The organism is Caballeronia sp. J97, from assembly GCF_905220305.1.
Taxonomy (GTDB): Bacteria; Pseudomonadota; Gammaproteobacteria; order Burkholderiales; family Burkholderiaceae; genus Caballeronia.
The window spans coordinates 1-57,671 of the sequence record NZ_CAJMZL010000021.1 but is presented as its reverse complement, the minus strand read 5'-3'; the positions used below and the strand labels follow the sequence as shown (position 1 = coordinate 57,671).

Genomic DNA, 57,671 nt, shown 5'->3' with positions numbered 1-57,671 from the left:
TTGCGCGGGCTCCTTGCACGTCGACGGCGTGTCGGGCCGGTTCTGCTCGTGCGCGAAGCCCAGCGCATGACCGAATTCGTGCGCGGCGACGCGGCGGATGCAGTATTCCTCGCGCCCCTGGCAACTCTGGCTCCAGTTCCTGAACGTGAAGTTGAGCGCCATGCCGCCCACCTCGTTGTTCAGCATCGCGCCGAGGCCGATGGTATGCGGCCCGGTTTCCGCGCTGTCTTCGACCGTGATTCGTATTCCGTAGTAGTCCCGAGCGTTCGTGCACTGCTGCCAGCCGGTGAATTTGGCGCCTGAATACTGCTCCCAGGTTTCCTGGACCGCGAGGCGGCTCCAGTTGCGTTGCGCGGCGTAGCGCGCGAAATCGGCGTTGTTCAAATCCCAGCATACGCCGATAGGAACGCGGCTCCATATGACGGTCGACAGCGCGTATCCCTTGCTCGAGGCTTCCGTCAGCGTCATCGATTGTCCGGCAACGTTCTTCGCGTTGGTGCCTGGGGTGTCGGACCCCGCATCGCCACCGCAGGCACTAATCAATACTCCTGAAGAAAGTGCCAACACCAGCCCTCTGATCCTTCTCATTTCGCTCTCCGTTTATCGAGACCATGCAATCGGGCACATGGCGGAAGGAAATATCTTTTCAGCGCGCGATCAGACTGAAAGCTGTATTACGGAGTGTTTCCGGAAGCTTCAGCCTTTTCGTATGAGGACGTCAATCATTAATTTTCCGAATTGCCGGGCGGCAAAGCGCACCGCGACGGGTGAATGCCGTACGGCCGCGGAAATCGCGAATCGCGTTTTCAGTGGTGTCGTGGACGAACGCGGGCAAAAATACCGATGATCCACGGCATCGGGAGCTAGCGTGTCATCAGCGCGGATTCAGCGCTTGCGCTGCGCTGTCGTCGGCGGTTGCGTCGCAGGCGGGCGTCGGCGGGCCGGAATCTTCCGGTTCCCGCGCGCTCGTGTCATAGAGGCGGTCCGGAATGAACAATGTGCAGATGCCGCTCAGAAAGAACACCGCGCCGACCAGCAGAAAGCTCACGCCGAACGTGAACTGCGTGGCGATATAGCCGATCACGACAGGCGCCGCGCCCGAGCAAAAGCGTCCCACGTTATACGAGCCGCCGACCGCCGTGCCGCGAATGCGCGTGGCGAAGCTCTCCGACATGAACGCGCCGATCGTGCCGAGCGGCACGCCGTAAAGAAAGCCGAAGAACAGCATCAGCCAGACGATGTTCTCGCGCGTGTGAAAGAAGACGATGACCGGCAGGAACAGCGCCGCGCCGATGCAGCCGAGCACGTACACGCCACGCCGGCTCCACACGTCGCCGAGCCAGCCCGCGACGATCTTGCCCACGAAGGCGACGACATAGGTGCCGATCATGTAGCCCGCCATCGAACCGAAACGCACGTGCAGTTCCTTCTCCAGATAGGTCGGCAGCCAGTTGTTCAGCCCGTAGAAGCCCGACAGCGCGAACACCGATGCGAGCGCCCACAGGATGAACATCTTGCGTGCTTCGGGATCCGAGAAGATCAGGTAGTAGCGGTTCTCGCGCCAGGTGCGGCGCACGCGCGGCGCGCCTTGCCGCATCGCGGCGCTCGCGCGCCAGCCGGGCGGTTCGGGCACGAACCGGTGGATCGCCAGCGCCAACACGACCGGAATCGTCGCGACATAGAAGAGCATGCGCCAGCCGTAGTTCGGCAGAATCCAGTTGGCGAGCGCGATCACGACGATATAGCCCGCCGAGATGCCGGTCTGCAGGACGCCGAGGATCAGCGAGCGCCGCCCGGTCGGCACATATTCGGCGACGAGCGTGCTCACGAGCACCATGCAGCCGATCCCGAGCGAACTGACGAAGCGCACGAGCGCGAACTGCGCGAAGGTGTGCGTGAGTCCGAGCAGGCCCGCGCCGAGCGAAAACAGCGCGAGCGCCCACACGACGACGCGCACGCGTCCGAGCGCATCGCTTGCCCAGCCGCCGAGGATGCCGCCCACCGCCATCCCCACGAGCGTGAGGCTGCCGAGCGCGCCCGCCTCGACATTGGTGAGACCGAATTCGCTCTTGATGCGCGTGAGCGTGAGGCCGTACATCATGACGTCGGCGCCGTCGACGAGCAGCGCGAGATAACCCAGCGCGAAGACGATCAGCCAGCGCCCGGTTTCAGGAGAAGTTCGATTCACGGACGCGGTTCCTCATCGGCGAGCAGCGGCAAGCGGGAGACCAGCGCGGGCGCGAGAAACGACCCGAGCAGCATGCCCGCGTCTTCGTGCTCGCGCGTGTACCAGTGCTCCACATGCGTGAGGTTCATCGTGCCGATGCATTCGCCGTCATAGGCGATCGGTATGTTGAGGATCGAGCCCAGGCCCAGGTTCGCCATGGTCATGTGATCGTCGAACGCATTGCGGATGTCATGCGCGGTCTCGCCGCGAAACGGCTGCAATTCCAGGAGGATTTGCGTCGCCCAGGCGGTGCCGTGCTTCTTTTTGCGGCCGCCGTTCGGATAGACCGTGGGCATGTTGGTGAAGACGCGCTCCACTTCGTGATTGCGCGCGTCGTAGGCCATGATGGTGAAGAGCCGGAAGCCGATCGTTTCGGCTGCGACGGCCGCGACCGCGTCGAACAGCGTCGCCGGCTGCGCGGGCTCGCGCATCGCGCGCGCGAGCCGCTGCAGGTCGTTCAGTTGCAACGGGCGTGTCGTGCGTGCTTGCGTGTCTCGCATGATGATGAAATGGCCTAGCCGCGCAGATTGGTGGGAGCGAGTCGATCGCGCGCGTCGCCTTCGAGCGCGCCGTTGATTTCGATGTCTTCGAGCGAGCGATTGCGCGTCTCGATGCCGAGGAAGAACACGACGCACGCGCCTGCGAGCAGCACGGCGGTGGTCATCGCGAACACGCCAAAGAAGCCGAACGACGGATACACGATGCCGACGAGAATCGGCGCGCTCACCGAGCCGATGCGCCCGAACGAGGATGACGATCCGGTGCCCGTCGCACGCACCGAAGTCGGGAAAATCTCCGGCGTATACGCATAGACGCCCGCGAACGCGCCGTTCATGAAGAACGACAGGCAGATGCCCGCCGCCATGATCTGCGCGCCGGTATGCGAGAGCGACAGCATGATCGCCGCGATGCCGCCGAGCGTCATGTATGACGCCACCACGCCCTTGCGGCCGATCTTCTCGTTGAGCCACGCCGCCGAGAAATAGCCCGGAATCTGCGCGCCGTAGATGGCGATGGAAAAGCCGAAGCTCTTCGTGATCGTGAGCCCCTCCTTGACGAGCAAGCTCGGGATCCACGAGAAGAACGAGTAATACGCGAACGCCACGGCGAACCACATCAGCCAGCTCACGGCCGTCGTGCCCGCGAGGCGCTTGCCCCATAGCGTCCTCACGTTTTGCAACGCGCTGCCGCTGCTCTTCGCGGCGGACGGAATCGCGCCCACGGCCGACAGCGGGGCGAGCGCGATGCTGCGTTGCGCATACCACGCCTCGATGCCGTCGACGATGCCGCCGGCCTCATCGACGCGGCCCTGGCTTTCCATCCAGCGCGGCGATTCGGGCAGCGTGCGACGCCACCACAGCAGCATCACCACGGGCAGCGACGTGATGACCGCGAGATAGCGCCAGCCGTCCGGGAAATTGCGCACGACGGTATAGCCGAGAATCGACGAGCTCAGATAGCCGAACGACATGAAGCCGACCAGCGCGCCGCAGAACATGCCGCGATAGCGTCGCGGCACGAACTCCGCGAGAAACGGCGCGATCACGACGGTTTCCGCGCCGGAGCCGAAGCCCGCGACGATGCGCCATGCGAAGAAGGTATGCCAGTCGTTCGCGGTGGCGCTCGCGAGCGAGGCGACGCAATAGATTGCGAGCGCGCTCATCATGATGCGCCGGCGGCCGATGATGTCCGCGAGCACGCCGGACAGAAACGCGCCGAAGAAATAGCCGATATACGTGCTGCTCGCGACGAGTCCGGTCTGCGCGCTCGTCAGGCTCCATAGCTTGCTGACGACCGGAAGCAGGAACGCGAGCGACGACGAATCGAGGCCGTCGAACATATAGCCGAGTCCGCCGATGATCAGCAGTTTGCGGTGAAAGCCGGATGGCGGCAGCCGTTCGAGGCGGGCGGCGACAGCGGACATGATCGATGTTCTCCGATGAATTCCGGGTCAGCGCCCGATCGCGTAAGCCTGCATCTGGCGCGGCGTGGCGGCGCCGCGCATCAGCCCGTTGCGGATGCCCACGGCGCACACGCGCCCGAGCGACCACGGCTCCGCGACCGTGAGCTCGTGGCCGCGTGCGCGCAGTGCGTCGAGCGTCGCTTGAGGAAAGCTGCCCTCCGCCGACATCTTGCCGAGCTGGATGTCGCGCGGATAAAACGAGCCGGGAAAATGCGCGGTCTGAAACGATGGCGCATCGACGGCGGCCTGCAGGTTCATGCCGAAGTGCGCGTGCCGCAGCAGCAGTTGCAGCGACCATTGATCCTGCTGATCGCCGCCCGGCGTGCCGAGCGCGGCGTACGGCTTGCCGTCCTTCGTCACGAGCGTCGGCGAAAGCGTGGTGCGCGGGCGGCGTCCCGGTCCGAGCGACGAAGGCAGGCCCTCTTCCATCCAGAACATCTGGCCGCGCGTGGTCACGTTGAAGCCCAGTCCCGGCACCGCGGGCGATGCCTGAAGCCAGCCGCCCGAGGGCGTCGCCGACACCATGTTGCCCCAGCGGTCGACGACATCGAGATGCACCGTGTCGCCGCGCAACTCGGGCAGCGGCGCGAAAGTCGGTTCGCCCTGGCCGAAGCCGCCCGGCTGCTGGCGGCCCGCGTTGGCGAGGATTTTCGCGGCGCGCGCCTCGCTGTCGAGCAGCCTGCCCGGACGGAATTCGAACGAGGCGCGGCGCGGATCGATTTGCCGGCGGCGGGCGTCGTTGTATGCGTCGCTGAGCAGCGTGTCGATGGGTACATCGGAGAAGTTCGGGTCGCCGTAGAAGACGTCGCGGTCGGCGAACGCGAGCTTCGCGCATTCGATGACCGTATGCACGAAGTCCGGCCCCAGCGGGTCCATGCTCGCGAGATCGAAACCCTTCAGCAACGCGAGTTGTTGCAGGAACATCGGACCTTGTCCCCACGGTCCCGTCTTGTGGACCACGAAGCCTTCGTATTCGTAGGAGGCGGCGTCTTCGTAAGTCGGCTCCCAGCGCGCGAGATCGGCTGCATCGAGCAGGCCGCGATTGCGCTGACCCGATGTATCGAGCACGTCTGTCGAACGGAAGTATTGATCGATCGCATCCGCGACGAAGCCGCGATAAAACGCGATGCGCGCACGTTCGCACTGCTCCGCGCGATCGCCGCGCGTGTTCGCCTCGCGCAGAATGCGCTTGTATGTCTCCGCGATGGCCCGGTTCGCGAACAGATGATTGGGCCGTGGCGCTTCGCCGTCGCGCAGCCATTGCTCCGCGGATGTGCGCCATTCGCTTTTGAAGAAATCCTGAATCGCGAGGATCGACGACGCCATGCGCGGCAGCACCGGATAGCCGTGCTCCGCATAACCGATGGCATAGCTCAGCACGTCCGCGAGCGGCAACTGTCCATAGTCGCGCAGCAAGGTCATCCAGCCGCCGAACGCGCCGGGCACGACGGCGGGCAGCAAACCGGTGCCGGGCATCACGGCGAGGCCCATGTCCTTCATCCGCTCGATGGTCATCGCGGCGGGCGTCACGCCCTGGCCGCACAGTACGCGCACGCGGTCTTCCTTCGCGCTGTAGAACACGGCGGGCAACTCGCCGCCCGGCCCGTTCAGATGCGGCTCGACGATTTGCAGCACGAAGCCCGCCGCCGCCGCGGCGTCGAACGCGTTGCCGCCTTTTTCGAGCACCGCCATCGCGGACGCGCTGGCGAGCCAGTGCGTCGACGCCACCATGCCGAAGGTGCCGATCAGTTCGGGTCGTGTCGTGAAGCTCATTGCTCTCGTCCGTTTTTGCGTGAACCAATTATGATTGGTTCGAATTGAATTCGAAACGCGCGACGCCAGGCGAAATCGAAATGTTCAGCCAGCGTACGCCACCAGAAAAAGTAAAGCAATCCGTCGTCGCCTGGCGCTCTATCTGCTAAAGTGAACCAATACTAATTGGTTCGGATTGGGATCATGGAAAAGCCCGCGCTCGACAAGCTGCTCGACTACGTCGCGCAGCACAATCTGAAGGAAGGCGATGCGCTGCCGCCCGAGCGCGGCCTCGCCGAAGCGCTCGGCATGAGCCGGCGCGATCTGCGCGGCGCGCTGGCGTCGCTGGAAGCGGCGGGGCGGGTGTGGCGCGGCGTCGGGCGCGGCACGTATCTGGGCGCGCGTCCGCTGAAGTTTTCGGCGTCGCTACGCAGCCTGAATGCGGGATCGAGCCCGGCGGATATCGCGGAGATGCGGCTGGTGCTCGAACCGGCGTTCGTCGAACTGGCGACGCGCAAGGCGAGTCCCGACGATCTCGCTGAACTGGAGAAATGCGCGCGCCGCAACGCCACGGCGAAGGACGACGACGAGTGGCAGCAGTGGGATCATCGCTTTCACTTGCTCATCGCGCAGGCCACGCGCAATCCGGCCATCATCGCGTTGATGGAAGTGGTCAACGGCATGCGCATGAAGCCGACCGCGCGCGAAAAAACCGCCGATCAGGATACGCGGCGGCATTTCGCGGAGCAGCATCAGGCCGTCGTGAAGGCGATGATCGATCGCGACGGCGCGACGGCGGCCGCGCGCATGCGCGACCATCTGCTGAACGTGCAGTGGCGGATACCGTCGCAACGGGAATGAGCGTATCCGGCGCTACTTCAATCCGCCGACGATACGTTCCATCTCGTCTTCGCCGAATGCGCGCATCGTCGACGAGCGGACGTTGCCTTGCGCGGCGAGCGCGAGGCCGAGACGCGTCGTGGTTTCGTCGTCGGGCGAATCGAGCGAGACGACCAGATCGTATGAACCTAGTGTCCAGTGCAGCGTCCCCACGGTGACGCCCATTGCCTTGCTGGCTTCGCGGAATGCGCGCGCCCGGTTGACCGTGTCCTTGGCGGTGCGCACGCCCTGATCGGTCCAGTTGAGCAGCATGATGTAAGTGGCCATGTTGACCTCGTCGATGGAAAGTGGAGTTGCGGCACATTCGGCGTGTCGGCATTCGCTATGGAAAGACGAACGCGGCAGCGCGCGCGGCGTTTTCTATGCGTGCATAAAGGAGCAAAGAGGAAAGCAGGACAGGGCGGCAATGGCGCAGAGGGATGAGCGCCGGCGTCAAGAATGGCCGCGAATCGATATCGCCCGGTTGCGTGTCGCGCCGCATTTCCTGTCTCGCGGCTGCCGCGCGGCATCGGGCTGAGTGACTGCCTGAGAAGTATAGGCGATGCCATGCGCCGGATAGAGCCGATCGCACATGCGGACGATGTCGGATGATATGGATGTAGACCGCCTCGATATAAGTAACGAAGTCTTCCGTGCATCGACGGGCACGTAACCTGTGAGCAGAGGCCAGGCTTCAATCACCGAATTTAAGGATTCCATGGAAACGGGTATGAATGCATCGAGCCGAGCCCGGAGCGGGAGCGCGCTTGAAGTGCTTGCGGTCTTTCTCAGGCTGGGGCTGACGTGTTTCGGCGGCCCCATTGCTCATATGGGTTATTTTCGCCGCGAGTTCGTCGAGCGACGTCGATGGCTCGATGACGAGTCGTTCGGAGATCTGGTGGCGCTATGCCAGTTCCTGCCGGGGCCTGCCAGCAGCCAGGCCGGATTTTCCATTGGACTGCTGAGGGCCGGGTGGCTCGGCGGGCTTGCCGCATGGTTCGGATTCACGCTGCCCTCCGTCTTGCTGCTGCTCGCGTTCGCGGCCGTCGCGCCGAGCCTGCGCGGTCCGGTCGGAGCAGGGCTGATTCATGGTCTGAAAATCGTCGCGGTCGCGGTCGTGGCGCAAGCGGTGTGGGACATGGCGCGGCGCCTTTGTCCGGATCGCCACCGTGCGCTCATCGCTCTTGTTGCGCTCGCGGTTCTCAGTGTCCTGACGACCGTGTACGCACAACTCATCGTGATTGCCTTGGGCGCGGCGCTCGGCTTCATCCTCTGCCGAACCCCGGCATTGGCGAGCAAGACCGGCAGACAAGCCGATACGCATGAATTCCGTATCTCCCGCACGGCGGGAGGCGTCGCGCTGATGCTCTTCTGCGTCCTGCTCTTCGGGCTTCCGGCATTGGCGCAAACGGGCGCTGGCCGCGCGATCAGCGTGTTCGACGGCTTCTATCGCTCGGGGGCGCTGGTCTTCGGCGGCGGCCATGTGGTCTTGCCGCTCCTTCAACAGCAAACGGTCGCAACGGGCTGGGTATCGTCGAACGATTTTCTCGCGGGTTACGGTGCCGCACAGGCAGTGCCCGGCCCGCTCTTCACGTTCGCCGCCTTTCTGGGCTGGGTCATGGCGGAGACGCCACATCACTGGATCGGGGCGTTGCTCGCCACTGCAGGCATTTTTCTGCCCGGGCTGCTGCTCGTCATCGCGGCGCTGCCCTACTGGCAAGCATTGCGAGCCAGGTCGTCGATGGGGGCAGTCCTGTCCGGCGTGAACGCCGCCGTCGTCGGCCTGCTGGCGACAGCGTTCTACTCGCCCGTCTGGACCAGCGCAGTGCACTCGGCGATCGACTTCGCTATCGCGACGATCGGCTTTTGTCTCCTGACGCGCTGGAAGATCTCGCCGCTCGTGGTGGTCGCGGTCTGTGCGCTCGCTGGCGTTGCCGAAGCGATATTGAAGTGATCACTTGTCGGGCATGAAGCGGATGTCGCCATACCAGGCGCGGGAAGTCGTTGCCGTATTGTCGGTGTCGGTGAGCAGGCCGTAGCCGGTGATCCGTCCCGGCGCTTCATGAAAGACCTTCTCATAGTCCTCCACGATGTTGCGGCGCAGGCTTTGCCACTGACCCGCGTCGCCGGGCCGACCCGAGACGACGATCATCTGGACACGCCCGGTGTGCGGGTTGGGGATGACACTGCCGGGCGCGGCCGAGGTCGACCAGATATACATCAGCGTCGCATAGGGCAGGTCCTGTCCACCCACGCGCTTCGCGACTTCCATGCTGGCCCGGTCGTAAAGCGACAGCTTGCTTTTGTCGCCGTCGAAGACGAACACGAGTCGCGCGGGCGAGTCTTCCTTCGATCCGGTGCGATTGTCGGCGCCCTCGATCGGGCCTTCCGCCTTCCAGCGCCAGCTCACGACCGGCGTGTCGTTCAGGTCGATATTGCCCTCATGCATCAGCGCGGAAGCCGACCGATCCGCGTCTGCCTGGAGGACGGTCGTGCGGCCATCCTGGACCAGCGTATAACGCGTCATCGGCTTTCCCTTTACGACCGGCAGATTCTTCCATCCTGCCGGCAGTGATGCGCCGGCCTCCGACGTCGAAAAGCTGATACCCGGACTTGCATTCTGGGCAAGAATGGAGAGCGGCGAAAGCAGGAGCACGCTGAAGAGAGCGGCTTCGAGAAATCTGGCAGTTCGCCTGTGCGTTTTCGGAGTGAAAGGAAGATGCATGGCTAGCCTCATTCGGCCGGTTGCTGTTGTCCATTGTAGCGGGATGCATCCGAAGGACTTCGCGGCCTGCCGCGCAAATTTACTCTCTGTCGATATCCATGGAAAAAGCTTTTAGCGAGGCGGATCGGGAAGCCGTCTACCGCGCCATCTACGAACGTCGCGACATGCGCCACTTTTCGAGCGATCCGGTTTCGCCGGATGTGATGCAGCGTCTCATCGACGCCGCGCTTCACGCGCCGAGCGTCGGCTTCATGCAGCCGTGGCGCGTGCTGCGCATTACGTGTGCGGATCTTCGCGCGCGGTTGCGGGACGCGGTCGAGCGTGAGCGCGTGCTGACCGCCGATGCGCTCGGCGAGCGGCGCGATTCGTTCATGCGGCTCAAGGTGGAAGGCTTGCGCGAGTGTGCCGAGGTGCTGGTGATGGCGCTCATGGACGGCCGCGAGCACCATGTCTTCGGACGACGCACGCTTCCCGAGATGGATCTCGCATCGGTGGCGTGCGCGATTCAGAACATGTGGCTCGCCGCGCGCGCCGAGGGACTGGGAATGGGCTGGGTCTCCCTGTTCGATCCGGCGGAGGTTGCCGCGCTTCTCAAGATGCCAGCCGGCGCGCGACCCGTCGCGATTCTTTGCGTAGGGCACGTGCAACGCTACTACGATGCGCCGATGCTCGAGACCGAAGGTTGGGCGGCGCGTCGCACGAGGGCGGAGTGCGTCTTCGAAAATACCTGGCCGGAGCCGGTATCGAGTTCGTTGGACGCCGCATCGCCGTGATCGCCGATGGTCACTGCTGCTCCCGTATTTCCGCTGGCCCCTTGCCCGTCCAGCGCTTGAGCGCCCTGCGGAAATTGGCGGTGTCCGTGAAGCCGACCAACATGGCGACATCGTCGGTGCTGAGCTTCGTCGTCTTCAGATACTCGGTGGCGAGCGAGCACCGGACATCGTCGACGATGGCGACGAACGACGTGCCTTCCGACTCGAGGCGTCGTCTCAGCGTCCGGCTCGTCATCTTCAATGCGCTGGCGACGGTCTCCATGCCCGGAAACTCGCCGGGCTTGCGCATCAGGACCTGATAGACCTCTCCGGAAACACCGGTCGATGTCTTCGCCTGTCCGATGAGTCTGTCGCATGTCTCTTGCAAAAGCGCCGCGGAGTGCCTGTCGGCCAGATGAGGCTTGACCTCGAGTATCGCGCTGTCGTAAATGAGCTGGCATTCGTCCGCGTCGAACTCGCACGGACAACCGAGATACTCGGGGTATATCGCGGCATGGGGCGGCGCGGAATACGAGAAGCGCGCCTGCATGGGCGGACAGCGCTTGCCCGCGACATCCTGCAAGTGCGTCACGTGCTGCGTGTACTGCTGTTCGAGCAGAAACTGCTGCACGTCGTGCGGCAATTGCGACGAGAACGCATCGGGAAACGTCCACACAGAAGTGTCGGGATGCTCGCGCCACTCGATGGTGAGCGTGGGCGTGGCGAGTCGATGATATTTGACGCCGAGCCGGAAGTAGTCTCGCAGCGAAAGACACGACATCAGCGCGTACCCGTACATCCCATAAGCGGCCAGATGCAGGCGCGCTCCGGTCTTGAACGGAGTGCGCGGATCAGCGGACATGGCGACGGCGTTCCGGCAGACCGCCGCGTATTGCCGGACGGAAGTCATGACGGACGCATCGTAAATCTGGCCGGGCGCGACGCCGCTTCCCTCCAGACTGTCCTCAGGCGCAATCCCTTGCTCCGCGAGCACTTCCACCAACGCCGCGATCTTGTAGGGCGCGTAAATGCGCTCGTTCAATAACGGAAATTTCGACGACATCGCGCCTCCTCGTGTCCTGCGGGGACATCACCTTGTCCGAATAAGACCTTACGCGATGGATCGTATCCCACTACTATTTGCGTAACAAGAGACGGGTCAGCATTGCGATCGTGCGACTCGCGCACCCATCGGAGACAGGTATGCGACATCGACATCACGCCCTTTCCGCGCCGCCGGCATAGTCGCCGGCCGGCCTTCGACGCCGACGTGTGCGTCGGGCGTCACCCCCCCGACATTTCAACCGCATCCGCCGTTCGCTGGCCATCGGCCAGGCGCGCCGCGGCATTGCCGACGCTCGCCCGTCGAGCTGCATCTGGAAGGACATTGAATGAGCAATTCGAGCAACAAAGTCATCATCACGTGCGCGGTTACCGGGTCGGCCCATGTGCCGTCGATGTCGGAGCATCTGCCGCTGACACCCGATGACATCCGGCGTCAGGCACTGGAGGCCGCGGAGGCCGGCGCGGCGATTCTTCACCTGCATGCGCGCAATCCTGAAGACGGCCGCCCGACGCCGTCGCCCGAGGTCTTCAGGCAGTTCGTTCCCGCGATCGCGGCGGAGACCGACGCGGTGATCAACATTTCGACGGGCGGCAGCACGCGCATGACGCTCGACGAGCGCCTCGCTTACGCACGCGTCGCCCGGCCGGAAATGTGCTCGTTGAACATGGGCTCGATGAACTTTTCCCTGCATCCCGTCGCGGCGAAGATGGCTTCGTGGCGGTTCGACTGGGAAAAGGAATATGTCGAAGGCATGGAGGACATGATCTTCCGGAACACCTTCCGCGATATCAGGAACATCCTCACCGAGTTTCGCGATTACGGCACGCGCTTCGAGTTCGAGTGCTACGACGTGGGGCATCTGTACAACCTCGCGTATTTCATCGACATCGGACTCATCGAGCCGCCGTTCTTCATCCAGTCCGTCTTCGGCATTCTCGGCGGCATAGGCCCGGACGCGGAGAATCTTGCCGTCATGCGCTCGACGGCCGACCGTCTGTTCGGGCGCGAAAACTACCGGCTCTCGATTCTCGGCGCGGGCCGTCATCAGATGTCGCTGGTGACGATGGGCGCGATCATGGGCGCCAATGTGCGCGTGGGACTCGAAGACAGCGTCTACCTGTCGCGCGGCGTGAAGGCGAAATCGAATGCCGAGCAGGTTCGCAAGATTCGCCGCATTCTCGAAGAGCTGTCTTTCGATATCGCGACGCCAGCCGATGCGCGGGCCATCCTCGGGCTCAAGGGACGCGATCACGTTTGTCTTTGAGCAAAGGGTCTTTCGCGCGATGCGCGCGGGCCCGATCACCTTTCGCATGCGCCCGCGCATCGGGCGCATATGAGAAGCGAAGAGCAGTTTAAATTTCTGGAGACGTCATGACTGCCGCTACTGTTGACCATAGCTTGGGACAGACACATTGGCTTGCGACGCGCAAGGCAATGGCAAGGCTGATTCCCTTGATGTGCGCAATCTACTTTTTATCGTTCATCGACCGCACGAACGTGGCGCTGGCGAAGAGCGCGCTGGCCGCGGACCTCGGCATCAGTGCCGCGGCCTACGGACTGGGCGCGGGAATCTTTTTCATCGGTTATGCCCTGCTCGAAGTTCCGAGCAATCTGGCCGCTCATCGGGTCGGTCCTCGCGCCTGGATTTCGCGCATCGCGGTGACGTGGGGCGCGCTATCCACCGCCATGATGTTCGTGCAGGGCGAGTGGTCGTTCTACGCTCTCCGCGTGCTGCTGGGCATCGCCGAAGCGGGCCTCTTTCCGGCGCTGATGTACATGGTGACGCTCTGGTTCGCGCCCAAAGACCGGGCGGTCGCCGTCGGATGGATCTACACGGCGCCTTCGGTCGCGCTCATCATCGGGAACCCGCTCGGCGCGGGGCTGATGCAACTCGGCGGCATCGGCGGTCTGCACGGCTGGCAGTGGATGTTCCTGCTGGAAGGCTTGCCGACCATCGTGTTGGGCGTCGTGCTGTTTTTCAAGCTGCCGAACCGGCCGTCCGAGGTCAAGTGGCTGTCCCCGCAGGAAGCGCAGGCGCTCGAGACGCATGCCGTCATCGACACGCACGGCCACGCGGAACTCACCACCGCGGACTGGCTCTCGGCCCTCAAGCGCCCGACCACCGTTCTCATCGCGCTCATCTACTTCCTGAACCAGGTGGCGTTCGTCGGCCTGTACTTCTTCACGCCATCGATCGTCGCGCAGATGCATGTGACGTCGCCGATTCTCGTCGGCGTGTTGTCGAGCAGTGTCGGCATCGGGTTTCTGATCGGCGTCTTGACGCTGCCGCGTATTCATCGCCGTGTGAGCAACGAATGTGGCTTCCTCGGCGTGCTGACAGCGGGCGTTGTCGTCAGTGCGTGTGCGTTCATCGCCACCCGGAATCAGGCGGTGCAGATCACGCTGCTCGGTGTCACCGGCTTCTTCGCGGGCGGCATCCTGCCGTCTTACTGGGCCGTCGCGATGAAGCGCTTGCAGGGCGTGCAGGCGGCCGCCGGCCTGGCGTTCATCAACACGATCGGCCTGTTGGGCGGCTTCGTCGGACCCTACCTGTTCGGGCTTGCCGAGACGATGACCGGCAGAAGCGACTCGGGCTTCAACGTCGTCGTGGCCGCGTCGGTGCTGGGCTTGTTGCTGGTGCCGCTGCTCGCGAAATCGATCCGCGCGGCGGAGCGTCCCGCCGGCGGCGCGGAAGCCTCCGGCACGTTGAACGCCCGCAAAAGCTGACCATTCGATGGTGCGACACATGAATACATTCGAGCTTCTGAAGCCAAGGCCCGGCCTGCGCGTGCTCATCTCGGGCGCGGCGTCCGGCATCGGCGCGGCCATCGCGGACGCATTCGTACAAGCGGACGCGCAAGTCTATATTTGCGACGTGAACCAGTCGGCTGTCGATCGCGCCAAGGAAGGAAACCCGAAGCTGCACGCCGGCGTCGCCGATGTGAGCATTCGCGAGCATGTCGATCGTGTCGTCGAAGACGCGCGTTTCAGACTCGGCGGACTGGATCTGCTCATCAACAATGCGGGAATCGCGGGTCCGACCGGCGGGATCGAGACCATCGATCCGGACGATTGGGAGCGAACCGTCGCGACGAATCTCAACAGCCAATACTACTTCCTCCGCCGCGCCGTGCCGTTGCTGAAGGAGACGTCGGATTGTCCCGGCATCATCGCGATGTCCTCCGTCGCCGGCCGGCTGGGCTATGCGTTCCGAACGCCCTATGCGTCGACGAAATGGGCGATCGTCGGGCTGGTCAAGTCGCTGGCCATCGAACTCGGCCCGGCCAACATCCGGGTCAATGCCGTATTGCCCGGCGTCGTGCAGGGCGAACGGATGGACAAGGTCATCGCCGCGCGAGCCGAGTCGGCAGGCGTCGGCTTCGATGACATGAAGGAGCAGTACCTGCAGAAGATCTCGCTGCGCCGCATGGTGACCGTCGACGATATCGCCGCGATGACGCTGTTTCTGGCATCACCGGCAGGGCGGCACATTTCGGGGCAGGCGATCAGCGTCGACGGCAACGTGGAGTATCTCTGAGCAAATGACCCGGCTGCGGCGAGCCGGGGGGCATCATTCACACATGATGCAGCTTGCGTCTGGGCTGATGGCTGCGCTGCCGTGATTCCCAACCTTCCGCGAGCCCCACTTCCGCGTGCGAAGGGTCGAGCGCCGGAATCCCCTTGACCAGATCGGCGGCCCGTTCGGCCAGCATGATCGTGGGTGCGTTCAGGTTGCCGTTCGGTTCGGTCGGGAAGACCGACGAGTCGATCACGCGCAGCCCCTCCATGCCACGCACGCGCAGTTCGGAGTCCACCACGGCCATCGCGTCTTCGCCCATCCTGCACGAACCGCACGGGTGCATCGTGCTTTCCAGATTGGCGCGGACGAAGGCGTCGATCTCACTGTCCGTCCGGACATCCGGCCCCGGCGCGAGCTCGACATCGCGGAACGGGTCCATCGCCGGCTGCGCGATGATTTCCCGCGTGAGACGCACGCAACGCCGGAACCCTTCGCGGTCTTCCTCGCGTTCCAGGTAGTTGAAGCGAATCTCGGGATGCACGTAAGGGTCCGCGGCGCTCACGCGCACGTACCCCCGGCTCTTCGGCTTGTTGGGTCCGGTGAGCACCATGAAGCCGTGGCCTTTGAGCGGCTTGTCGCCGTCATAGCGCATCGCCGCCGGCAGGAAATGGAACTGGATGTCCGGCCAGCGCAGACCCGCTTCCGAGCGAATGAAGCCGCCCGCTTCGAAATGGTTGCTGGCGCCGAGCCCGTCCTTGAACAGCAGCCAGCGCAGTCCGATCATGAACTTGCTGAACGGGTCCATCTTGCTGTTGAGCGTGACCGGCTGCTTGCACGCGTACTGGATATAGATCTCCGCATGATCCTGCAGACTTTCTCCGACACCGGGCAGATCGTGCCGCACGTCGATGCCCGCGCGGCGCAGCACCTCTGCCGGGCCGATGCCGGAACGTTGCAGCAGATGAGGCGAGCCGATCGGCCCCGACGAGATCAGCACCTCGGCGCGGCAACGCGCGGTATGGCTCACGCCGCCCTGATCGTAGACGACGCCGACCGCGCGCTTGCCTTCGACCAGCACCCGGCGCGTCATCGCATGGGTCACGACGTGCAGATTGGGCCGCGTCATCGCCGGTCGCAGATAAGCGTTGGCGGTGGACCAGCGCACGCCGTCCTTGACGGTCATGTGCATCGCGCCGAAGCCTTCCTGCATGTAGCCGTTGCAATCGTCCGTCTTGATGTAGCCCGCCTGCGCGCCCGCTTCGACCCATGCGCCGTAGAGCGGGTTTCGCATGTTGTTGCCGTTGTTCGTCGACAAGGGCCCGCTCTCGCCGCGATACAGATCGCCGCCGAACTTGTAGCTCTCCGCGCGCCGGAAATACGGCAGGCAGTTCGCGTAGCCCCAGCCGCGCGCGCCGAGCGATTCCCATTCGTCGAAGTCGTATGCGTGGCCGCGAATATAGACGAGGCCGTTGATCGACGAGGAACCGCCCAGCACCTTGCCGCGCGGACAATGCAGCTGGCGTCCGTCGAGATGCGGCTCCGCCGCGGTCTGGTACTTCCAGTTGTACTTCTTCGTGTTCATCGGCATCGAGAAGGCGCTCGGCATCTGGATGATGATGCTGCGGTCGCTGCCGCCGTACTCCAGCACGAGCACGCGCACGGACGGGTCTTCGGTGAGGCGGTTGGCCAGCACGCATCCGGCCGAACCCGCGCCGACGATGATGTAATCGTATTGATCGGTGGACATATCGTTTCCTGATCTTTTCCAGTTTCTGCAATCGTGGATGACGCGTCGGGCTAGAAGCGCTTGTCGCCTGTCGTGTACTGGGGCAGCGTTCTTTCGATGTGATCGATGACCGCCTCTTCCTTTCTCATGTCGAGCGAGCGCGCGAGCAGGAAGTACGCGATGCCTGACACGAGCAGTCCGACCAGCCATGCGAGATCGACACTCCCGATGGTCCGGGCGAGCGGGCCGACGTAGACCGCATCCTGACCATCGAAGATGCAGAAGAAGGGGATCATCGCGGCGAAGCCGATGGCATAGGAAACCAGGCCACGCGCACCCCACGCGCCGTACACGCTGCCGTGCGGCATGAAGAAGTGCAGGATCGCATAGCGGCCTTTGCGGACGAAGAAATAGTCGGTGAGGTTGACCGCCGTCCACGGCACGAGGAAGTAGAGCATCACGACGAGATAGATGTTCAGCACCGACAGTCCCTTGCCCGACGTGTAGATGCTCAACGCCACGCCGAGCTGCAGGCACACGACGAAGAGCACCGCGACGATGCGCGTGCTGACCGTCGGCCGCAGCTTCCTGAACGAATCGACGCCGGTGATGGCCGTCAGCTTCGCGCTGTAGATGTTCATCGCGATCACGGGCAGGAACGCGAGTATCGTGATCGCGACGAGCACGCTGCCGAGCCCCGGCGCGAGATCGCTGCCCACCTGGTTGAGCGCGACGAGCACATCGCTTGCATGCAGGTGATCGGCGAGCCAGCCCCCGACGGCGATCATCCACGCGCCCGACAGCGATGCGCCCACGAACACCGCCGCGATCAGCTTGTCGCCCGGCGTGTTCTTCGGCAGATACCGCGAGTAGTCGGACACATAGGGCGCGTAGGCGATGTTGTAGCTCGCGGCCGCCGCGAACTGGGCGATGAATCCCGTCCAGTTGAAGCCGAGCGGCGCCGGGGCACTTGCGCCCGCGGCCAAGGCCGGCGCCGGAACGTCATGAACCCAGTGCATCAGCACGGCGACGGTGACGAGCCCGTACAGCGGCAGCGACAGATAGAGCGCCCACTTGAAGCTGCGATGCATCCAGTCGTGGCCGAGCACGGCGAGCACCGATGCGGGCACGGTGACCGCGAGAGCGATGCTGAACGGATCCCAGCCGAACAGCGTCTTGAGGCCCTGCATCATCAACACGAGATTGACGATATTGAAGCCCGCGAAGACGAACAAGGTGGCGAGCAACACCAGAACCACGCCGCGATAGCCGAACTGCGCGCGCGACTGGATCATCTGCGGCAAGCCGAGATGCGGGCCCTGCGAGCCGTGGAACGCCATGAACAGCGTCCCGAACATGATGCCGAGCGTGCCGGCGACCGTCGTCCACCACGACGTGAGGCCCACGCTCGGCCCGACGAAGCCTATCGTCATCGTGAAGAAGGTGAAGTTGCCGAGGAACCAGAAGGGGCCCTGACGGGACAGCCGGTCCGTTCGTTCGTGTTCCGGAATGAAGTCGATCGAATGACCTTCTATCGCTCCGTGCTCGCCCGTCTGCGCGTGTGCGTCCGCGGCGCTTTCATACGATTTCATCGCATACCTCGATCAGTAAGCTGATGCCGTGAGAGGGAAAAGCGCTCAGTGCAACGTGATCCAGACGGCCTTCGTCTCGGTCAGATGGTCGAGCTGCTCCATCCCGAGGTCTTTGCCGAAGCCCGATTCCTTGAATCCGCCGAACGGCATCGCCGGGTCGATCGTGCTGTGCGCGTTCACGTAGACACTGCCCGCGCGCAGTTGCGGCACCAGCGTGTGGATGCGATTCACGTCGTTCGAGTAGATGGCCGCGGCGAGACCGTAGGGGGAGTCGTTGGCGAGCTGCACGGCTTCGCTCAGGTCGTCGAAGGGCGAGCTCACCAGCACGGGCCCGAAGATCTCTTCGCGGACGATCTTCATCGCGTTGCGGCAATGGGCGAAGATCGCGGGTTCGACGAAGTACCCGGCTTCATCCCGCCTGCGTCCGCCGTAGACGAGCTCGGCCCCTTCCCGCCGCCCCATGTCGATATACGCGGTCACGCGTTCCTTCTGCTGCGCCGACACCAGCGGACCGATGAAGCAATCGGGATCGAGGCCGGGCGCGATCTTCAGCGTGCGTGTGTAGTCGACGAGCGCCGCGAGAAAGCGCTCGTGGATCTTGCGCTGCACATACACGCGCGTGCCGGCGTCGCACACCTGGCCCGAGTTGAAGAACATGCCGTTGGCGACGGCGCGCGCGGCGGCGTCGACGTCTGCATCGTCGAGCACGAGCACCGGCGACTTGCCGCCGAGTTCCAGCGTCACGCGGCGGATATCGTTCACGGCCGCCTGTCCCACGTTGCGCCCCACGTCGGTCGAGCCGGTGAAGGTGAGCTTGTCGATGCCGGGGTGACGCGCGAGCGCCGCGCCGATCACGGCGCCACGTCCCGTCACGACATTGACGACGCCTTCGGGGATGCCCGCTTCCTGCACCAGTTCGGCGAAGCGCAGCGTCGACAGCGACGTGAGCTCGGCCGGCTTGATGACGGCCGTGCAGCCCACGGCGAGGGCGGCGGCGAGTTTCCACGCCATGGTCTGCAGCGGGAAATTCCACGGCACGATGATGCCGACCACGCCGACCGGCTCCTTGCGCGTATAGGCGACATAGTCGCCGGGCAGCGACGGCTCGACGGTGCGCCCATGCAGCTTCGACGCCCAGCCGGCGAAGTAGCGGAATGTGTCGATGGTGCCTTGCACATCGACATCCCGCGCCTGCGAGGCGGACTTGCCCATGTCGATGGATTCGATCTCCGCGAGCTCGGTCGCGTTGGCTTCGATCAGATCGGCGAGCCGATGCAGCAGACGCTCCCGTTCGAGCGGCTTGAGCTTGCGCCACGGACCGCCGTCGAATTGCGCACGCGCCGCGCGCACCGCGCGGTCCAGATCTTCGATCGTGGCGAGCGGAATCTGCGTGATGAGGCCCGTGGTCGATGGCTCGACCACATCGAGGGTCTCGCCCGCGGCGCCCGGCACCCACTCGCCGCCGATGAACATTTTCTGCGGCTTGTTCAGAAAGCGCGCGGTGGCTTCCTGAACGCCGAACTGCGCCAGATAGTTGCTGACAAGGGTATCCAACGTCGTCTCCTGATATCCGGGGCTTCGAAGGCGAGCCCCGTGAATGTCGATGTGAACTGCCAGGTTGCAGGCGCGTCTTCTATCGTCTGGCCTTGCTGCGCTCGTGAAAGATGAAGCCGATCGAATTCATCAGCAGTTGAGCGGCGAGAATCGGCGTGACGCCGGCGGGATCGTAGGCGGGGGCGACTTCGACGAGGTCCATTCCTACGATGTTTCCACGGCTGCGTCGGGCGAGCGCCTGGATGATTTCGAGCACCTCGTAGTACTGGAAGCCGCCGTGGCTCGGCGTGCCCGTACCGGGCGCGATGGATGGGTCGAAGCCGTCGATGTCGATGGTTATATAGTAGGCCGCGCCTTCGGGAACCCGCGCGAGAACGCCTTCGGTGCCGAGCCGGCGCACGTCGCGCACCGACAGGATCTCCGAACCCGCACGGCGCGCCGCGTCGTAGTCGTCACGGTTGGACGACGACACGTTGCGAATGCCGAGCTGCGTCATGCCGACGATATGCGCCATCTCCGAGGCGCGCCGCAGCGGATTGCCGTGCCCGTAGCGCACGCCGTGACGCTCGTCCACGAAGTCCAGATGCGCGTCGAAGTGGATGATATGAATCGGTCCCTTCCCTTCGAACGCCTTGATCACCGGCGCGTGGATCGAATGGTCGCCGCCCAGTGTCACGGGCATCGCCCCGCACGCGAGAATCTTGCGCACCGCGAGCTCGATGTTCGCGTTGCTGCTCGCCATGTCGGTGTGCACGATATCGGCATCGCCGACGTCGACCATGCGCAACTGGTCGCGGCTCAGATACAGCACGTCGTCTTCGTGGTCGTAGGCGCCCGCGTGCCCGAATGAAAACAGCGTCGACGCCTCGCGAATGCTGCGCGGCCCGAAGCGTGCGCCGGAGCGCCACTGCGTGCCCATGTCGTTCGGCGCGCCGAGGATCGCCACATCGGCGTCGATCCGGTTCCAGTCGAGGCACACCGGCGACTTCGCGAAGGTGCAATGACCGACGAACGGCAGATTGAGCCGCCCGGATTCATAGCTGTTGCCCTGCATCTGCATCTCCTGTTCTGTCAAGATGGACCGCAGGCTGGGCCTGCGCGTTGTTTTGAGAAACTATGAACAGGAACGGCGGGCGTAAAAATCACGAGTATCGGATATTCACATCGGAATTTCCGAAGCAACGGCGCAGGGAGGCGCAACCCGATGACCCAGTTGCAGGACGTGGACCTCAAGCTATTGCGGGTGTTCATGGCCGTGGTGCGATGCGGCGGATTTTCGGCCGCGCAGGCGAGCCTGAACGTCAGCCAGTCGACCATCAGCGAGCAGATGACGACGCTCGAAACCCGTCTCGGTCTCAAGCTGTGCGAACGGGGGCGGGGCGGCTTCCGGCTGACCGAGCATGGCATCGCGACCTACGAAGCGGCGCAGCGGCTGCAGATCGCCGTGGAGGCGTTTTGCATGGATACCGACGCGCTCAAGAAGCACATCTCGGGAAAGCTCTATCTCGGGACCATCGACAATACGGTCTCGGACAAGATCTCGCCGCTGCCGCATGCGCTGCAGAAGTTCGTGTCGCGCGGACACGACGTGCACGTGGATGTCTATGTCGGCTCGCCCGCCGAGCTAGAGGAGCGCGTGCTGGATGGCCGGCTCCATGTGGCCATCGGCCACTTTCCGATTCATGTGCCGGGCCTGAGCTACGCCGAGCTTTACGCCGAACCGGACGGCCTCTACTGCGGCAAGGGCAATCCGCTCTATGCGCGCGCGTTCGATGCCGACGTGTCCTCCGAGAAGATCGCGGAGAGCCGGATCGTGGCGCGGGGCTACTTTCAGCAGCACGATCTGCGGATGCTGAGCGCGAGCAAGGCGGCGGCCACCGTCGACAACGTCGAGGCGCAGGCCATCCTCATTCTGTCGGGAACGTATGTGGGATTTCTGCCCAATCACTATGCGGCCCGCTGGGTCGAGAGCGGCGACATGCGGCGGATCTGCGCCGGGCGCTATGGCGGCGCGTGGCCGTTCTGCGCGATCACGCGGCGCGGCGCGGCCGTGCCATCGATCCTGAAGGCGTTCATGGCCGATCTGCAGGCGTGTCACGAGGCGATGCGGCCGCCCGCGCCCGACGCCTGACGCGCCACCATGACGACGCGATCGTATCGCGGTGTGTTCCGGGCCAACATTCCGCGAGCAATTGTTGGTCCCCTTGCGGCGGCGGCGCGTGCATCGTGCCGCCGCGACGCGCTTCGCGCGCCTGGCATGCTCCGTGCATTTTGAAGCCACGAGCCCGCCGGCCGGCTGGCCACGCCACCGAAGGAGACCACGATGAGCGCACTGACCATCAAAGACCTGCCCACGACGAAGGAACTCGACAGCGCGACGCTCGCGAGCGTGCGTGGCGGCATCGGCAGAACGCCGCAACAGATTCTGGCCTGGGAAATCTCCGGCAAGCCCGCGACGTGGCAAGGTCTCGTGCTCGGCGACGACGGCCGTCTGCATACGCCAACGCCTTGACGGGCGCCGCGCCAAAGCGACCGAGCGCATGGCTCAACTGAAACGAATGACGCAATTGATGCGGAATCGATGACTGGCCCTCCCGCCTGGCGACAGGGTTTCGGCGGTGCCAGTCAGTCGACGGCGGCTCGATGCCACGTTCATCGCAGGTCTGCTTGTCACAGGTGGTCTTCCGGCGCGATGATTCTGGAATCGAGCGCGCAACTCACGGACGACAGATTCACCGTCGTAGCAGACAACGATGACTTCTCTGAAGGAGATAAACGTGCGAGCTTCCGACATCATGACGACTTCGATCATCACGGCCAGTCCGGACATGTCAATACGGCACGCGGCGGGGATGATGGTGTTCGCCGGCATCAGCGGCATGCCCGTGGTCGACGAGTCCGGCAAATTGCTCGGTATGGTCACGGAGGGCGATCTCATGCGTCGCGCGGAGATCGGGACGGGCGTCAAACAGCGCGCGTGGTGGCTCGAGCTCGCCGCGTCGACGACTGAACTCGCGAGCCAGTATGTGAAGGAGCACGCGAGGAAGGTCAGGGATGTGATGACCACCGACGTCTCGACGGTGACCGAAACATGTTCCGTCGCCGATATCGCCGAACTGCTCGATCGTCGGCGCATCAAACGCGTGCCGGTCATGCGCGACGGCAAGATCGTCGGCGTGGTGAGCCGGGCCAATCTGATTCGCGCGCTCGTGACCATGGCGCCCGAAGTGCCCACGACAACGGAGAGCGGCGATAACGCGATCCGCGAAGACGTGCTCGCGGCCATGAAGGACCATCCCTGGGCGCTCGCGCGGGAAAACGTCACCGTCGAAAACGGAACCGTGCATCTCTGGGGCCCGGTCGTCGGCTCGGAAGAGGGCTGCGCGATCCGCGTTGCGGCCGAGAATGTGCCGGGCGTGAGGGACGTGAAGACGCACTTCGGGCTTCCGCCCTCCGTTCCATCGTCGCATTAGCGAAAGCGAACGTGCATTGCTGTGCGGATCGCGCGGTGCTGTCCACGACAAGTCCGCGCGGTCTGGTTCGCGTGCGGCGCCGGAGGCGCGCCTGGCGAACCGAGGCGGCGCTACAGAGCGATCACTGCGACGGGGCTTCGGCGGCGAGCACGCCGAGCATTCCGTGCGTCTCCAGTTCGCGGCGCAGGCGCTTGAGTTGTTCGAAGGCGTAATGGGCGTAGTGCTGGGCCGCGATCGCCGGGTCCCAGTTGATCGCGTGCCCGATGTCACGCCATAGCGCGCCGCCTTCCAGCATGCGCTCGATGGTCGGAATATGGCCTTGCGTGACGAGGCCAATCTGGACCTGCGAATTGTCGCAGACGTATTTGTTCAGCATAGGCATGCGTGTTCTTGTTCGTTCGTTGACGCCGATAAGCGCCGCGCTCGACAGGCGAAAATTCCGTACGGGCGGCGATGGAGCCTGCTCTCTGGAAAAGTATCGGCGTCGGGCGTCGGGCTCTATTCGTTACACCACACACGCCTGGCTGACGTCGGCTTGGTTCGACTTGCAGCCCCCCGATGTATGAGCCGCTTCACTCATGCACGTTCCCCGCCCCCTTTGCTTCTTGCCTCCTTAACGCCTACAACAAAACATGTCCGGCGATGTTCTTCCCGGCCGGATTCAACCGGCGGTGGAGGCGCAAATGAGCTACAAACTGGTTGGCAGCATCCTCGAAGTGTGCGAGTGCAAGGTCCTGTGCCCGTGCTGGATCGGCGAGGATCCCGACAACGGCATCTGCCGTAGCGCGCTTGCATATCACTACGAGCAAGGATCGATCGACGGCGTCGATGTATCGGGCATGACGGTCGCGTTCGCCGCGTTCATCCCGGGCAATGTGCTCAAAGGCGGCTGGCGTGTCGCGATGTTTGTCGACGAGCGCGCGAGCGATGCGCAATTCGACGCCCTCGTGAGCGTTCATCGTGGCGAGCGCGGCGGGCCGCTCGCGGATATCGTGAAGCTGATCGGCGAAATCGTGTCGGTGGAACGGGCTGCAATCGACTACTCCGTCACCGACGGCAAAGGCAGGATGAAGGTCGGCGAAACCATCGAAGCCGAGATGGAGCCGTATCGCGGCCCGACCGGCGAGCCGACCAAACTGGTCGAAAGCATTTTTTCGACGATACCCGGATCGCCGGCCTTCGTCGGCAAGGCGAACGCGTTTCGCCTGCGGCACGCGACACTCGGTCTCGATCTCGCATTGACGGGGCATAACGCCATTCAGGGATCGTTCAGCTTCGCGTCGTGAACACGCGCCAGCGCTCGTGGCTTTTCGCGCCGCTCTTCGCCGCTTTGACGATCGGCGCGTGGATCGCGCTATGGATGTGGGACGCGGGCCCCTATGCACGCTATCTGCGACACGCGAACTGGATCGACGTGCCGGTCCTCGGCGCGATATGCGACGCGGTGCCGGGCGCGAGTCCGACGATCGTCGCGCTGCTGCACAGCGTCGCATGGCTCCTGATGATCGCGGCGATGATGCTGCCGACCGCCTTCCTGTTGTTCGACAACTTCAGGCGAATGACCATCGCGCGTGAAAACCGCCATGCGCTGATGGCGTTGCTGATCGTCGGCTACGCGACGATGTGGGCGCTGTTCGGCCTCGTCGCGCATGGGTTCGATGCGGCGCTTCATCGACTTGCGGATCAGTCACCGACGCTGCTCGCGAACGCATGGCTGATCGGCGCCGCGATCGTCGCGGTCGCGGGCGTCTATCAGTTCAGCAGTCTCAAGCATCGATGTCTCGACCGATGCCGCTCGCCGCTGATGTTCATCACCGGGCACTGGCGGGGCCGCAGCGCGCGCCGCGAGAGCTTCCTGCTCGGCATGAATCACGGCGCCTTCTGCATCGGTTGCTGCTGGGCGCTGATGCTGCTCATGTTCGCGGTCGGCACAGGAAGCGTCGGCTGGATGCTGGCGCTGGGCGCGATCATGGCGGCCGAAAAGAATCTGCGCTGGGGCGCATACATCGGCAAACCGCTCGGCGTAGCGCTTATCGCGTGGTCGGCATGGATCGTCGCGCAGCACGCCTACGTCGCCTGAGGCACGCGCGCGGCGCGGTACGGTTCATGTCTCGCGCAACGTTACTCACATACTTAAGAAGTCCGGTCGCCATGCGCGTGTCCTGACTTTCCCCGAAACGGTCGCGGCGGCGCGTGACAAGTCGCCCTGCCACGCGGATGATGAAGCCGGACCGACAGCAGAGATTGAGCGATGACCGACGATCTGGCGACATGGCTGGCGCAGATTGGCCTCGGCGCTCATGCTGCGAAGTTCATCTCGCAAGGGATCGACTGGGATGTGCTCGGGGATCTTTCCGAGGGCGACCTGAAGGAACTCGGCCTCACGCTCGGCGACCGTAAGCGGCTCGCCAAAGGGCTCGCGAGTCTGACCGGCACGCACAGACATGCGCTCGGGCGGCCGAAAGATCGCGCAGACTCGTCCCGGTCGCCGGCACGCAGCGTTGTCGAGGCCGAGAGGCGGCAAGTCACGGTGATGTTCGTCGATCTCATCGACTCGACAGCGCTCGCCGAGCGCTTCGATCCAGAAGACATGCGACGCCTTCTGGGCGGCTATCATCAAGCCTGCGCACGCGCAATCGAAGCGCATGAAGGGCATATCGCGCTGTATATCGGCGACGGCCTGCTCGTCTATTTCGGCTACCCGAACGCGCACGAGGACGATGCCATACGCGCGGTGCTCGCCGCGCTCTCCGCCATCGCGGCGCTCCGCGAGGCGAACGATCGCGTCGAGACCGAATATGGCGTGCGCCTGCGGGTGCGGATCGGAATCGAAGCGGGGCTCGTCGTCGCGGGCGCGGTGGGCGCGGGATCTTCGCTGGATCAGCAGGCGATCGTCGGGGAAGCGCCGATCATCGCCGCGAGACTGCAGGCGCTCGCGCCGCCCGATGCAATCGTCGTGGGGCCGACTGCCCAGCACCTGATCGAAGGATCGTTCAAGCTCGAAGACCTCGGCTGCCGGGAATTGAAGGGCATCACCGGTCCGGTACGGGTCCAGCGCATTCTCGCGCCGTCCGATGCGACGAATCGCTTCGAGATCAGGGCGGTCCGAGGCATCACCCCGCTCATCGGCCGAAACGCGGAACTCGACATGATCCGGCAGCGCTGGAAGCAGAGCGTCGAAGGCGAAATGCGCTGCATGCTGCTGACCGGCGAACCGGGAATCGGAAAATCCCGTGTGCTTCGGGCGCTGTGCGACAGCATCGATGAGGAGTCGCATGCGATCGTCCCGCTTCATTGCTCCGCTTACTATCGCAACAGTCCTTTCTGGCCCGTGCTGCGCTGGCTGCAGCGCACGTTTGGCGTCGGCGCGGACGTGCCGGATGCGTCGGACGGCCCGGATAGATCGGACAGCGAGCGGCTGCAGTCAGGCATCGCGAGACTCGGACTCGATGCCGACGAAACGTTTCTCGTGCTTGCCAACCTGCTCGGCGTACCGGCAGCCACGCGCGATCCGGCCGTCGACACCTCTTCGCCTTCCTTCAAGCGCCGGACGCTGGACGTGCTGGTCGCCATGCTCGAAGCGTCGACGCGCGTTCAGCCTGTGCTCGTCGTGGTCGAAGACGCGCACTGGATCGATCCGTCATCGCTCGAATTCGTTCGGCTCGTGATCGAACGGCTGATGTCCGCGAGACTCCTCGTTCTGCTAACCGCACGGCCGGAGTTCGAACCGGGATGGACTTTTCCGCATCTCGTACAACTCAAGCTCGATCGACTGTCACGCCGCGACAGTGTGGCGATGATCGAGCGGCTGACGGGCGGCAAGCGGCTTCCCGCTCTCGTGCTCGATCAGATCGTTTCCAAGACGGACGGCGTGCCGCTCTTCGTGGAAGAACTGATCAAGGCCGTTCTCCAGGGCGATTCGTTGCAGGATGCCGGAATGAGCTACGAGTTCAAAGGCACGGCGCGGACGATCGCGATTCCCGACACGCTGCAGGGCTCGTTGCTGTCGCGGCTCGACCGGCTCGAGCCGGCCGTCAAGGAGACCGCGCAGGTCGCCGCCACCGTGGGACGCGAGTTCGGCGCGAAGCTGCTCGGCCTGATCGCGTCCAGGTCGGAGAACGAACTGCAGGAAGCGCTCGACCGTCTGATCGCGGCCGATATCATCGTGCCCGCCGCGGGGAAACGCGTCGACGACGATGCCTATATGTTCCGACATGCATTGATTCAGGAGATCGCATATCAATCGCTTCTGCTTGCGCGCCGGCGGCACTACCATGCGCTCATCGCCGCCGCGCTCGAGGAACACTATCCGGACATCGTCGAGCGGCAGCCCGAACTGATCGCACAGAACTTCGCCGCCGCTGAATTGCCGGAACGCGCCATCGGCTACTGGCAGCGCGCGGGCGAGCGGGCGCTCGCGGGCGCCGCCTACGACGAAGCCATCGCCCATGCGCAGCGCGGACTCGAACTCGTCAGGCGATGCGTCCGCGGCGAGCCCGAGCAGGCCGCTCGCATCCTGCCGTTGCTGCTGACAAGAGGCAGGGCAGAGCTTCGGCAGGCGCGACGCGAGGCGATCGCGACCTTCCGGGAAGCGGCTCGAATCGCCCGCGAACAGAAGCTCACTTCGCATCTCGTGCAGGCAGCGTTGGAGTTCGACACCGCCGAGACCTTCCTCGAAGGCTCCGGCAATGCATCGCTCGCGTTGCTGGAAGAGGCGCTCGCCGAGACCGGCGCGGAGGAATCGGTCGAGCGTTGCCGCTTGTTGAGTCGGCTCGTGCGCACCGTTCATATGACAGGCGCACGCGAGCAAGGCAGCGAACTTGCCGGCGAGGCCGTCGCGCTCGCACGACGTCTGAACGATCTGCCAAGCCTTTTCGACGCGTTGGCGTGCGAGTTGATGCATGTCGGTGCGGTCCCGTTGTCCGCGAACCGGTTTGCACAGCGTAAAGGCGTGTTGCTGGAGCTGAGGCAGATTGCGGAAACGCTGGGCGACACGCACACCATCGGTCATGCATGCGCCCGATGTCTTGCCGGATACCTGGAGATCGGCGAGGCAGACGCGTTCGAAAGCGCGCTGGAGCGATATCGGCAGATTGCCGCGAGCGGACAGCACTTCGTCGACAAGTGGTGCGTGACCGGCGCGCAAGCGATGCGGGCCATACTCGTCGGCGATTTCGCCGAGGCGGAGCGCAGGACGCGCGAGTCGCTGCAGATGGCGCAGAGCGCCGACGCGAATCTCGCAACCGGCGTCTACGGCATGCAGATGTTCTCGATTCGCCGCGAACAAGGCCGGCTCGCCGAAGTCGCGCCGATCTTCAAGCGCTTTATCGACGACGCGCATTCCGAGGATTCGACGTGGCGCCCGGGATTCATGTTGATCTGTAGCGATCTCGGCTTCGCGGCGCAGGCCCGCGACAACCTCGACCGGCTTGCGGAATCGGAGTACGGCGTCCCCGTGGACAGCAAGCGGCTGGTCACGCTGGCCTATCTGGCGGAAGTGGCCGCACGCCTGCGAGACGTCGAACATGCCGAGCGGATCTACGCCCTTCTGCTGCCGTTCCGGGATCAGGTCGTCACGGTGCCGGTGTTTACGCTTTGCTGCGGATCGGCAGCGCGGTTTCTCGGCATGCTGGCCCATGCGCTCGGCGACTGGTCTAACGCCGAACAGCATTTCGAGTACGCGCTGCAGATGGACGAACGCTTGCGCGCGTGGCCCTGGCTCGCGCATGACCGGCACGAATACGCGCTCATGCTGGCGGCGCGCAATCGCATCGGAGATGGCGCACGCGCGCAAAACCTGCTCGCGCTGGCGGCAACCGAAGCCAGGAAACTCAGGATGTTCGCCCTCGTCGAACGCATCGGTGGTGCGCGGACGGGCGCAAGGACCGGAAACTAGCGCAGCCAGCGCGCAGTTTGACGCGCGATGGGCTGTCGAAACACGCGGAGGATGCCATGCCACGTTTCATGATCGAACGTAATTTCGCGGAACAACTGGAGGTCACCAACGACAGTGCGGCCACGGTGAAGCGGATCAACGACGAGGAAGGCGTCGAGTGGCTTTTCTCGTTTCTCAGCGCGGACAAGAAAAAGACGTATTGCCTGTATGAAGCACCCAATGTCGAGGCTATCCGCGCCGCGGCACGGCGCGCAAATCTGCCGGCCGATGTGATCATCGAAGTGAGCGACTTGCGGCCGGAAATGTTCAGCTAGGTGTCGCGGGATGGTTTCACCAAGAACACGAACTTCGGTCCGTCGTCGGGCCGAAGGTCGACACGAGCGATGCGTTGACCGCTTCCTGAGCAAGCAGTCCTCATCGTCATCTAATTCGAGCCGCATAAAGTCGCTGTGATAGGTGAAACGATGTCCTCCCCATAACCCGTGCGCTCGAAAACGCGCGCAATACACGCGAGCGTGGCGCTCCATGGAAAACTACTTCGACGGCCCTTTCGGGAGCAAGCCGATTTCAGCGCAGGTGAGCAATCCAAACATCATCGTCGGGCGATGCAGCTATTACGCTGGCTACTATCACGGACACTCGTTCGATGACTGCGCACGCTACCTCGGATCGGATCACACAGGCGGGGACCGGTTGATCATCGGTAGCTTTTGTTCGATCGGAAGCGGCGCGGCGTTCATGATGGCGGGTAATCAAGGCCACCGGAAAGACTGGATCAGCACATTCCCGTTCTTCTACATGCAGGACGAACCGGCATTTGCCGACGCCCGCGATGCATTCGAACCCGCTGGCGACACGATTATCGGAAGCGATGTCTGGATCGGCTCCGAGGCGATGATCATGCCGGGTGTGCGCATCGGACATGGCGCAGTGATCGGGAGTCGCGCGCTCGTCACGAAGGATGTCGAACCCTACACGATCGTGGGCGGCAATCCGGCGAAGCCGATTCGAAAGCGGTTTTCGGACGAAGAAATCGACATGCTGCTCGCGATGTGCTGGTGGGACTGGCCGCTCGACGAGATCCGCGAATCGATGAAGCTGCTGTGCTCGACGGATATTGCAACGCTGCACGAGCGTTGGCGCGAGTCGTCGTTGTCCGGATGTCGATCCGGTTGCGCGATGGCAGACCGCTAACGTACGAACTTTGCACGCATCCTTACCCAGTCGCCGTCGAAACCGGCCGCCATCATCCATTCACGATAGTGAATTCATATCGTAAATTTTTATAACTTTCCCTTATCGTTTTTCTCGCGCACGATGGTTCCGTGTTTTCCCCCTGCTTGTAAGGCTTAGAAGAATGCGCGGCACCCAATAGAGCCGACCATGCGCTCCAGCATCACGTCGATGCCTGTCCTCCAGCGCACGAAGCCTTGGCATGTATTATCCGGATTCGATTCGGAATCGCTCGGGATGATTGTTCGGCCGGCACGCGTACGCGCATGTCGTGTCGACCGGGTAGTTACCCTGAGCACCGCCTCGATTTTCAGCAGTACATCAAGCGCCGAACGAGCGCAATGACACATAAACGGAGACAGACATGGTAAGCGCAGATACGGCGGTAGCCGGGCAGTCGCACGGACGTCGTCAAAACAGGTGGGTGCAGTTGGTGATCGGCATTGTCTGCATGGGGCTCGTCGCCAATTTCCAGTACGCGTGGACATTGTTCGTGATGCCCATGGACGCAAAGCACCACTGGGGACAGGCGGCGATTCAAACCGCGTTCACCATCTTCATCGTCACTGAGACATGGCTCGTGCCCGTCGAGGGCTGGCTCGTCGACAAGTTCGGGCCGCGCCCGGTGGTGATGGGCGGCGCGATCTGCGCGGCGATCGGCTGGGTCATCGACGCACATGCCACCACGCTCATGCATCTGTACATCGCGGCGGTGGTCGCGGGTATCGGCGCAGGGTGCGTGTACGGCACGTGCGTCGGCACAGCTCTGAAGTGGTTTCCGGACAAGCGCGGCCTCGCGGCCGGTCTGACGGCCGCGGGCTTCGGCGCGGGCGCAGCGGTTACCGTGATCCCGATCTCGAACATGATCCAGAGCTCGGGCTACGAAAGCGCGTTCATGTTCTTCGGCATTCTGCAGGGCGCGGTCATCTTCGTGCTCGCGCTGTTGCTCGTGCGGCCGAAGCCGCCGGCGAACATCGTGCCGGCCAGGCGCATCGTGGCGACCAAGATCGACTATACGACCGGACAGATGGTGCGAGCGCCTATCTTCTGGGTGCTGTACGCGATGTTCGTCGCGGTGGCGGCGGGAGGCGTGATCGCCACCGCGCAGTTCGGACCGATCGCCAAGGAATACGGCTTCGCAAGCATGCCGGTGAGCCTCTTCGGCGCGACCTTGCCGCTGCTCGCGATGACGCTGTCCATCGACAACCTGTGCAACGGCTTCACGCGTCCGCTGTGCGGTTTCATCTCGGACAAGATCGGCCGCGAGAACACCATGTTCATCATCTTTCTGGGCGAAGGCGTCGCGCTGCTCGGGTTGATGCAGTTCGGACAGAATCCCTACATGTTCATGCTGTTCGCGGCGCTGACGTTCCTGTGCTGGGGCGAGATTTTCTCGATCTTCCCCGCGACCTGCGCGGACACGTTCGGCAGCAAGTACGCCGCCGCGAACGCAGGCACGCTATACACGGCCAAGGGGACGGCTTCCATGATGGTGCCGCTCGCGTCGGTGCTCGCGTCGTTCGGCTCATGGAACACGGTGTTCATCGCCACCGCGATCACATCGATCGCGGCGGGCGTGTGCGCGAAGTTCGTGCTCGCGCCGATGCGCCGCCGCTGGATAGAGAACACGGTTACGCAGACGTCGTCGCATCCGTCCATCGACTTGTCCTTCCAGACCGACTGGACGGACGCGCCGAGCAAATCGTCAGCCCGATGAAGACTCGGGGCACGCGTGAGCGTGCCCTCCGCATCGGCCGGCTTCGCCTGCCGCGTTCGCGCGGCATCGCGACTGTGGCTCGACTGTCCTACCGCCCATAGCGTCGCCGGCACTCGCATGGTCACCGAAGCCCGCCAAGGGCCTGCGATGACAAGCGAGTGCCAACGCGCGCAATTGCCCACGCCGGCACGCGTGCCGCGATGTCGGCGCGTCTGAGCGCTCCCTCCTGCTTTCTCGAATCCCTTCCTACCCACCTGACGCCGCGCATGAGCGCGTTATCAGCGTTTCTACCAATCCGATGACATTCGGAATGTAGTATCTTGTATATCACACCACTGCAAACCACTGCGCGCGGTCGGCCTGCGCTGCATGGACCAGAGATGGAGAGTCAATCGCAGACGCGCGAAAGGTTCGGACCGTCGCGTACCGGAATGCGGTCGATATGGCGATCTAACAAGCGGGACGGCGCTCGGGCATCGACCAGGGCACATCCGCAAATCGGGAATCGAGCAGCCAATGTCATCTGAAACTCAAACTCTGGAGGGGGCCGGGATCTGCGCCGGCGGACTGAAGTTGTCGTTGGAGCCCATCAGCGCCGCCACCTCGCTTCGCGATCAGGCGTACGTGAAACTGCGGCAGTTGATCGCCGAAGCAGATATCTACCACTCGCAGAGAGAAATTCGTCTCGACGAAAAGGAGCTGACGGAAGCGCTCGGCGTGTCGCGCACGCCGATCCGCGAAGCCATGGTGCTGCTTCAGCAGGAGGGCTTCCTGCGCTCCGGATCGCGTCGCGGCGTCTATATCTTGCGCAAGACCCGGCGCGAGATCGTCGAGATGATTCACATGTGGGCCGCGCTGGAAAGCGCGGCGGCGCAACTCGCGATCCAGCGCGCAACCGACGAGGAGATCGCCGGGCTTCGCAAGATGTTCGACCATTTTCGCGACTCGACGCCTGCCGAAAATATCGACGAGTACTCGGAAGCGAACATCGCGTTTCATTCGGCCATCGTGCGGCTATCCAAGTCGCAAGTCATCTTCGACACGATCAAGAACGTCTTCGCCCATGTGCGTGCCATTCGCAAAGTGACGCTACCGCAAAGCGACCGCGCGTCGCGTTCGATCGTCGATCACATGCGGATTATCGAAGCGCTGGAGATGCGCGATTCGGAGCTGGCCGAGAAGCTCGTGAAAGAGCATTCGCTCGAGCTTGCCGCGTTCGTCGAGGCCCATTGCGACTTTCTCGATTGAAGCAGGTTCTTACGCGTGCGATGCGTGGGACGCGTGACCGATGTTCTTCTGGTTCACCCTAGTCCCGAAACCGCAATTAAGCTTTGACAAATACGATATCTGGTATCTAGTATATCACCAACATAACCGGCCCTCTGGGGGAGACAAATGGCAGACGTACTCGAGGCAAGAACACAGGAAGCCGCTGAAGTGAAGGCGCCGCAAACGACCGACGGTTTCCATCTCGTCATCGATGCGCTGAAGCTGAACGACATTGACACGATCTTCGGCCTTGTCGGCATTCCAATCACGGACCTCGCGCGACTTGCGCAGGCGGAAGGCATGCGCTTCATCGGTTTTCGCCATGAGCAGCATGCGGGCAATGCGGCGGCGATCGCCGGCTACATGACGCAGAAGCCGGGCATCTGCCTGACCGTGTCGGCGCCGGGCTTCCTGAACGGGCTGACCGCGCTCGCCAACGCAACCACCAACTGCTTCCCGATGATCCTCATCAGCGGCTCGAGCGAGCGCGAGATCGTCGATCTGCAGCAGGGCGATTACGAAGAGATGGATCAGCTCAACGCAGCGAAGCCGTATGCGAAGGCCGCCTATCGCGTGCTGCATGCGGAAGACATCGGCATCGGTGTTGCGCGTGCGATCCGCGCGGCCGTGTCGGGCCGCCCGGGCGGCGTGTATCTCGATCTGCCCGCCAAGCTGCTCGCGCAGACGATCGACGCGCTCAAAGGCCAGCAATCGCTCGTGAAGGTCGTCGATGCCGCGCCGCGCCAGTTGCCGTCGCCGGATTCGGTGAAGCGCGCGCTCGACGTCATCAAGAAGGCGAAGCGTCCGCTGATTCTGCTGGGCAAGGGCGCGGCATACGCGCAGGCCGATGCGCAGATTCGCGAGCTGGTCGAGAAGAGCGGCATTCCGTATCTGCCGATGTCGATGGCGAAGGGCCTGCTGCCCGACACGCATGCGCAATCGGCGTCGGCGGCGCGTTCGTTCGTGTTGCAGGAAGCGGATTGCGTCGTGCTGATCGGCGCGCGTCTGAACTGGCTGCTCGCGCACGGCAAGGGCAAGACCTGGGGCGCGGCGCCGAAGCAATTCGTGCAGATCGACATTTCGCCGACCGAAATCGACAGCAACGTCGCGATCGCCGCACCGGTGATCGGTGACATCGGCTCGTGCGTGTCGGCGCTCGTCTCGGGCATGGACGCGGGCTTCCCGAAGCCGTCGAGCGAATGGACGGGTGCGATCAACGAGCGCAAGAACAAGAACCTCGAAAAGATGGCGGCCACGCTCGCGAAGAATCCGTCGCCGATGAATTTCCACAGCGCGCTGCGCGCCATCCGCGACGTGCTGAAGACGCGGCCCGATATCAACGTCGTCAACGAAGGTGCGAACACGCTCGACTATGCGCGCAGCATCATCGACATGTACGAGCCGCGCAAGCGTTTCGATTCGGGCACCTGGGGAATCATGGGCATCGGCATGGGCTTCGCGATCGGCGCGGCGGTGACGAGCGGCAAGCAGGTCGTCGCGATAGAAGGCGACAGCGCGTTCGGCTTCAGCGGCATGGAACTCGAAACCATCTGCCGATATGACTTGCCGGTCTGCACCATCGTGTTCAACAACAACGGCGTGTATCGCGGCACCGATGTGAATCCGACCGGCGGCAAGGACGTCGCGCCGACCGTGTTCGTGAAGAACGCGCGCTACGACAAGATGATCGAGGCATTCGGCGGGATCGGCTTCAACGCGACCACGCCGGAAGAACTCACGCATGCACTCGAAGAAGCGATCAAGTCGGGCAAACCGACGCTGATCAACGCAGTGATCGACGAAGCGGCCGGCACGGAAAGCGGTCGCCTGACGAATCTGAATCCGCAAAGCGCGGCGATGAAAAAGTAATCAAGACTAGCCATCAAGGAGAACTCAATTGAGCGACAAACCACTCAAAGGCATCAAGATCATCGATTTCACGCACGTGCAAGCCGGTCCCGCATGCACCCAGATGCTGGCATGGTTCGGCGCCGACGTGATCAAGGTCGAGCGTCCCGGTTCGGGCGACGTCACGCGTAACCAGCTCCGCGATATTCCGGAGGCCGACGCGCTGTACTTCACGATGCTCAACAGCAACAAGCGATCGCTGACGCTCGATACGAAAAAGCCGGAAGGCAAGGAGGTGCTGACCAAGCTGATCAAGGAATCGGACGTGCTGGTCGAGAACTTCGGGCCGGGCGCGCTGGACCGCATGGGTTTTTCGTGGGAGAACATCAGGGAGCTGAATCCGAAGATGATCGTGGCATCCGTCAAGGGCTTCAGCGACGGTCACCACTACGACGATCTCAAAGTCTATGAGAACGTTGCGCAGTGCGCGGGTGGTGCGGCATCGACGACGGGCTTCTGGGACGGCCCGCCGACCATCAGCGCCGCCGCGCTCGGCGACAGCAACACCGGCATGCATCTCGCCATCGGCATTCTCACGGCGATCATCGGCCGGCAGCAAACGGGCCGCGGCCAGAAAGTCGCCGTGTCGATGCAGGACAGCGTGCTCAACCTGTGCCGCGTGAAGCTGCGCGATCAGCAGCGCCTGGACCGCGTCGGCTATCTCGAGGAATATCCGCAATACCCGCACGGCACCTTCAGCGATGTCGTGCCGCGTGGCGGCAATGCGGGCGGCGGCGGACAGCCGGGTTGGGTCCTCAAGTGCAAGGGCTGGGAAACCGACCCGAACGCATACATCTACTTCACGATTCAAGGTCACGCATGGGCGCCGATTTGCCGCGCCATCGGCAAGCCGGAATGGATCGAAGATCCGAATTACATGACGGCCGAAGCGCGCCAGCCGCATATCTTCGATATCTTCAATACGATCGAGGCGTGGCTCGCGGACAAGACCAAGTTCGAAGCCGTCGATATCCTGCGCAAGTTCGACATTCCGTGCGCGCCGGTGCTGACGATGAAGGAACTCGCGAACGATGAATCGTTGCGCGCGAGCGGTTCCATCGTCGAAGTGGATCATAAGGTGCGCGGCAAGTACCTCACGGTCGGCAGCCCGATCAAGTTCTCGGAACTGAAGCCGGAAATCACGGGCTCGCCGCTTCTGGGCGAGCACACCGAGGAAGTGCTGCTCGAACTCGGCTATAGCAAGGAGCAAGTTGCAAGCATGCAGGAAGCGCGCGCCGTCTGACGCGTTTGTAGTGGCAGGTAAAGGGTGATCGCTGCCTTCTCCCGTCTTCCTTTCGCGGCATCGGTGCGAAGCGAAGGCGGAGGAACGGCGGCGGCCCTTCTGAAACGACGGATCGATTCGAGCATGAGCTTCGATCGATACCCCACGATCCGGATAACACCATGACCCCCACCATCGACTACGAGCAGCTCGTCAATGCAATTGGCGACGCCGTGATCATTTCGGATGCGAGCGGAGCGATCACACTGTGGAATCCGGCGGCAGAGCGCATGTTCGGCTTTACTCAAAGCGAAGCATTGGGTCAGTCGCTGGATCTGATCATCCCGGAACGGCTGCGCGGCCGTCATTGGGACGGCTATAACAAAACGATGGCGACAGGCGAGACGCGCTACGGGCACGATCTGCTCAAGGTGCCAGCCGTCGATAAAGCCGGACGCGCGATGTCGATTGCATTTACCGTCGCGTTGTTGCGTTCGCCGCAAGGAGAATTGAACGGCATCGTCGCGATCATCCGCGATGAAACTGCGCGGTTCCAGGAGGATCGCGCGCTGCGCAAGCGCATTGCCGAGCTGGAGGCGAAAGCCGCCGCCTGAAGCTTCGGCGAAGTACAGAACGACAAGCAACAAGGAGACGGCGGCCCGCGTCTGCGCACCACAAGGCGCACGGACGCGGCCGCAAGGAGAGAGCGGCCACCCATCCCGCCGGCCGCTTGACTCGATGCCCGCATTCGTGGCTGACCGACCAGGAATTGACCATCATTCGTACCTTGCGCCAGCTTCACGCTGACGCGAGGCGCAGGCGGCTGCGTGCGTCCGGATCGTCTCGACGCATCGGCGCGAAAGGTTTTGCGACATCGGGAAAAAAGTTATGAGCTTGTGGATCCGCTATACGCACACGACGGCCGACGGTAAGCGCCGCACCGGTTCTGGTTTGCTCGACGACGCTCGCGTCATCGAATACGAAGGCGACATGTTCGCCTCGCCGCGTCCGACAGGCCGGACGTTCGATCTCGACAGGATTTCGCTGACGAGCCCGTGCGCGCCGAGCCGGATCGTCGCGTTATGGAACAACTTTCATGCGCTCTCCGCGAAGCTCGGCAAGGCGCTGCCCAGCCATCCGCTATATCTGATCAAGCCTTCGACGTCGCTCGCGGGACCGGGCGACACGATCCGGCGTCCCGCCGCATACGGCGGCAAGATCGTCTACGAAGGCGAACTCGGGATCGTGATCGGAAAGCGATGCAGCAATGTGAGCGTCGAAGAAGCCGCCGATTACGTATTCGGCTACACATGCGTGAACGACGTCACGGCCGCCGATAATCTGTTCGAAGATCCGAACTTTGCACAATGGTGCCGCGCGAAAGGCTATGACACGTTCGGCTGTATCGGTCCGGCGATCGCGACCGGGTTCGACTGGAAAGACAAACATGTCGTGACCACGCTCGACGGCGTCGAACGACAGAACTACCCGCTCGCCGACATGGCGTTCTCACCGCTGGAACAGGTGAGCCTCATTTCTCGCGACATGACCTTGCTGCCAGGCGACGTCATCGCGTGCGGCACTTCGCTGGGCGTGGGTTCGATGCGCGACGGCGCGACGGTCGAGGTCTCGATCGAAGGCATCGGCACATTGACGAACCACGTGTCCGAAGCACTCGCGACGGCCGAAGCACGATAACGCTTCCCAGGCGCGTTCAGGCGCACGCCACTCAAGAATTCAAACCGTCGATTGGGAACACAGTCATGCCAATGATGATTGCAGTGCCACGGGAGCGCTATCCCGGGGAACGTCGCGTCGCGTTGACGCCGGAAGTAGTCGGACATTTGCTGAAGCTCGGTTTCGAGGTAACCGTCGAGACCGGCGCGGGCGAACTCGCCGCATTCCCCGACGAAGCGTATCGCGCCGCGGGTGCGCGGATCGCGGAGAACGCGCCGTCGCTCTATGCGGGGGCGGATATCGTCGTGAAAGTGCGTGCGCCTTCCATCGCGCCCGTGGGCGATGAAGTCGAGTGGCTGCGCGAGGGATCGACGCTGATCAGCTTTGTCTGGCCGGCGCAGAACGCAGCGCTGTTGGCGCGCCTCGCCGCGCGCAACGTGACCGTGCTCGCGATGGACTGCGTGCCGCGCATCTCGCGCGCGCAAAAGCTCGATGCACTCAGCTCGATGGCCAATATGGCGGGCTATCGCGCGGTCATCGAAGCCGCGCACCAGTTCGGCCGCGGCTTCATGGGACAGATCACGGCGGCGGGCAAGATCGCCCCGGCGAAGGTGATGGTGATCGGCGCCGGCGTGGCCGGACTGGCCGCGATCGGCGCGGCGCGCAGTCTCGGCGCGATCGTCCGCGCCTTCGATACGCGGCCCGAAGTGCGGCAGCAGGTCGAGAGCATGGGCGCGGAGTTTCTCGAACTCGACTATGTCGAGGACGGCAGCGGCAGCGGCGGCTACGCGAAAGAGATGAGCCCGGAATTCATCGCCGCGGAAATGGCGCTGTTCGCCGCGCAGGCGAAGGACGTCGACATCATCGTGACGACCGCGCTGATTCCGGGCAAGCCGGCGCCGAAACTGATCACCGCCGACATGGTGCGCAGCATGCGTCAGGGCAGCGTGATCGTCGACATGGCGGCGGAGCAGGGCGGCAACTGCGAACTGACGCAGCCTAACGAGGCGGCGTGCGTGGAGGGCGTCACGATCGTCGGCTATACGGATCTCCCGTCGCGCATGGCGACGCAATCGAGCCAGTTGTACGGCACGAATGTGCGGCACCTTCTGACCGATCTGACGCCGCAGAAGAATGGCGAGATCGTGGTCAATACCGATGACGAGGTGATCGGCGGCGTAGCGGTGATCCTGCGCGGGCAGATGCGATGGCCGCTGCCGAAGAAGGCCGAACCCGCGCCTGCCGCAGCCGCTCCCGCCGCCGCGAAGCCCGCGGCCACAATCGAGGCGACGGTCGAGCAGAAGCGCCGCGCGGGATGGATCGGCGTCGCCGGTCTCGTGATTGCCGCTGCATTGCTCCTCGCGCTGGGCGCCGTCGCGCCGCCTGCGTTCGTCGCGCACTTCACGGTTTTCGTGCTCGCGATCTTCGTCGGCTATCAGGTCGTGTGGAACGTGACGCCCGCCTTGCACACGCCGCTCATGAGCGTGACGAACGCGGTGAGCGGGATCATCGTGACGGGCGCGCTGTTGCAGGTCGGCACGCCCCATAACCTCGTCGGGATTCTCGCGGGCCTCGCGATACTGATCGCGACGATCAATATCGCGGGCGGATTTCTCGTCACTCAACGCATGTTGAACATGTTCCAGCGCTAAGGAGATCGACATGCAAAACGGAATCGGAAGCATCGCCTATCTGGCGGCGAGCGTGTTGTTCATCCTGAGCCTGCGCGGGCTCAGTCATCCATCGACGGCGCGGCGCGGCAATCTCTACGGCGTCGTCGGCATGGCCATCGCAATCGTCACGACGCTGTGGCTCAACGGCGGGGCCGCGTTGCCGGTCGTCGCCGCGCTGATGACGATCGGCATAGCGGGCGGCGCGATGCTCGCACGACGCGTCGAGATGACACAGATGCCGCAGCTCGTCGCGGCGCTGCACAGCTTCGTGGGCCTGGCGGCGGTGCTGGTCGCCATTGCGAGCTATCTGTCGCCTTCGGCCGGCGCGGAATCTGGCGACGTGGCGCGATCGGTCCACGATGTCGAGATCTATCTCGGCGTGTTCATCGGCGCGGTCACGTTCACGGGGTCCATCGCTGCGTTCCTGAAGCTGCAGGGCATCGTGGGAGGCAAGCCGCTGTTGCTGCCGATGCGCCACGCGTTGAATCTCGTCGGCGTGTTCGGGTGCGTTGCGCTCGGCTATGTGTTCATCACCGCGCCCGATGCCGATGTCGGCATCAGCGCGCTGCTCACGATGACCGCGATCGCCGCGCTGATCGGCGTGCATCTGGTGATGGCGATCGGCGGCGCGGACATGCCGGTCGTCGTGTCGATGCTCAACAGCTATTCGGGCTGGGCCGCCGCGGCGACCGGCTTCATGCTCAGCAACGATCTGTTGATCGTGACCGGCGCGCTGGTCGGCTCCAGCGGCGCCATTCTGAGCTACATCATGTGCCGCGCGATGAACCGCAAGTTCCTCTCCGTGATACTGGGCGGGTTCGGCACGGCGTCGTCGTCCGCGGCGAAGGCGATCGAGGGCGAAGTCGCGCCCGTCACCGTCGACGAAGTCGGCTCGCTGCTGCGCGATGCATCGGAAGTCGTCATCGTGCCGGGCTACGGCATGGCGGTCGCGCAGGCTCAGGCGACCATCAGCGAGATCACGAAGAAGCTGCGCAACCAGGGCGTGAACGTTCGCTTCGGCATTCATCCGGTGGCGGGGCGCTTGCCGGGGCATATGAACGTGCTGCTGGCCGAGGCGAAGGTGCCGTATGACATCGTGCTCGAGATGGATGAAATCAACGACGACTTTTCCAACACGGATGTCGTGCTCGTGATCGGCGCGAACGACATCGTGAATCCGGGCGCACTGGAGGACCCGGGCAGTCCGATCGCCGGCATGCCCGTGCTCGAAGTGTGGAAGGCACGTACGGTGGTCGTGTCCAAACGAAGCATGGCGGCGGGCTATGCGGGCGTCGACAACCCGCTCTTCTATAAGGAAAACACGCGGATGCTGTTCGGTGACGCGAAGGGCAGTGTCGATGCGCTGCTCAGTCAGCTCAGCGCGTGAGCGCCGTCGCGTATCGAACATAGGAAAGCCGTGGCTTCGAGGGCCGGGACGAAGCGGAGTCGTCGGCCCTCGGCATTCTTGACGTGGGACAGGGAGTAACGATGAAGATCTGTGTCTATGGCGCCGGTGCGATCGGTGCATATCTCGGCGCTCAACTGGCGTCTGCTGGCGCCGACGTGAGCTTCGTCGCGCGTGGTCCACACCTCGCCGCGATGCAGGAGCATGGCGTACGGTTGCAAATCGATGGCGAGGAACGCGTCGTCAAGGTCCGATGCGCATCGGACCCGCGCGAGCTGGGTCGGCAGGATTACGTGATCGTCGCGTTGAAGGCGCATTCGGTGCCGGGTGTCGTCGATCAGATCCGGACTCTGCTCGGACCGGACACGGCAATCGTGACGGCGGTCAACGGGATTCCGTACTGGTACTTCTACAAGCATGGAGGAGAACTGGAAGGCACCACGCTCGATAGCGTCGATCCCGGAGGAACGCAATGGAGCGCGCTCGGGCCTGAGCGCGCGATCGGCTGCGTCGTGTACCCGGCTGCGGAGGTCGTCGCGCCGGGTGTCGTCCGCCATGTATACGGAAAGAAATTTCCGATCGGCGAACCCAATGGCGAGCGCAGTGATCGCACTCAGAAGCTGCATGAAGTCATGACCGCGGCGGGTCTGGACGCGCCGATCCGCGAGCAGATCCGTGATGAAATCTGGCTGAAGCTGTGGGGCAATCTCTGCTTCAACCCGATCAGCGCATTGACTCACGCAACGCTCGATGTCATTACGGGCAACCCGGCTACGCGCGCCGTGTCCAAGGCGATGATGCTGGAGGCCAAAGCCATTGCCGATCGCTTCGGCGTGCATTTTCGTGTCGATGTCGAAAGGCGTATCGACGGCGCGGGGGCCGTCGGCGCGCACAAGACGTCGATGCTTCAGGATCTCGAAGCCAGCCGGCCGATGGAGATCGATCCGCTCCTCACGGTCGTCCAGGAAATGGGGCGGCTCGTCGGGCAGGCGACCCCGACCATCGATACGGTGCTCGCGCTCATCAAATTGCGAGGACAGATCGCGGAGCAGTCGTTCCGGCCGGCGGCAAGATCCGCGCCCGTAGTCGAAACCGCGTCATAGGCGTGGTACGGGGTTTCCGAACCGTCTCCAGGCAGGTCGGAAACCCGCGCAACCCCACGCGTGGCGCTGCTCCGCGTTGCGACCCGAGCAACGGCGAGCGTGAGCGTCGCCACGAATCACGCGCTCATTGCGCTTCGCCGTCGTCGGTGTCGGCGTTGGCTTCGTGATCCATGGCCGTCGCAGCAAGCATGCCCGCCTGCCCAGGTCGGGCTTCTTTGCGTTCGCTGTAGCGATCCGTGAGATAGTCGGAACGGTCGCGAACCAGTAGCGTGAACTTCACGAGTTCTTCCATGACATCCACGACGCGATCGTAGTAGGACGAAGGTTTCATCCGTCCGGTCTCGTCGAACTCCTGCCAGGCCTTGGCTACCGATGACTGATTGGGAATCGTCACCATGCGCATCCAGCGGCCGAGCACGCGTAGCGCGTTCACCGCGTTGAACGACTGTGAACCGCCGCACACCTGCATGACTGCGAGCGTGCGACCTTGTGTCGGTCGAATTCCCGCAGATTCGAGCGGCAACCAGTCGATCTGGTTCTTGAAAACGGCGGCGAGCGTGCCGTGTCGTTCGGGGCTGCACCACACTTGGCCTTCAGACCATCCGGAGAGCTTGCGCAATTCGACTACCTTCGGATGATCGGCTGGCACGCTGTCGACCATCGGCAGGCCGGAGGGATCGAACACGCGCGTCTCGGCGCCGAACGTTCGCAGCAGGCGTTCGGCTTCCAGCGTGAGAAAGCGGCTGTATGAGGTGGGTCGCAGCGACCCGTACAGCAACAGGATTCGCGGCGCATGCGTGGAGATCGCTTGAGCGTGCAGCTTCTCGCGGTCGGGAATGTCGGTGTGAGCCGCGCTCAGGTTTGGGAGATCTGAAAGCATGTCTGTGAAATCGGTCAGGTGGCTTCGTACCAGCGTTGAGAGCGATTGACGACACCGACAACCAGTAGCATGACCGGCACCTCGATGAGCACACCAACGACCGTGGCGAGTGCCGCACCCGAGTGAAAGCCGAACAGACTGATGGCGGTGGCGACAGCCAGCTCGAAGAAGTTGCTCGCGCCGATCAGACTCGATGGTCCGGCGACACAATGCGCGACGCCGAGACGGCGATTGAGCAGATAGGCGAGGCCCGAGTTGAAGAACACCTGAATCAGGATCGGTACGGCAAGCATTGCGATGACGAGCGGTTCACGCACGATCGCTTCGCCCTGAAACCCGAACAGGAGCACGAGCGTCGCGAGCAGCGCGGCAATCGACCAGGGACCCAAGCGGGAGATCGCATACTTGAAGTACGCTTCACTTCGAGCAAGGAGCAGCTTGCGCAGCCACTGCGCAATCAGCACCGGAATGATGATGTACAGGCCGACTGAGGCGATCAGCGTGCCCCAGGGTACCGTGATCGACGACAGGCCGAGCAGCAACGCCACGAGCGGTGCGAACGCAACGACCATGATCGCGTCGTTGAGCGCCACTTGCGAGAGCGTGAAGTACGGATCACCCTCGCACAGTTGCGACCATACGAAGACCATCGCCGTGCAAGGCGCGGCCGCCAATAGAATCAAGCCTGCGATGTAGCTGTCGAGCTGCCCGGCAGGCAGCCAGCCGGCAAACACGTGTCGAACGAAAATCCATCCGAGCAAGGCCATCGAAAACGGCTTGACGAACCAGTTCACGAACAAGGTCACACCGATGCCGCGCCAGTGACCGCCGACTTGCGCGAGAGCGGAAAAATCGATCTTGACCAGCATCGGAACGATCATCACCCAGATCAGCACGCCTACGGGGAGATTGACCTGGGCGACTTCCATACTGCCGATCGCACGAAAGAGTCCCGGGAAGCGCTGCCCGAGGCCGATGCCCGCGACGATGCACAGCGTCACCCAGACCGTCAGGTATCGCGCGAAGAAGCCGATCGCCAATGCGGCGTCACGGCGCGGCGTGTCGGTCGTGCTCATTGGATCGGGCATGACAGCAGGTCGTATCTTCCTGTACCGACACGTGGATGCGAGTGCGCTTCATGTCGAGTCTCCGCAGCAGTTTGACGGCTTGCTGGCGTCGCACGGCGCGCCTGCGCAGCAGTTCGCCGTCAGGAAGCCAATCAGGCCGTTCATGGCCTCGAAGTTGGCCGAGTAGAAAACGTAGCGGCCTTCCTGGCGTGACGTGACGAGTTCCGCGTGCGAGAGATCTTTGAGGTGAAACGACAGGCTCGATGGCGCGAGACCGACCTGTTGCGCGATTTCGCCAGCGGCCATGCCCTCGGGGCCGGCCACGACAAGTGCGCGGAACACCGCGAGTCGGGATTCGTGAGCGAGCGCGCCGAGCGCGCGTACGACGAGGTTTGAGTCCATGACTGCAACCATAACGCAGAGGTTTCGATATTTCAATAAATATCGAAATAATGCAGTATCGCGAGTGTATGAGACTTGCTGCGGGCGCCGTCTACCCGATACGCGCGTAGTCTGCGATGGCCTCGGCGGTCGAGGACGACTTCTCGCAGCACCGCTCCCGCGCTTGCTCATTCCCGGCTAATTGCGTGGGCCTAAGCTCGCAGCCATGTCACGTTTCGGGGATGCGTCATGGCTGATTTCCTGTTCCTGTTCTTGTTCCTCGCCGCGCTCGGCGGGTGTGTCGCCACTCGCGTGCTGAGCAAGCGCCAGTTCCGCGCGCAGACGATGCGCAGCATCGAGCGCATGCGCCCCGGCTTCGAGTATGCCTACATGGCAGGCGTGATCGACGGACAGTCACGCTCCGTCGATCTCGGCGCGTTCCGTATCCGCATGGCCGCCTGGCTGGAGACCACCATGCTGCGCGACGAGTTGAACGAAACGGCGCTGCCCGTCCCTGCGCGCGTCGCGAGCGAGCCAGCCGATGCCAATGTCCAGGCTGCTCCGTCCTGACGCACGAAGCGGCCTGGACCCACGACGATAAATCCTTCGACGTCGGCTCCTGATCGCCGACCTGTATTCTCGAAACCTTCAAGGCCAACGTCTTCCCGTTGGCCTTTTTTACCGTGTCGTATATGCCGGCGCGCAAAGCCCGGCAATACTTACTGCGACTCCCTACGCCGGTTTCTGCCCTGCCTTGCTGTCAGCACCGCTTCTCTGTATCAGAATAAAATCGCGTGCGGATCAGGCAGACAGTCGCTCCGGAACACTCCCAGACGGGGAATCGAATGAACACCATCTCGGAAGAAAAAAGCACACTGACCGATAGCGAAATCCAGTCGATGGTGCGGGCCGTCGCTGCTTTGCGACAAGGCGAGGCCATGCAGAAACTGCCTGTCGACTGGCCGGGAGAAAAAGGGCAACTCGCCGCCGAACTGAACCTGCTCGCGGACCAGTGCATGCGTCAGGCGCTCGCGCCCGGGCGTGCCACAGGACATGCGCCGCTCGGCGCGGTCAGTGTCCGCCGCGTCGACGAGGAAGGTCTCGACGGCTTCTGGCTCCAGCAAGCGCGCCGATCCAACGAGCTTATCGAGGCGAACGATATCGCGCAGGCGTGCACCCGGGAGATCTACGCTGCGCTGATCGCGCTGCGAAAGGGAGAGGCCGCGGCGCTCGCCGCCGACTGGCCCGGTCTGCACGGCAAGCTCGCGGACGTATTCAACGATGTGCTCGACCAGAACATCCGCATGTCGGACGAGCTCGCGCGGCTCAGTCAGGCAGTCGGAAAGGAAGGCCGCATTCACGAGCGGGCCACGTTGCCCGATCCTCGAGGCTTCTGGCGCCGGTCGATCGACTCGGTGAATTCGCTGATCGCCGACCTGGTGCATCCGACGAGCGAAGTGGCGCGCGTGATCGGCGCGGTGGCGCAGGGCGATCTCAGCAAGAGCATGGCGCTCGAAGCGGACGGACGCGCCCTCGAAGGCGAGTTTCTGCGCACGGCGAAGATCATCAACCGCATGGTCGAGCAGCTCGGGACGTTTGCCGCGGAGGTCACGCGCGTGGCGCGGGAGGTCGGCACCGAAGGCAAGCTGGGCGGTCAGGCGGACGTGCAGGGCGTGGCCGGCACATGGAAGGACCTGACCGATTCCGTGAACTCCATGGCCGGCAATCTCACGAGCCAGGTGCGAAATATCGCGGAAGTCACCAAGGCGGTCGCTGCGGGCGACTTGTCGAAGAAGATCACCGTCGACGTGAAGGGGGAGATTCTCGAACTGAAGAACACCATCAACACGATGGTCGATCAGTTGCGCTCGTTCGCCTCGGAAGTGACGCGCGTGGCGCGCGAAGTCGGCACCGAAGGCAAGCTCGGCGGTCAGGCGGATGTCAAGGGCGTCGCGGGAACGTGGAAGGACCTGACCGACAACGTCAACTTCATGGCGGGCAACCTGACGAGTCAGGTGCGCAATATCGCGGAAGTCACGACAGCCGTGGCGGCGGGCGATCTGTCGAAGAAGATTACCGTCGATGTGAAGGGCGAAATCCTCGAACTGAAGAACACCATCAACACGATGGTCGACCAGTTGCGGTCCTTCGCATCGGAGGTGACGCGCGTGGCGCGCGAAGTCGGCACCGAGGGCAAGCTCGGCGGTCAGGCCGACGTTAAGGGCGTCGCCGGGACGTGGAAGGATTTGACCGACTCCGTCAACTCGATGGGCAGCAACCTGACCGCGCAGGTGCGCAATATCGCCGGCGTCACGACAGCCGTGGCGGCGGGCGACCTGTCGAAGAAAATCACCGTCGATGTCAAAGGCGAAATTCTCGAACTGAAGAACACGATCAACACCATGGTCGACCAGTTGAGCTCGTTCGCCTCGGAAGTGACGCGCGTGGCGCGCGAAGTCGGAACGGAGGGCAAGCTGGGCGGTCAGGCCGACGTGCAAGGCGTCGCGGGAACCTGGAAGGACCTGACCGATTCGGTGAACTCGATGGGCGGCAACCTGACTGCACAGGTGCGCAACATCGCGGAAGTCACGACGGCCGTCGCTGCGGGCGACTTGTCGAAGAAGATCACCGTCGACGTGAAGGGCGAAATCCTCGAGCTCAAGAACACGATCAACACGATGGTCGACCAGCTGCGCTCGTTCGCATCGGAAGTGACGCGTGTGGCCCGCGAGGTCGGAACCGAAGGCAAGCTCGGCGGTCAGGCCGACGTGCAGGGCGTCGCGGGAACCTGGAAGGACCTGACCGACTCCGTCAACTCGATGGGCAGCAATCTGACCGCACAGGTGCGCAACATCGCGGACGTGACGACGGCCGTCGCTGCGGGCGACCTGTCGAAGAAGATCACCGTCGACGTGAAGGGCGAAATCCTCGAACTCAAGAACACGATCAACACGATGGTCGACCAGTTGCGCTCGTTCGCGTCGGAAGTGACGCGGGTGGCGCGCGAGGTCGGCACGGAAGGCAAGCTCGGCGGTCAGGCGGACGTGCAAGGCGTCGCCGGGACCTGGAAGGATCTCACCGACAACGTCAATTTCATGGCCGGCAATCTGACGAGCCAGGTGCGCAATATCGCGGACGTGACGAAGGCGGTGGCGGCGGGCGACCTGTCGAAGAAGATCACCGTCGATGTCAAAGGCGAAATTCTCGAACTGAAGAACACCATCAACACGATGGTGGATCAGTTGAGCTCCTTCGCCTCCGAAGTGACGCGCGTCGCGCGCGAAGTCGGCACGCTCGGCAAGCTCGGCGGACAGGCGGATGTGCAGGGCGTGGCCGGCACATGGAAGGATCTGACCGATTCGGTGAACTTCATGGCCGGCAATCTGACGAGCCAGGTGCGCAACATCGCGGACGTGACGAAAGCGGTGGCGGCAGGCGACCTGTCGAAGAAGATCACCGTCGACGTGAAGGGCGAGATTCTCGAACTGAAGAACACCATCAACACGATGGTCGATCAGTTGCGTTCGTTCGCATCGGAAGTGACGCGCGTGGCCCGCGAGGTCGGCACGGAAGGCAAGCTCGGCGGTCAGGCGGACGTTCAGGGCGTCGCGGGGACGTGGAAGGATCTGACCGACAACGTCAACTTCATGGCGGGCAACCTGACGAGCCAGGTTCGCGGCATCGCGCGAGTCGTGACCGCGGTGGCGAACGGCGATCTCGGCCGCAAGCTCACAGTCGAAGCCAAGGGCGAAATCGCGGCGCTGGCCGACACCATCAACAGCATGACGGACACGCTCGCCACGTTCGCCGATCAGGTGACGACGGTCGCGCGCGAAGTGGGTGTCGAAGGGAAGCTCGGCGGACAGGCGAAGGTGCCGGGCGCGGCAGGCACATGGAAGGGCCTGACGGAGAACGTGAACCAGCTTGCGGCCAATTTGACGACCCAGGTGCGCGCGATCGCCGAAGTGGCGATGGCCGTGACGCAAGGCGATCTGACTCGTTCGATCACTGTCGAGGCGCTGGGCGAAGTGGCGGCGCTCAAGGACACGATCAACGAGATGATCCGCAATCTGAAGGACACGACCGAACTCAACACGGAGCAAGACTGGCTCAAGACCAATCTGGCGAAGTTCAGCCGCATGCTGCAGGGACAGAAGGATCTGGTCGCGGTCGGCCAGCTCATTCTCTCGGAGCTCGCGCCGGTCGTCGGCGTGCAGCAGGCCGAGTTCTTCGTTTTCGACGCCATCGATCAGGCCGCTTCGCTGAGGCTCGTCGCGAGCTATGCGTCAGACGGTCATCGCTCGCACGGCAAACGGGTCCAGCTCGGCGAGGGGCTCGTCGGTCAGTGCGCGTTCGAGAAGCGCAAGATCCTCCTCGCGCCTTCGGCGTCGGTCGATTACCGGATCGCATCGGGCCTGCTCAGTATCGTGCCGCAGAACGTCCTGGTCATGCCGATCGTGTTCGAAGGCCAGGTCAAGGGCGTGATCGAGCTGGCGTCTCTCGAATGCTTCAACTCGACTCACCTCGCGTTTCTCGACCAGCTGACCGAGAGTATCGGCATCGTCATCAACACGATCGAAGCCAACACGCGCACCGAAGATCTGCTCAAGCAATCGCAGTCGCTCGCGCATGAGTTGCAAAGCCGCCAGGAAGAACTTCAGCAGACGAACGAGGAACTGCAGGAGAAGGCGAGGCTGCTCGCGCATCAGAATCAGGAAGTCGAGCGCAAGAACTCGGAGGTCGAGCAGGCGCGGCAAGCGCTCGAGGACAAGGCGAAACAGCTCGCGCTGACGTCGAAGTACAAGTCAGAGTTTCTCGCCAACATGTCGCACGAATTGCGCACGCCTCTGAACAGCTTGCTCATCCTGTCGGAGCAGCTCGGCAAGAATCCGGAGGGCAATCTCTCCGCGAAGCAGATCGAGTACTCGCGAACGATTCATTCCTCGGGGAACGACCTGCTTCTGCTGATCAACGACATCCTCGACCTTTCGAAGATCGAGTCCGGCACCGTCGTGCTGGACGTACACGAGCATCGTCTTGCCGATCTGACGACCTATGTCGAACGCACGTTCCGCCACGTCGCCGAAGCGCGCAACGTCGAATTCGTCATTCACCTCGGCAACGATGTGCCGGTTTCGATCGTGACCGACCTCAAGCGCTTGCAGCAGATTCTGAAAAACCTCCTTTCCAATGCGTTCAAATTCACGCATCAGGGCCGGGTGGCGTTGTCGATCGAACGCGCGCATGGCGGATGGAGCGAGGACAGCGAGACGCTCGACAGCGCCGGCAGCGTGATCGCGTTTGCGGTTCAGGATACGGGCATCGGCATTTCGGCCGACAAGCAGCAGATCGTCTTCGAGGCTTTCCAGCAAGCCGATGGCAGCACCAGCCGCAAATACGGCGGCACCGGACTGGGCCTTGCCATCAGCCGCGAGTTGTCCAAGCTGCTGGGCGGCGAGATCCGGCTGACCAGCATGCCGAGCGAGGGAAGCACGTTCACGCTGTATTTGCCGCGCACGAACGATCTCGGAAGGCCCGGGCGCAGAAAACCCGCGCGCCGGGAAGGCGGGCTCGCGACTGCGTCGATCGGTTCATCGGATACGAGCGATGGCTTCGCGGCATTGACCACGCAGTCGGACCTCGCCACCGAAGTCGCCTACGAAGTGTCGAGCGCGCACATCATCGACGATCGGGACAACATCGCGCCGGGCGAGCGCGTCGTGCTGATCGTCGAAAACGATCCGGCCTTCGCGCGCGTGATGGTCGATGCAGCGCGACAGCGAGGCTTCAAGACGCTGAGCACGGCGCTTGGCGCGTCCGCCCTGACGCTCGCCGATCAGTACAAGCCGGATCTCCTGACGCTGGATCTGTTTCTGCCCGATATGGAAGGATGGCGGATTCTCGCGCGGCTGAAGAACGACCTGGCGACGCGACACATTCCGGTGTGCGTCATCTCGACCGATGAATCGCGTGAGCGCGCGCTGCGCTCCGGCGCTTTCGCTTTTCTGCCCAAGCCCGTCGAATCGCAGGCGATTCTGGATGGCGCGCTCGCTTCGATGGCCCGCTATGTCGAAGCGCAACAGCGCGTCGTGCTCGTGGCCCTCACGTCGGCAGCGGAGCGGGAACTGCTCTCCGGCGCATTGGAGGGCGCGCAGGTCACCGCACTGTTCGCCGATTCCCGCGATGCACTGGTGCAGCACCTGTCGTCGCGAGCCGTCGATGCGCTCGTGCTCGCCGACGACCTGCCCGGCATCTCGCCGGAGCTGATCGAAGCGACGCTTGCCTCGCGCGATTGCGTCGCGCCCCTTCCGGTGATCGTGAGCGCGGCGGGCGATGTTCCGCCGGCGCGCTGGGAACACGTCCACGAACGCTTCTTCGTGCGGCACGCATCGAATCGCGATCGCTTGCTGGATCTCGGCATCGCGGCGCTGCATATCGACGTGAAGCGGCTCGCTGCGGAGCCCGCGTCCATGCTTCATGCCCTGCATTCGCAGGAGCGCGCGTTGAAGGACGTGAAGGCACTGATCGTCGATGACGACATGCGCAATATCTTCGCGCTCGCGACGATCATGGAAGACCTCGGCATGCGCCATGTCTGGGCCGACAACGGGCGCGATGCGATACGTCAGGTGGAGTCCGATCGCGACATAGAAATCGTCATGATGGACATCATGATGCCCGAGATGGACGGCCTGACGACGATGCGGGAAATCCGCAAGAGACCGGTCGGAAAAACGTTGCCGATCATCGCGGTTACGGCCAAGGCGATGAAGGGCGACCGGGAGAAGTGCATCGAGGCCGGAGCGTGGGACTATCTCTCGAAGCCGGTCAACAGGGATGACCTCGTCGCCGTGCTGCACGCGTGGCTGCACCGTTAGGAGCGGCGCCATGGCAACCTTCGATGTCTCCACCGAAGACAAGGTCAAGATCCTGGTCGTGGACGATCTGCCGAGCCAGCACGTCGTCTTGCGCACCGTGCTCGAAGGACCGGATCAGGAAGTCGTCTCGGTGTCGTCGGGGCGGGAGGCGCTCAAGGCGGTCCTGCTGCAGGAGTTCGCGGTCATATTGCTCGACGTGAACATGCCCGACATGGACGGCTTCGAGACGGCCAGCATGCTGCGCTCGTATCGCCGGACCGCATCGACGCCGATCATCTTCGTCACGGCCTATGCCGACGATGCGGAGATGGCGCGAGGCTATTCACTCGGGGCGGTGGACTACATCTCGTCGCCGGTCGTGCCGGAGATTCTCGCCGCGAAGGTCCGCGTGTTCGTGCAGATGTTCCGCATGAACCGCGAACTGCGAACCCGCGCCGCGCAGCGAGAGGAGCTGGCGCGGGCGGAAGCGCAGCGCGCGTCCGCCGACGAAGCTCGCCAGCGCGCCGACTTTCTCGCGGAGGTGAGCCATTTGCTCACGCGCTCGCTCGATGTCGAGACGACGCTGGGCCGCATCCTCGAAACGTCGGTGCCGGCGCTGGCGGATCTCGCCTGCGTGTATCTCGCACTGGACGACGAACAGGCGCCACGCACCTCGTTGCTGTGCGGCCCCGCCGTCCGCGCCTCGCTCGACGCGGCGCGCGCAGAGGAAGTCGACTCCATCGTGGCGCTGCCGCGTTTTTTCGCGCTCGCGAAGCAGACGATGGACGGCGGCGAAATCATCCTCTGCCGAAGCGGGGCGGACAGCGTTTTCGGATGGCCCGAAGGCAATGAAGGGAGGCAACTCGCCGTCGGCTTCGAAGAGGTCAGATTCCATCCGGTGCTGAGCGGCGCGGACCGCAAGGCGGTGATCGCGTTCGGCATCGTGCGCTGCGAGGGGAATCATCAGCCCGCGCCCGTGGTCACCGAGTTCGTGAGCCGGGCGGCCATCGCGCTCGAGAACGCGTTTCTGTTCTCCGCGCTGCGCGACGAAGACCGGCGCAAGAACGAGTTCCTCGCGATGCTCGCCCACGAGTTGCGAAATCCGCTTGCGCCGATTTCTAACGCCGTGAGCGTGATGAAGAGCGCGGAGGCGGGCGATGCCAACGTGGTGAAGTGGGCCACGCGGATCATCGGGAATCAACTCGATCATATGGTGCGCATCGTCGACGATCTGCTCGACGTCTCGCGCATCGCGCGCGGCACGGTCGCGCTGCAACGTGAGCCGGTTCTCTTGCGCACCGTGGTCGAACGTGCGGTCGAAACGAGCCGGCCTCACTTCGCCGCACGCTCGCAGGCCTTCTCGTGCGAACAGAACCGGGACGACGTGGTGATCGAAGGCGATGTCGTTCGTCTCACGCAGGTCGTCGCGAACTTGCTGAACAACGCCTCGAAATTCACGCCTCCCGGCGGGCATGTCGGTCTTGCCACGAGCTTTGCCGATGGAACCGCGCTCATCACGGTCACCGACGACGGCGAAGGTATCGACGCCAAGCTGCTCCCGCGCGTCTTCGATCTCTTCGCGCAGGGCGATAGCGCCCTCGATCGCGCGCAAGGAGGGCTGGGTATCGGGCTGACGCTCGCCCGGCACCTGGCGCAACTGCATGGCGGATCGATTCATTGCTGGAGCGGCGGTCGCGGGCGAGGCGCCAAGTTCACGGTCGAATTGCCGGCGCTCTCCACGACCGACAAACCGGCGCCCGTCGCCGATGTCGTTCCGCTGCGTCGCAAGCGTCACGTGCGGGTGCTGGTGGTGGACGATTCGGTCGCATCGACGGAAAGCCTGAAGATCTTCCTCGAAATGTATGGCTACGAAGTGCAATGCACGCACGACGGCATTGCCGCGCTGGCGCTCGCCAAGGAATTCGTTCCACAGGTTGCCGTGCTCGATATCGGCCTTCCCGGCATGAACGGATATGAGCTCGCCAAGGCCATGCGTGTCGAGCGCGCCTTGCGAGACTGCCTTCTGATCGCCGTGAGCGGTTATGGGCAGGACGAAGATCTTCGCAAGTCGAAATCGGTGGGCATCGATCATCACCTGATCAAGCCCGCCGATTTGACCTCGCTCGTCGAACTGATCTCGGGGCACGTGATGCACGAAGGCGCCGGCGCCGAAGACGAAGGGCGGCCGGCCTAGAGACAGCCCGCGCGAAGTCGAAGCGCAGACGACAGCGGCGTCGTGCGGCGAGCTGCAAGCACGATCACCGATGCATGACGAACTGCCAGAGCGCCATGCACTGGTCATCGGTAATCTGATAGCGGGGCATCGACTTGCGAAGCATCACGCCCGCCGGGTCGATGCCGTCCTTCACCGCGTGGCAGAAGGCCGTTGCGTCATAGTGGCTGATCGGCCCGCCCCGGCGACGTGTCGCGGCGAGCAGGGTGTCGTGCGTCAGCGGCGGCGCGAAAGCCTGTGCCTTCGACGTGCCCACATGGCAATTGACGCATCGGGTCGTCCAGGACGGCAAGGGGCGATCGTCGTCGCGCAGATGCGCGGCCATCGGATGTTCTCCGTTGAACAGCGCGCAGCCGAGATCGGCTGGATTGCACGCGGTCTGCGCGCGGGCCAGGCATGACAGCGCGACGAGCGCGAGGGCCATCGCGGCGGCGCGCACGGCGCAGTGGGCTCGCCGCGCCATTCAATGCACGCGCAGCACGCGCGAGACGCTCGGCACGCCGTTCGCGTTCAGGGCGAACAGCATGTAATAACCGGGGATCACGACGCCGGGATCGGACGGTATGTTCAACTGATATTCGCCCGCGGTGCCGACGGTGAACGATAGCGGCACACGCCGCTGCTCGTTGTTCAGCGAATGCGTGACCGACGAGGAGCGCATCAGCACGAAGGCGCTGACTCGCCGGCTGGCCGTCACCACGATCGTCGTGCCGAGTTGCGCGTCGCTCGGCACGGACGTGAGATTCGGCCGCGATGCGGCGGACCCGTCCGCGTTGAGCAGATAGGGCGGCGTCAATATTTCTATATCCGTGTGATTGGTCGCGCAGTTCCCGCACAATCCGCCGCCGCCGCTCAGCACGCGTCCGTCGTTCAGCAGCAGCGCGACGCTGTGATAGGTGCGCGGCACGGCCTGAGGCGCGAGCGGGGAAAAAGAGTTGGTCGCCGGGTCCCACAGCTCCGGGGTGAGGACCGCGTTGTTGTCCGAGAAAGGCTCCGCAAAAGTCTGTCCGCCGACCACGACGACCTGTCCGTTCGGCAGCACGACGCTGTTGCTGAAGGCGCGCTGATAGCTCATCGGCGCGATGGTCTGCGTCACCGCGTTTCCGCTGGTGATGTCGATGAGCGTCGCGTTGGACGTGGCCACCGATTCGTCGTAGCTCGGCGCGCCCCCGACGGCGAGAATCTTGCCGACGTCGTACATGACCGCGTTGCCGTTCATCGCATCGCCGTCGCTGCCCCGGTTGCCGGCGCCGGCGACGTTGCCGTTGCCGGTCGTGTCGAACCAGTGCATGGCCCGGCTCGGCCCCGCGTGGAACACGCGCCCGTTGCCGACCGCGAAGAGCCACGCGTGATTGTCGCCGCGGAAGACGCCGGCGGCGTCGTTCGTGACGATGTAATCGTCGAGGATGGCGCTATTGATCCGCCAGCCCGAACCCGCGGTCCAGGTCTCACCGGTCTTTCCTCCGAGCCCGCCGCTCCAGGAGCCGCCCACGAGGAACACACTGCCGTTGCTCAAGGTGACGCTGCCCTGATAGCCGCGCGGAATGTTCATCTGATCGCTCGAGGTCCACGCGTTCGTCGTCGGCGAATAGATGCTGGTCAGCCGCACGCTCAATCCGCCGGTCACGAAAATCCGGCCATCGGGCAGATTGACGATGCCCGGGCAGAACATGTCGTGTCCGGTATTGGTCACGATCACTTGCTTGCTCGTGCCGGTCGACGGATTGAAGATCGCCGTGTAGGTCCTGCCCGGCGGATTCGATCCGTCGGTGAAGCTGAGCGCGGCATCGGCCGACCAGACCAGCACGTTTCCATTGGGAAGATTGGCGGCCTGCAGCGGAACGAGGCCCACTTGCACAGGCGCGGTCCATTTCGAAATCAGGGTGGTTTTCGGCGGGGGCAAGCCGCTCACCTGCCATGTCTGTGTCGCGCCTCCGGTGCACGCCTGCTGCGTTAGCTGAACACCCTGAGAGGTCGTGCTCGCCGCGGTCACGCATAAGCCGCTATGTCCCGCGACGATCGCGTAGCCCCCGCCCTGCGGCGTCAGCGAGAACGCCTGATTCAGGCCGCCGTTGCAGGTCCACTGGATGATGGGGCCGCCCGGACTCGTGCTCTGTCCCGACACGTCGAGGCACAGGCCGCTGTTCTGATTGACGAGGTTGTACCGTGCCCCGGTCGCCGTCGGGAGCCATTGCTGATTGGCGCCGCCCCAGCAAGCCCAGGTGATCACCGGTGCGCCCGGTGTTTTGGATTCGCCGCTGACGTCCGCGCAGTTGGAGGTGCCGCTCAGCGTGATGGGCGCCGAAGTTTGCGCCCGCACAGCGTGCGATACGCCCGCCAGAGCCAGCGGCAACGCGATCAGCAGCAGGAAGCGCATGCATCGGTAGAGCAGGCTCATCGCGTGCGTCGTCGAAGGAATTCCTGGCATGGTCGCTCTCCGTACACGAGTCCGGTTTATGTACGTGCAAGCGCGCCGAGGACATCGCAGATGTCGTCGACGCGAGGAAGATCGGCGCTGCGCCAGCGCAACATCGCGTTGGCATCGAAGCAATAGACTTGCGTGGAATGGTCCGCGATGTCGCCGAGCGGCTGCTTGCTGCCCGACAGCGCCAGTCGCATCCGGTCTACATCTGCAAGCGCCGGTGTCGCCGCATGCCACGCGGGGCCCGCCTGAAAGCGTGCGAGCCAGGCGCGCAACGCCGATGGCGAATCGGAAAGCGGATCGATCCCGACCGACAATAACTGCACCGGATGACCGCCGCCGATTGCCGGGATCCGTTGCTGAACCGCGCTGAACAGCGTCCCTTGCAGCGGACATATCGTGCCGCAACCGGTGTAGATGGTTTGCAGTGCGGTTATGCGTTGGCGCAGCAGTTCGTTCAACAGGCGCTTTCTGCCGGTCTGGTCGACGACCCATGCATCGTCGACGCGAACGGGCGGCGTGACGAGGCCCAGCCCGCCATGCTGCGCGAACGAGACCGGGGACATCGCACCAAACGCGAGCGCGGCCATGTCGCGAAGCAGGGAACGGCGAGTCAACGAAGGTGCAAACGCACGCATACCGGATTTCACGCAGTCGGGCATTTTATTCGTGGCTTATAGAAATCGTCCACATCGGCACTTTCAGCACTCCCGTTCCTGGCGCTCGGAGCGTGACCTGCACCGGAACATCGGGCAGACGGACGCGGGAGGAATGGCCTTTTGCAATACCAATGGGTCAAAGATTAGCAGCCCAAATCGGCAACAAAACTTCGGCGCGCGAAATAAGTAGGTAGATATGTGCAGTCGGACACATTCGTTTTTCTGCGTCCGGGCATGGCGTCACGGAGACGAATTCGCTCGCTTTCATTGCCCTTTACAGCGAAACAATCCGGCCACATGAGACGGGCCATCAATGGGACGTCCGGTTTCGAAAACCGCAACGCTCTCAGGATCGACGCGATGCTTCGCACCGCACATCAAAGGGCTTTCGAGTAAAAATTCCCTTCAATGGCGACATTGATTCGTCCAGCGATTTAAGATAGCTTTCATTGCGTACGGATAGCTTTCTGAACGGTAAAGATAAGAGCGCGCACGTTGCGCTCGAACGTTCGGAGGGGAGAATGTCCCCGTTTTCTGTCATCATCGGGCGATAAGCTGTCCTCGTCTTCGTGAGCGCGCTGCCGCGGGGCACTCCGATTGCTCTGGTCCAGCATCCTTGTCGCTCGACATCGCGTTGTCCGTTCCGGCGCTTCCGGTGAAGGAGAATGCAAATGAACGCACGTTCTTCCGCTTATGCCGCCGCACTCGGCGCCGTGCTGATCACGGCAATCATCGCCGCGTGCAGCGGCGGCGACTCCAGCGGCGACGCGACATCGGCCGCCGCAGGCAAGGCGCCGGCGAGCGTATCGAACGCAGCGGGCACGACCGCCGCCGGCAACG

General features: G+C 63.5%; 46 protein-coding genes (1 of these 46 running past the window's edge). 27 read left to right on the top strand and 19 right to left on the bottom strand.

The window, feature by feature from the left end:
* Positions 1-384 carry the 5' end (the start) of an ATPase gene (locus U4Y90_RS23955; protein ID WP_321798261.1) on the bottom strand. The gene continues 1,146 nt to the left of window position 1, outside the view, so the window shows 384 of its 1,530 coding nt (coding positions 1-384); the start codon lies at positions 382-384; its stop codon lies off the left edge, out of view.
* A 34-nt stretch (positions 385-418) separates the two neighbouring features.
* Here U4Y90_RS23955 and U4Y90_RS23950 point away from each other — a divergent pair, with 34 nt between their 5' ends.
* Complete coding sequence (locus U4Y90_RS23950; RefSeq protein WP_321798259.1) at positions 419-847, top strand: hypothetical protein; 429 nt, start codon at positions 419-421, stop codon at positions 845-847.
* A 27-nt stretch (positions 848-874) separates the two neighbouring features.
* On the opposite strand, the gene U4Y90_RS23945 is transcribed toward U4Y90_RS23950, so the two are convergent.
* From U4Y90_RS23945 to U4Y90_RS23930, 4 genes are read right to left on the bottom strand one after another with little or no spacing between them, the layout of a single operon-like run.
* A complete protein-coding gene (locus U4Y90_RS23945; protein ID WP_321798258.1) occupies positions 875-2,188 on the bottom strand; it encodes an MFS transporter in 1,314 nt (437 codons plus the stop codon).
* Positions 2,185-2,727: a GAF domain-containing protein gene (locus tag U4Y90_RS23940; protein WP_321798257.1), complete on the bottom strand. Its 543-nt coding sequence runs from the start codon at positions 2,725-2,727 to the stop codon at positions 2,185-2,187. Before U4Y90_RS23940 ends, U4Y90_RS23945 begins: the two co-directional genes overlap by 4 nt.
* A gap of 14 nt (positions 2,728-2,741) precedes the next feature.
* Positions 2,742-4,151, bottom strand: a complete 1,410-nt coding sequence (locus U4Y90_RS23935; RefSeq protein WP_321798256.1) for an MFS transporter — start codon at positions 4,149-4,151, stop codon at positions 2,742-2,744.
* A gap of 27 nt (positions 4,152-4,178) precedes the next feature.
* Entirely contained in the window at positions 4,179-5,963 is a 1,785-nt protein-coding gene (locus U4Y90_RS23930; RefSeq protein ID WP_321798255.1) for a gamma-glutamyltransferase family protein, read from the bottom strand.
* A gap of 183 nt (positions 5,964-6,146) precedes the next feature.
* Between U4Y90_RS23930 and U4Y90_RS23925 the strand changes: the two genes are divergently transcribed.
* A complete protein-coding gene (locus U4Y90_RS23925) occupies positions 6,147-6,803 on the top strand; it encodes a FadR/GntR family transcriptional regulator (RefSeq protein ID WP_321798253.1) in 657 nt (218 codons plus the stop codon).
* A gap of 12 nt (positions 6,804-6,815) precedes the next feature.
* On the opposite strand, the gene U4Y90_RS23920 is transcribed toward U4Y90_RS23925, so the two are convergent.
* Positions 6,816-7,109, bottom strand: a complete 294-nt coding sequence (locus tag U4Y90_RS23920; RefSeq protein ID WP_321798251.1) for a GYD domain-containing protein — start codon at positions 7,107-7,109, stop codon at positions 6,816-6,818.
* A 430-nt stretch (positions 7,110-7,539) separates the two neighbouring features.
* On the opposite strand from U4Y90_RS23920, the gene chrA reads away from it, so the two are divergent.
* Entirely contained in the window at positions 7,540-8,775 is a 1,236-nt protein-coding gene (gene chrA, locus U4Y90_RS23915) for a chromate efflux transporter (RefSeq protein WP_321798250.1), read from the top strand.
* Here chrA and U4Y90_RS23910 read toward each other — a convergent pair whose 3' ends face one another.
* Positions 8,776-9,546 (bottom strand): DUF3047 domain-containing protein, encoded by a 771-nt coding sequence (locus U4Y90_RS23910; protein ID WP_321798248.1) that lies wholly within the window; start codon positions 9,544-9,546, stop codon positions 8,776-8,778. It abuts the gene before it with no gap.
* A gap of 98 nt (positions 9,547-9,644) precedes the next feature.
* Here U4Y90_RS23910 and bluB point away from each other — a divergent pair, with 98 nt between their 5' ends.
* Positions 9,645-10,319: a 5,6-dimethylbenzimidazole synthase gene (bluB, locus tag U4Y90_RS23905; protein WP_321798247.1), complete on the top strand. Its 675-nt coding sequence runs from the start codon at positions 9,645-9,647 to the stop codon at positions 10,317-10,319.
* A gap of 10 nt (positions 10,320-10,329) precedes the next feature.
* Here bluB and U4Y90_RS23900 read toward each other — a convergent pair whose 3' ends face one another.
* Positions 10,330-11,361 carry an AraC family transcriptional regulator gene (locus U4Y90_RS23900; protein WP_321798246.1) on the bottom strand — a complete coding sequence of 344 codons (1,032 nt, stop codon included), beginning with the start codon at positions 11,359-11,361 and terminating at the stop codon, positions 10,330-10,332.
* Between the two features lie 328 nt (positions 11,362-11,689).
* Here U4Y90_RS23900 and U4Y90_RS23895 point away from each other — a divergent pair, with 328 nt between their 5' ends.
* From U4Y90_RS23895 to U4Y90_RS23885, 3 genes are all read left to right on the top strand, one after another.
* On the top strand, positions 11,690-12,628 hold the full coding sequence (locus U4Y90_RS23895; protein ID WP_321798245.1) for a 3-keto-5-aminohexanoate cleavage protein: 939 nt from the start codon (positions 11,690-11,692) through the stop codon (positions 12,626-12,628).
* A 107-nt stretch (positions 12,629-12,735) separates the two neighbouring features.
* Positions 12,736-14,091 carry an MFS transporter gene (locus U4Y90_RS23890; protein WP_321798243.1) on the top strand — a complete coding sequence of 452 codons (1,356 nt, stop codon included), beginning with the start codon at positions 12,736-12,738 and terminating at the stop codon, positions 14,089-14,091.
* Positions 14,092-14,110: 19 nt separating this feature from the next.
* Positions 14,111-14,902, top strand: a complete 792-nt coding sequence (locus tag U4Y90_RS23885) for an SDR family oxidoreductase (protein ID WP_321798241.1) — start codon at positions 14,111-14,113, stop codon at positions 14,900-14,902.
* 37 nt (positions 14,903-14,939) lie between these two features.
* On the opposite strand, the gene betA is transcribed toward U4Y90_RS23885, so the two are convergent.
* The 4 genes from betA to speB form a co-directional block, all read right to left on the bottom strand.
* The gene (gene betA / locus U4Y90_RS23880; protein WP_321798239.1) at positions 14,940-16,631 is read right to left on the bottom strand and encodes a choline dehydrogenase; all 1,692 of its coding nucleotides are present in this window, start codon (positions 16,629-16,631) and stop codon (positions 14,940-14,942) included.
* A gap of 50 nt (positions 16,632-16,681) precedes the next feature.
* Entirely contained in the window at positions 16,682-18,202 is a 1,521-nt protein-coding gene (locus tag U4Y90_RS23875; protein ID WP_321798238.1) for a purine-cytosine permease family protein, read from the bottom strand.
* A 45-nt stretch (positions 18,203-18,247) separates the two neighbouring features.
* On the bottom strand, positions 18,248-19,756 hold the full coding sequence (locus tag U4Y90_RS23870; protein WP_321798237.1) for an aldehyde dehydrogenase family protein: 1,509 nt from the start codon (positions 19,754-19,756) through the stop codon (positions 18,248-18,250).
* Positions 19,757-19,835: 79 nt separating this feature from the next.
* Positions 19,836-20,810 carry an agmatinase gene (gene speB / locus U4Y90_RS23865; protein WP_321798236.1) on the bottom strand — a complete coding sequence of 325 codons (975 nt, stop codon included), beginning with the start codon at positions 20,808-20,810 and terminating at the stop codon, positions 19,836-19,838.
* 150 nt (positions 20,811-20,960) lie between these two features.
* Between speB and U4Y90_RS23860 the strand changes: the two genes are divergently transcribed.
* The 3 genes from U4Y90_RS23860 (at position 20,961) to U4Y90_RS23850 (ending at position 23,229) form a co-directional block, all read left to right on the top strand.
* Positions 20,961-21,887, top strand: coding sequence for a LysR family transcriptional regulator (locus U4Y90_RS23860; protein WP_321798235.1), 927 nt, complete (start codon positions 20,961-20,963; stop codon positions 21,885-21,887).
* 192 nt (positions 21,888-22,079) lie between these two features.
* Positions 22,080-22,268 (top strand): hypothetical protein, encoded by a 189-nt coding sequence (locus U4Y90_RS23855; protein ID WP_321798234.1) that lies wholly within the window; start codon positions 22,080-22,082, stop codon positions 22,266-22,268.
* A 265-nt stretch (positions 22,269-22,533) separates the two neighbouring features.
* Positions 22,534-23,229, top strand: a complete 696-nt coding sequence (locus U4Y90_RS23850) for a CBS domain-containing protein (protein WP_321798233.1) — start codon at positions 22,534-22,536, stop codon at positions 23,227-23,229.
* Between the two features lie 121 nt (positions 23,230-23,350).
* On the opposite strand, the gene U4Y90_RS23845 is transcribed toward U4Y90_RS23850, so the two are convergent.
* Entirely contained in the window at positions 23,351-23,611 is a 261-nt protein-coding gene (locus U4Y90_RS23845; protein ID WP_321798232.1) for a hypothetical protein, read from the bottom strand.
* Positions 23,612-23,912: 301 nt separating this feature from the next.
* Here U4Y90_RS23845 and U4Y90_RS23840 point away from each other — a divergent pair, with 301 nt between their 5' ends.
* The 14 genes from U4Y90_RS23840 (at position 23,913) to U4Y90_RS23775 (ending at position 42,332) form a co-directional block, all read left to right on the top strand.
* Positions 23,913-24,515, top strand: coding sequence for a DUF1326 domain-containing protein (locus U4Y90_RS23840; RefSeq protein WP_321798231.1), 603 nt, complete (start codon positions 23,913-23,915; stop codon positions 24,513-24,515).
* 74 nt (positions 24,516-24,589) lie between these two features.
* Positions 24,590-25,309 (top strand): DUF2182 domain-containing protein, encoded by a 720-nt coding sequence (locus tag U4Y90_RS23835; RefSeq protein ID WP_321798358.1) that lies wholly within the window; start codon positions 24,590-24,592, stop codon positions 25,307-25,309.
* A gap of 171 nt (positions 25,310-25,480) precedes the next feature.
* Complete coding sequence (locus U4Y90_RS23830) at positions 25,481-29,125, top strand: AAA family ATPase (protein ID WP_321798230.1); 3,645 nt, start codon at positions 25,481-25,483, stop codon at positions 29,123-29,125.
* A 56-nt stretch (positions 29,126-29,181) separates the two neighbouring features.
* Complete coding sequence (locus tag U4Y90_RS23825; protein WP_321798228.1) at positions 29,182-29,439, top strand: DUF4242 domain-containing protein; 258 nt, start codon at positions 29,182-29,184, stop codon at positions 29,437-29,439.
* 211 nt (positions 29,440-29,650) lie between these two features.
* Positions 29,651-30,319, top strand: coding sequence for a type B chloramphenicol O-acetyltransferase (gene catB, locus U4Y90_RS23820; protein ID WP_321798227.1), 669 nt, complete (start codon positions 29,651-29,653; stop codon positions 30,317-30,319).
* 403 nt (positions 30,320-30,722) lie between these two features.
* Positions 30,723-32,075 carry an oxalate/formate MFS antiporter gene (oxlT, locus tag U4Y90_RS23815; protein ID WP_321798225.1) on the top strand — a complete coding sequence of 451 codons (1,353 nt, stop codon included), beginning with the start codon at positions 30,723-30,725 and terminating at the stop codon, positions 32,073-32,075.
* Between the two features lie 516 nt (positions 32,076-32,591).
* The gene (locus tag U4Y90_RS23810) at positions 32,592-33,323 is read left to right on the top strand and encodes a GntR family transcriptional regulator (RefSeq protein WP_321798224.1); all 732 of its coding nucleotides are present in this window, start codon (positions 32,592-32,594) and stop codon (positions 33,321-33,323) included.
* Positions 33,324-33,470: 147 nt separating this feature from the next.
* Positions 33,471-35,213 carry an oxalyl-CoA decarboxylase gene (gene oxc, locus U4Y90_RS23805; protein WP_321798222.1) on the top strand — a complete coding sequence of 581 codons (1,743 nt, stop codon included), beginning with the start codon at positions 33,471-33,473 and terminating at the stop codon, positions 35,211-35,213.
* A 28-nt stretch (positions 35,214-35,241) separates the two neighbouring features.
* Positions 35,242-36,495 (top strand): formyl-CoA transferase, encoded by a 1,254-nt coding sequence (frc, locus tag U4Y90_RS23800; protein ID WP_321798220.1) that lies wholly within the window; start codon positions 35,242-35,244, stop codon positions 36,493-36,495.
* A gap of 161 nt (positions 36,496-36,656) precedes the next feature.
* A complete protein-coding gene (locus U4Y90_RS23795; RefSeq protein WP_321798218.1) occupies positions 36,657-37,088 on the top strand; it encodes a PAS domain-containing protein in 432 nt (143 codons plus the stop codon).
* A gap of 274 nt (positions 37,089-37,362) precedes the next feature.
* Complete coding sequence (locus U4Y90_RS23790) at positions 37,363-38,172, top strand: fumarylacetoacetate hydrolase family protein (RefSeq protein WP_321798216.1); 810 nt, start codon at positions 37,363-37,365, stop codon at positions 38,170-38,172.
* Positions 38,173-38,237: 65 nt separating this feature from the next.
* Positions 38,238-39,803, top strand: coding sequence for a Re/Si-specific NAD(P)(+) transhydrogenase subunit alpha (locus tag U4Y90_RS23785; protein WP_321798215.1), 1,566 nt, complete (start codon positions 38,238-38,240; stop codon positions 39,801-39,803).
* 10 nt (positions 39,804-39,813) lie between these two features.
* Positions 39,814-41,211 carry an NAD(P)(+) transhydrogenase (Re/Si-specific) subunit beta gene (locus tag U4Y90_RS23780; RefSeq protein WP_321798214.1) on the top strand — a complete coding sequence of 466 codons (1,398 nt, stop codon included), beginning with the start codon at positions 39,814-39,816 and terminating at the stop codon, positions 41,209-41,211.
* Positions 41,212-41,312: 101 nt separating this feature from the next.
* Positions 41,313-42,332 carry a 2-dehydropantoate 2-reductase gene (locus U4Y90_RS23775; RefSeq protein WP_321798213.1) on the top strand — a complete coding sequence of 340 codons (1,020 nt, stop codon included), beginning with the start codon at positions 41,313-41,315 and terminating at the stop codon, positions 42,330-42,332.
* Positions 42,333-42,456: 124 nt separating this feature from the next.
* Here U4Y90_RS23775 and arsH read toward each other — a convergent pair whose 3' ends face one another.
* From arsH to U4Y90_RS23760, 3 genes are read right to left on the bottom strand one after another with little or no spacing between them, the layout of a single operon-like run.
* Entirely contained in the window at positions 42,457-43,212 is a 756-nt protein-coding gene (gene arsH, locus U4Y90_RS23770) for an arsenical resistance protein ArsH (protein WP_321798212.1), read from the bottom strand.
* A gap of 14 nt (positions 43,213-43,226) precedes the next feature.
* Positions 43,227-44,288: an ACR3 family arsenite efflux transporter gene (arsB, locus tag U4Y90_RS23765; RefSeq protein WP_321798357.1), complete on the bottom strand. Its 1,062-nt coding sequence runs from the start codon at positions 44,286-44,288 to the stop codon at positions 43,227-43,229.
* Between the two features lie 60 nt (positions 44,289-44,348).
* On the bottom strand, positions 44,349-44,681 hold the full coding sequence (locus U4Y90_RS23760) for a metalloregulator ArsR/SmtB family transcription factor (RefSeq protein ID WP_321798211.1): 333 nt from the start codon (positions 44,679-44,681) through the stop codon (positions 44,349-44,351).
* A 228-nt stretch (positions 44,682-44,909) separates the two neighbouring features.
* Here U4Y90_RS23760 and U4Y90_RS23755 point away from each other — a divergent pair, with 228 nt between their 5' ends.
* The 3 genes from U4Y90_RS23755 (at position 44,910) to U4Y90_RS23745 (ending at position 53,711) form a co-directional block, all read left to right on the top strand.
* Complete coding sequence (locus U4Y90_RS23755; RefSeq protein WP_321798209.1) at positions 44,910-45,230, top strand: hypothetical protein; 321 nt, start codon at positions 44,910-44,912, stop codon at positions 45,228-45,230.
* 368 nt (positions 45,231-45,598) lie between these two features.
* Positions 45,599-51,538, top strand: a complete 5,940-nt coding sequence (locus U4Y90_RS23750) for a HAMP domain-containing protein (RefSeq protein ID WP_415749407.1) — start codon at positions 45,599-45,601, stop codon at positions 51,536-51,538.
* Between the two features lie 10 nt (positions 51,539-51,548).
* A complete protein-coding gene (locus U4Y90_RS23745) occupies positions 51,549-53,711 on the top strand; it encodes a response regulator (RefSeq protein ID WP_321798205.1) in 2,163 nt (720 codons plus the stop codon).
* A gap of 64 nt (positions 53,712-53,775) precedes the next feature.
* Here the strand turns inward: U4Y90_RS23745 and U4Y90_RS23740 are convergent, their stop codons facing one another.
* Genes U4Y90_RS23740 through U4Y90_RS23730 form a run of 3 tightly spaced genes read right to left on the bottom strand, consistent with a single transcriptional unit; the run spans position 53,776 to position 56,834 of the window.
* Positions 53,776-54,189, bottom strand: a complete 414-nt coding sequence (locus U4Y90_RS23740) for a hypothetical protein (protein WP_321798204.1) — start codon at positions 54,187-54,189, stop codon at positions 53,776-53,778.
* Positions 54,190-54,213: 24 nt separating this feature from the next.
* Positions 54,214-56,178, bottom strand: a complete 1,965-nt coding sequence (locus tag U4Y90_RS23735; protein WP_321798202.1) for an RICIN domain-containing protein — start codon at positions 56,176-56,178, stop codon at positions 54,214-54,216.
* Positions 56,179-56,204: 26 nt separating this feature from the next.
* Positions 56,205-56,834 (bottom strand): SCO family protein, encoded by a 630-nt coding sequence (locus tag U4Y90_RS23730; RefSeq protein WP_321798201.1) that lies wholly within the window; start codon positions 56,832-56,834, stop codon positions 56,205-56,207.
* Positions 56,835-57,671 lie beyond the last annotated feature (837 nt).

Bases quoted from the DNA above. Each gene is read 5' to 3' on its own strand.
- U4Y90_RS23735 (WP_321798202.1), bottom strand. From the start codon at position 56,178: ATGCCAGGAATTCCTTCGACGACGCACGCGATGAGCCTGCTCTACCGA.
- U4Y90_RS23910 (WP_321798248.1), bottom strand. From the start codon at position 9,546: ATGCATCTTCCTTTCACTCCGAAAACGCACAGGCGAACTGCCAGATTT.
- U4Y90_RS23890 (WP_321798243.1), top strand. From the start codon at position 12,736: ATGACTGCCGCTACTGTTGACCATAGCTTGGGACAGACACATTGGCTT.
- U4Y90_RS23745 (WP_321798205.1), top strand. From the start codon at position 51,549: ATGGCAACCTTCGATGTCTCCACCGAAGACAAGGTCAAGATCCTGGTC.
- U4Y90_RS23785 (WP_321798215.1), top strand. From the start codon at position 38,238: ATGCCAATGATGATTGCAGTGCCACGGGAGCGCTATCCCGGGGAACGT.
- U4Y90_RS23835 (WP_321798358.1), top strand. From the start codon at position 24,590: ATGTGGGACGCGGGCCCCTATGCACGCTATCTGCGACACGCGAACTGG.
- catB (WP_321798227.1), top strand. From the start codon at position 29,651: ATGGAAAACTACTTCGACGGCCCTTTCGGGAGCAAGCCGATTTCAGCG.
- chrA (WP_321798250.1), top strand. From the start codon at position 7,540: ATGGAAACGGGTATGAATGCATCGAGCCGAGCCCGGAGCGGGAGCGCG.
- U4Y90_RS23875 (WP_321798238.1), bottom strand. From the start codon at position 18,202: ATGAAATCGTATGAAAGCGCCGCGGACGCACACGCGCAGACGGGCGAG.
- U4Y90_RS23840 (WP_321798231.1), top strand. From the start codon at position 23,913: ATGAGCTACAAACTGGTTGGCAGCATCCTCGAAGTGTGCGAGTGCAAG.
- U4Y90_RS23730 (WP_321798201.1), bottom strand. From the start codon at position 56,834: ATGCCCGACTGCGTGAAATCCGGTATGCGTGCGTTTGCACCTTCGTTG.
- speB (WP_321798236.1), bottom strand. From the start codon at position 20,810: ATGCAGGGCAACAGCTATGAATCCGGGCGGCTCAATCTGCCGTTCGTC.
- arsB (WP_321798357.1), bottom strand. From the start codon at position 44,288: ATGAGCACGACCGACACGCCGCGCCGTGACGCCGCATTGGCGATCGGC.
- U4Y90_RS23760 (WP_321798211.1), bottom strand. From the start codon at position 44,681: ATGGACTCAAACCTCGTCGTACGCGCGCTCGGCGCGCTCGCTCACGAA.
- oxlT (WP_321798225.1), top strand. From the start codon at position 30,723: ATGGTAAGCGCAGATACGGCGGTAGCCGGGCAGTCGCACGGACGTCGT.
- U4Y90_RS23790 (WP_321798216.1), top strand. From the start codon at position 37,363: ATGAGCTTGTGGATCCGCTATACGCACACGACGGCCGACGGTAAGCGC.
- U4Y90_RS23810 (WP_321798224.1), top strand. From the start codon at position 32,592: ATGTCATCTGAAACTCAAACTCTGGAGGGGGCCGGGATCTGCGCCGGC.
- U4Y90_RS23750 (WP_415749407.1), top strand. From the start codon at position 45,599: ATGCAGAAACTGCCTGTCGACTGGCCGGGAGAAAAAGGGCAACTCGCC.
- U4Y90_RS23845 (WP_321798232.1), bottom strand. From the start codon at position 23,611: ATGCCTATGCTGAACAAATACGTCTGCGACAATTCGCAGGTCCAGATT.
- U4Y90_RS23920 (WP_321798251.1), bottom strand. From the start codon at position 7,109: ATGGCCACTTACATCATGCTGCTCAACTGGACCGATCAGGGCGTGCGC.
- betA (WP_321798239.1), bottom strand. From the start codon at position 16,631: ATGTCCACCGATCAATACGATTACATCATCGTCGGCGCGGGTTCGGCC.
- U4Y90_RS23795 (WP_321798218.1), top strand. From the start codon at position 36,657: ATGACCCCCACCATCGACTACGAGCAGCTCGTCAATGCAATTGGCGAC.
- U4Y90_RS23755 (WP_321798209.1), top strand. From the start codon at position 44,910: ATGGCTGATTTCCTGTTCCTGTTCTTGTTCCTCGCCGCGCTCGGCGGG.
- U4Y90_RS23925 (WP_321798253.1), top strand. From the start codon at position 6,147: ATGGAAAAGCCCGCGCTCGACAAGCTGCTCGACTACGTCGCGCAGCAC.
- arsH (WP_321798212.1), bottom strand. From the start codon at position 43,212: ATGCTTTCAGATCTCCCAAACCTGAGCGCGGCTCACACCGACATTCCC.
- U4Y90_RS23825 (WP_321798228.1), top strand. From the start codon at position 29,182: ATGCCACGTTTCATGATCGAACGTAATTTCGCGGAACAACTGGAGGTC.
- U4Y90_RS23855 (WP_321798234.1), top strand. From the start codon at position 22,080: ATGAGCGCACTGACCATCAAAGACCTGCCCACGACGAAGGAACTCGAC.
- bluB (WP_321798247.1), top strand. From the start codon at position 9,645: ATGGAAAAAGCTTTTAGCGAGGCGGATCGGGAAGCCGTCTACCGCGCC.
- U4Y90_RS23900 (WP_321798246.1), bottom strand. From the start codon at position 11,361: ATGTCGTCGAAATTTCCGTTATTGAACGAGCGCATTTACGCGCCCTAC.
- U4Y90_RS23775 (WP_321798213.1), top strand. From the start codon at position 41,313: ATGAAGATCTGTGTCTATGGCGCCGGTGCGATCGGTGCATATCTCGGC.
- U4Y90_RS23935 (WP_321798256.1), bottom strand. From the start codon at position 4,151: ATGTCCGCTGTCGCCGCCCGCCTCGAACGGCTGCCGCCATCCGGCTTT.
- oxc (WP_321798222.1), top strand. From the start codon at position 33,471: ATGGCAGACGTACTCGAGGCAAGAACACAGGAAGCCGCTGAAGTGAAG.
- U4Y90_RS23930 (WP_321798255.1), bottom strand. From the start codon at position 5,963: ATGAGCTTCACGACACGACCCGAACTGATCGGCACCTTCGGCATGGTG.
- U4Y90_RS23885 (WP_321798241.1), top strand. From the start codon at position 14,111: ATGAATACATTCGAGCTTCTGAAGCCAAGGCCCGGCCTGCGCGTGCTC.
- U4Y90_RS23830 (WP_321798230.1), top strand. From the start codon at position 25,481: ATGACCGACGATCTGGCGACATGGCTGGCGCAGATTGGCCTCGGCGCT.
- U4Y90_RS23860 (WP_321798235.1), top strand. From the start codon at position 20,961: ATGACCCAGTTGCAGGACGTGGACCTCAAGCTATTGCGGGTGTTCATG.
- U4Y90_RS23895 (WP_321798245.1), top strand. From the start codon at position 11,690: ATGAGCAATTCGAGCAACAAAGTCATCATCACGTGCGCGGTTACCGGG.
- U4Y90_RS23780 (WP_321798214.1), top strand. From the start codon at position 39,814: ATGCAAAACGGAATCGGAAGCATCGCCTATCTGGCGGCGAGCGTGTTG.
- U4Y90_RS23940 (WP_321798257.1), bottom strand. From the start codon at position 2,727: ATGCGAGACACGCAAGCACGCACGACACGCCCGTTGCAACTGAACGAC.
- U4Y90_RS23950 (WP_321798259.1), top strand. From the start codon at position 419: ATGACGGTCGACAGCGCGTATCCCTTGCTCGAGGCTTCCGTCAGCGTC.